This window comes from Phenylobacterium composti DSM 19425, assembly GCF_059568645.1.
The window spans coordinates 55,881-110,162 of record NZ_JCANTT010000003.1; the positions used below are offsets into that span (position 1 = coordinate 55,881).

Sequence of the window (54,282 nt, forward strand, 5' to 3'; positions counted from 1 at the left end):
TGAAGCCCGCCTCGTAGCTCTCCACCGTCTCGGCGGCGAAGCTGGTGTCGGGATTTATGACGCCGGCGTCAAAACGCGCCCGATCCAGGTTGAAGCCGCCGCTCTTGTGGCTGCTGGCGTAGGACACATAGGTCATCAGCTTGGGGCTGACGCGGTAGCTGAGCTTCACCGTCCCGCCGAGGCGGTCCTCGCTCATCTTCTGGCGGGTGTCGATGTTGTTGAACGCCGGATCGCCCGTGGGGGCGCAGATCGCGGAGCGGGCGGCGGCGGGGATCGGCCGGACGATGGCCGCGGCGCAGGCGTTGCCGGGGGCGGTGTTCCGGTACTGGGCGAAGACCTTCTTGGTGTCGTCGCTGTAGCGGAGGCCGAAGGTCAGATCGAGGCCCTCGGCGATGCGCCAGGTGTTGTTGGTGAAGACCGCCCAGCCGCGGTTGGAGTGGTCGAAGGTGTCGAACGAGCCTGTCCCCGGCACGAAGTTCGTGCCCGCCGGCAGGCCGGTCAGGGCCGAGACAGCGGTGGGGTTCGTGCCCGAGGACAGCAGCAGGCTGAAATAGGTCTCATAGGCCGTGCCGAACCGGGTGTGGGCGGCCGAGTCCAGCTGCTCGTCCGAGAAGTAGCCGCCGATCATCCAATCCAGCGGACCGGTCGTGCCGGCGAGGCGCACTTCCTGCGAGAAGGTCTCGAACTTGGCATAGGTGTCCTTGTCGTCGTCGCGGTACCAGATGTCGGCCGACGAGAAGTCGATGTCGTTGGCCTGATAGTTCGTCCAGTCGCGCCAGGCGGTAATCGAGGTCAGGGTGATGTCGTCGGTCAGCTCCCAGTCGACCTGCAGCGACACGCCCATGTCCTCGATGTCCTGGTTGGACTCGCGGTTGGCGTGGGCGATGCGACGGAAGGGATCGGCTGGCTGCAGCAGGCCGGAGTCGGCGGCCAGGGCGTCGACCACGGCGGCCGTGGCGCCCTGGACCGTGGAGACCGCGAGGCAGCAGTGCTCCTCGCGCTTGGTGTAGTCGGCCAGGAACTTCACCGACAGGGTGTCGGTGGGAAGCCACAGAATCTGGCCGCGGACGGTCCAGACGTCCTGGTCGTCATTGTCCTTCTGGCTGCTGGGGCCGGCGCCGTTGCGGACGGTGTAGAAACCGTCGCGGACCCGCCGCGCGGCATAGAGACGGGCGGCCAGGGTGTCGCTGATCGGGCCGGTGACCGAAGCCGCGGCGGCGATGTGGTCGTGGTTGCCGTAGGTCAGCTCGGCGTCGGCGCTGAAATCGAACTCGGGCCCCTTGGTGATGACATTGATCACGCCGGCCGAGGTGTTCTTGCCGAACACGGTGCCTTGCGGGCCCTTCAGCACCTCGATCCGCTCAAGCTCGCCGAGATCGCCGAAGGCCACGCCCGAGCGGGCGCGGTAGACGCCGTCGATGACGGTCCCGACCGAGGATTCCAGGCCCGGATTGTCGCCGATGGTGCCGACGCCGCGGATGCGGATGGAGGTCTGGGCGCCGCCCGTGGAGGAGGTGACGCTGAGGCCGGGGGTCAGGACCTGCAGGTCCTTCACGTCGCGGACGCCGGCGTCCTGAAGCTGCTGCCCCGACACGACGTTCACCACGATCGGCACGTCCTGCAGGTTCTGCTCGCGCTTCTGGGCGGTGACCACGATGCCTTCGATCGTCGCAGCAGCGTCCTGCGCCAGGACCGGGCCCGCGGCCGCACAGGCCAGCACCAGGGCCGACGCGCCCCATTTCCAGTTGCTCATTCTTCCTCCCCTTGCCGCCCTGGGGGCGGCGACATGCCCGACTTATTGGCCGGGTCGATGAAGGGAGCTTGCGGAGCGCCCCAGCAACGAACAAGCTATCGAAAGTGATAGGGTGGAGGCTCGCCGGCATGTTCACCTGGACCGGGACGTCGGTTCATCTGGAGGAAGCCGCCGCGCTCGCGCGCGAGATCGCCGCCGTGGGCGGCGCGATCAACCTCCCCTACATCGCCGTGAGCTGCGACATCGGCGCCCCAACGCCGCCGGTCGGCCCCGACGGACGGCCGTTCGCCGAGACCACGTTCCGCTGGATCGACGACTTCCGCTACTGGGAGGATCGCAGCTTCGCCCTGCGCTCGGCCTTCATTCACGCCTGCCGCGTGTGTTCCGAGCCGTTCTACTACACGGGCGGCCGCATGTGGTCGTGGCGCGCGAACCCCGCCCTCGAGGCCGTCTCGGCCGAGGGCATCATCGCCACCTACGGCGTTGGCGCCGCCGTGGTCGCCCCCGCCTACCTGACCGGCGGGGTCATCGGCGCCGTGGTGTGGGCCACCACCGACGCCAGCCTCGACGTGGCCGCCCTCTTCGAAGCCCGGGCCGCCGAACTGCACGCCCTCGCCCTGCGCTTCGTGGCCACCTACGCCGAGGCCACTGGCGCGACCTCCGGGGATGCGCCGGCCCACCTCACCCGCCGGGAGATCCAGTGCCTCAAGTGGGCGGCGGCCGGGAAGACCGACGCCGAGATCGGGAAGATCGTGTCCATCTCGACGCCCACCGTCCGCTTCCACATCGTCAACGCCTCGCGGAAGCTGGGCGTGGCGGGCCGGTCCCAGGCCATCCACCGGGCCGCCACGCTGGGCTACATCGGCTCGGCCGACCAGACGCCGACGCGCAGCTGAGGATGCTCAGGCCCGGGCGTAGGGCCCGTTTTTGACCAAGTCGCGTTTTCTCTCATGCGGCGAGATTGCACCCCTGGCCCGCAAGTTCGGGGCGAGCCCGTGTCGGAAGGGCCACACCCTTGTAAGACCTGCGTTTTTTGACGCCAGCGCCATTGCGCAAGCTCCCGAGCCCTCCTCAACCATACAGTGAGCGCGCACCCGCACCTCCCCCCGTTCGGGGCGCGTCTCGGGGAGAACCAAAAGCAAAATGCGTAACCGTTATCTGCTTCGCAGCACGGCCCTGGCGGGCGTGCTGACCGCCGCCTTCGTCTGCGGCGCCCAGGCGCAGGAGGACACCGCCTCCAGCCGCGAGATCGACGAGATCGTCGTCACCGCTCAGAAGCGCGAGCAAAGCCTGCAGGACGTGCCGATCGTCGTGACCTCGGTGTCGGGCGAGCTGCTGCGCGACGCCGGCGTGCGCGACATCCGCGAACTGACCGTGCTCACGCCGGGCCTGACCGTCACCTCCACCTCGAACGAGACCATCGTCACCGCCCGCGTCCGCGGGGTCGGCACCGTGGGCGACAACCCCGGCCTGGAATCCTCGGTGGGCGTGGTGATCGACGGCGTCTATCGTCCCCGGAACGGCGTCTCGTTCGGCGACCTGGGCGAGGTCACCCGCATCGAGGTGCTGAAGGGCCCGCAAGGCACCCTGTTCGGCAAGAACACCTCGGCCGGGGTCATCAACATCATCACCGCCGGCCCCACCGAAGACGTGCAGGCCATGTCGGAAGTGACGGTGGGCGACTATGAGCAGTTCGGATTCGCCGGCTCGCTCAGCGGCCCGATCACCGAAGGCGTCACTGGCCGCATCTATGCGGCGGCCCGGCAGCGCAACGGCTACCAGGACATCATCACGGGCGATGGTCCCCGCGGCCGCCACGACGACAACAACCAGGACTTCTACACCGTCCGCGGCCAGCTGATGTTCCGGCCCACCGATGAGGTGAGCTTCCGCGTCATCGCCGACTACACCAAGCGGAACGAGTACTGCTGCGTCGGCACCCAGCTGTTCGTCGGCGACTCTCCCAACAGCCGCGCACGGATGATCGAGGCCGTCCGTCCGGGCTCGCTCGACCTCACCTCCACGCCGTTCGACCGCCTGGGCTACGCCAACCGGCCCACGGACCAGCGCGTGGAAGACCGCGGCGTGTCTGGCGAGCTCACCTGGAACCTGACGCCGGACGTGACCCTGACCTCGGTCACCGCCTGGCGGAAGTGGAACGCCGAAACCGGCCAGGACATCGACTTCACCGCGGCCGACATCGCCTATCGCCCGAACGATGGCACCAACCGCGTGGGGATCGAGCAGTTCTCGCAGGAAGTCCGGCTCGCCGGTCAGGCCATCGACGGTCGCCTGAACTGGCTGGTCGGCGGGTTCTACGCCGAGGAGGACCTCAACAGCCGCGCCCGGGTGGTATTCGGCGAGGACTACTACGCCTATTACGCCGGCCGCGTGCTGGGCGGCGTTCCGGCCCTCATCGGCCTCACTCCCGGCACGATCCTGCAACCGGGGGCCGGCTCCGACGACCTCTACGCCCAGGAGGGCAAGTCCTTCGCGCTGTTCACGAACAACTCGTTCGCGTTCACCGACCAGCTCGAGCTGACCGTCGGCCTGCGCTACACCAAGGACAAGAAGACCCTGGTGACGGACTATCGCACCACCGGCACGGCCTGCGACCAGGCCGAAGCCGCTTTCGGGGCCCTCATCGGCGCCGTCGGCGCGGCCACGGCCCAGCGCATCGTCGGCGGCCTCTGCCTGAACACCCAGAACGACGACTTCGACGACCTGGGCGTGGTCACGCAGAAGCACACGGAAGAGGAAGTGACCGGCACGGCCAAGCTGGCCTACCGCTGGAACAAGGACGTCATGACCTATGCCTCGTACTCGCGGGGCTACAAGGCGGGCGGCTTCAACCTCGACCGCGAGCAGCTGATCGTCATGACGCCGGCCGGCCTGCCGAACTTCACGGCCGATCCGGACACCAGTTTCGGCGGCGAGTTCGTCGACAGCTACGAAGTGGGCGCCAAGACCTCCTGGCTGAACAACTCGCTGCTGCTCAACGCGGCGCTGTTCTACCAAAAGTATAAGGACTTCCAGCTCAACACCTACGTGGGCACCGCCTTCGTGGTGGAGACCCTGCCGGAAGTCACCTCGCGCGGCGTCGACATCGACTTCATCTACCTGCCGCCGATCGACGGCCTGACCTTCCAGGGCGGCGTCACCTATGCCGAGACCGAGGTCGGCGAGTTCACCGCCGCGGATCTGATCAGCCCGGCGCGCTTCACCAGCCTGTCCCGCCTGCCCGGCGCGCAGCTGTCGTTCGCCCCGCGCTGGTCGGCCTCCCTGGCCGGCTCGTACGAGCGTGAGGTGTTCTCGGGCCTGAAGTTCCGGGCGAACCTCACGGGCAAGTTCACGTCCCGCTACAACACCGGCTCCGACCTGCACCCGTCCAAGGTCCAGGACTCCATGGTGCTGGTGAACGGCCGCGTCGGCCTCGGGGCGGAAGACGAGAGCTGGACCGTCGAGCTGTGGGCCAACAACCTGTTCGACAAGAACTACCTGCAGGTCGGCTTCAACGGCCCCTATCAGGTGGACGAAGCCAACGACTCCATCAGCGTCTACAACGCGTTCCTCGGCGCCCCGCGCACCGTCGGCGCGACGCTGCGCTTCAAGTACTAGGTCCAGGCCTCTTCGGAGGATTGGCGGCGGCCCGGAGCAATCCGGGCCGCCTTTCTTTTTGGCCTCAGCCCAGGCGGGCGGCGTGCCAGGCCAGATGCTCGGCCAGGAAGGTCGATACGAAGTAGTAGCTGTGGTCGTAGCCCGGCTGCAGGCGCAGGGTCAGCGGGATCCCCGCCGCCTCGCAGGCCTCGGCGAGCAGCTGGGGCTTGAGCTGTTCGGCCAGGAAGTTGTCCGCCTCGCCCTGGTCGACCAGCAGTTCGGGCAGGCGCGCGCCGTCGGCGATCAGGGCCGTGGCGTCGTAGCGCCGCCAGGCCGCCCGGTCCTCGCCCAGGTAGCCGCCCAGCGCCTTTTCGCCCCACGGGCAGCGCATGGGCGAGGCGATCGGCGCGAAGGCCGAGACGCTCTTCCAGCGGCCGGGGTTCTTCAGGGCGAGGGTCAGGGCGCCGTGGCCGCCCATGGAGTGGCCGGTGATCCCCTGACGGGCCATGTCGACCGGAAACTCGGCCGCGATGAGCTCGGGCAGTTCGTCGCGGATGTAGCTTTCCATCTGGAAGTGGGCGGCCCAGGGCTCCTGGGTGGCGTCCACATAGAAGCCGGCCCCCTGGCCGAAGTCGTAGCCGGGATCGTCCGCGACGCCCTCGCCCCGCGGCGAGGTGTCAGGCGCCACGAAGATGAGGCCAAGTTCGGCGCAGGCCCGCCGGAACTCGCCCTTTTCGGTGACATTGGCGTGGGTGCAGGTCAGGCCCGACAGGTACCAGACGACCGGCCGCGGCCCCTGCTCCGCCTGGGGCGGGACGAAGACGCTGAAGGTCATCGGCGTACCGGTCGCCCGGCTCTGGTGGCGATAGACGCCCTGCACGCCGTCGAAGCTGCGGTTGGTGGAGACGACCTCGAGCGTCATCTCAGTAGACGATCACGCTGCGAATGCTCTCGCCAGCGTGCATCAGGTCGAAGGCCTCGTTGATGCGCTCCAGCGGCAGCTTGTGGGTGATCATCGGGTCGATCTCGATCTTCCCGTCCATGTACCAGTCGACGATCTTCGGGGTGTCGGTGCGCCCGCGCGCGCCGCCGAAGGCCGTGCCCTTCCAGACCCGCCCGGTGACCAGCTGGAACGGGCGGGTGGAGATTTCCTTCCCGGCCTCGGCCACGCCGATGATGATGCTCTGGCCCCAGCCACGGTGGCAGGCCTCAAGCGCCTGGCGCATGACCTCCACATTGCCGGTGGCGTCGAAGGTGTAGTCGGCCCCGCCGCCGGTCAGTTCCACCAGGTGGGCCACCAGGTCGCCCTGCACGGTCTTCGGGTTCACGAAGTGGGTCATACCGAAGCGGCGGCCCCATTCCTCACGGGCAGGATTGATGTCGACGCCGACGATCATGCCAGCGCCCACCATCTTCAGCCCCTGGATCACGTTCAGGCCGATGCCGCCGAGGCCGAAGACGATGCAGTTGGCGCCCGCCTCCACGTCGGCGGTGTTGACCACCGCGCCCACGCCAGTGGTGACGCCGCAGCCCACGTAGCAGGCGGTCTCGAACGGGGCGTCCTTGCGGATCTTGGCCACCGCGATCTCGGGCAGGACCGTGTAGTTCGAGAAGGTCGAGCAGCCCATGTAGTGATAGATCGGCTGGCCCTTGTAGCTGAACCGGGTGGTGCCGTCCGGCATCAGGCCCTTGCCCTGGGTGCCGCGGATCGCCGTGCAGAGGTTGGTCTTGCGGCTGAGGCAGCTTTTGCACTGCCGGCATTCGGGCGTGTAGAGCGGGATCACATGGTCGCCCGGCTGAACGCTGGTGACGCCCGGCCCGACCTCCACCACCACGCCCGCACCCTCATGGCCCAGGATCGAGGGGAAGATGCCCTCGGAGTCGAAGCCGTCCAGGGTGTAGGCGTCGGTATGGCAGACGCCGGTGGCCTTGATCTCCACCAGCACCTCGCCGGCGCGCGGACCTTCCAGGTCCACCTCAACGATTTCCAACGGCTGCTTCGCCGCGAAAGCCACCGCCGCGCGCGTCTTCATGGGCTGCTCCAAGTCATCAGGATTCGAGCGCGTTCTAGCACGCCCGCCCCGGCGACGCAGGCCAGGGCCGCCGCTAGTAGGTCCTGCGCTTGGGCATCGGCGCGTTGGGATCGGGCTCGGGCGGCGGCGTGTAGGGCTTCAGGGCGGGCGCCGCGGGCTCGGGCAGGGTCACCGGTCCCGTGGTCACGGGCGGCGGCGAGGCCGGCAGATCCAGGACCGGCGCGGGAGCTTCCGCGACGGGCACAGCCCGCTCGGGGGCGGCCCGCTCGGAGGTCGAGGCCTCGGGCTGCGCCACAGCCGGGCTGGCCGCGCCGGCCAGGCGGCGGGGCGGCGGATCGCGGCGGGCGGGCGCCGCCGGTTCGGCAGGCGGCGGAGCGGTCTCGGCCTGGACGGCGACCGGCTCGGTCGGACTGGCGGACGGAAGCTCCGTCGGCGTCGAGACGACGGCCGCCGGCATCGCCGCTGGGGCCGCCTCAGGGGCGGGACTGCGAGTCAGGACGTAGGCCAGGCTGCCGACCCCGGCCATGGCGACCACGCCGCCCGCAGCAATGGCGGCCCAGGGCGGCCGCTTGGCCTTGGCCGAGGGGCGGCGCGGCGGGGCGACGAGCGGGCACGCCCCCGGTTCCGGCGCGGAGGCCACGGCGGGCGGCGGCGTAGCCGGCGGCGCGGACTCCCGCGCGGGCTGAGGCTGCGGCGCGGCGGCGGGGCGCAAGGCGGCCTGGGGCGCTGCGGCCTGAGGGCTGGCAGGACGGGGCGCGGGCCCCGGGATCGCTGACTGCGGCGGCGTCCGAGCGGCTGCGGCCGCCGGACCGGACATCGGGCGGGTGGCCGCCGGCGTCGGCCCGGCGGGGCGGGTGAAGACCGGCGTGATGGTCCTGGCCGGCGGCTCGGCGGGCGGCGCCGGAGCCTGGGTTGCAACTTGAGGCGCCCCTGGAGCGGCGGCCGGAGCAGCGCCAGGGCTCGCTTGCCCGGGCGTCGCCGGACTGGCCGTCGAGTTGGCCGGCGGAGCATCCGGCCTGGGCAACGGAGCCACGCGGAACGGGGCCTGGGGCATCTTCGGCCAAGCGCTGTTGCGCATGAAGGGGTTGGCGTCGTCCGGTCCGGCCATGTTTGTCTCAGTTGGGAAGCTGGAAATAGCCTATCGCCGAGTTGGTCAGCACTATGACGCAGGCCCGGGCTCAACGGCCAGGGCCCTGCGGCGCGCCAGCACGATGGCGCAGTCGTAGGGGATGGCTACGGCCTCGCGCAGGCTCATCCGCAGCCAGTACCAAAGGCTCGCGCCGCCAGTCCCCGGCAGAGCCGGCCCCGGCGTCGTCGGAACGCCCAGCAGGGCGAGCATCAGCCGAATGCGCGGCACGTGGTAGGCGTCGCTGCAGACGATCACCCTCGGCGCGCCCAACCGACGGGCCCAGCGGGCGGCGACCGCCACGCTCTGCAGGGTGTCGAGACTGGCCTCGTCGGCGATCAGGCGCTCAGCGGCGACGCCCTCGGCGACGAGCCGTTCCACCATGACCGAGGCCTCCGACGGCCCGAACCGCCCTACCCCGCCAGAGCACAGCACGCGGGCCTGGGGATGGGCCCGGGCGGCCTCACGACCGTAGCCGATCCGCCGCAGCAGGGACGGCGACGGCCCGTCCGGGCGGACGGCGGCGCCAAAGATGGCGATGAGGGGAACGCCGCTCATGCCGCAGAATGACGGGACCCGTGAGGCCCGCCTACTGGTTCATGGGCGGATTGTACTGCTCGATCAGGTCCTGCCGCTCGGCCTCGCGCACGGCCCGAGTGACGTTCAGACGCGTCAGGATCTTGGCCCCGGCATAGGTCTCCCGGGCCTTCTCCAGCGTGCTGCGCCAGTTCTGGCTCGCGAGATTGTCGGTCTCGCCCGCGTACACGACGCGCGGCCCGTCCGGCGTCACCTCGGCGATAATATAGTTGGCGCCCGCCGGGGGCAGGAAGCGATCCTCCTCGATCGAGGTGTAACGGTAGCGGGCGCCGGACTTGCCGGCGAGCTCGATCTGGCGGGGCAAACCTACTCTCTCCACTCTCACGGCCGGGGGCTGAATCGTCACAGCCGGGACATATCCCTCTCGTCCCGCCCGAATTCGACGAAATGTGGGCTCAGCTTGGCCTTAAGGCGGCCCATATAGGGTTCTGGCGGGGCGGAACAACCTTCGCCATATGGACGTTCGCCCCATCCGGTCGCTCTGCTAGGGTAGCGACTTTCGAGGAGACATCACCCGGACGCCCGGCGCGCGGGCAGCGGGACAACGCCCCCATGGAGAGACCCGCCGACTTCACCCTGCATCCCGCGACGGATCGTCCCACGGTGGCGCTGGCGGGGGATTGGACGGCGCGCACCCTGGAAGGCCAGGGGGCGGCGCTGGCCGATGCGCTGGACGGCCTTTCCAACATTCTGATCGACATGACCGAGGTTCGCCGGCTGGACACCGCCGGGGCCTATGCGGTGGTTCGGGCCGTGGGCCCGGACTTCGACATCGCCAAGGTGAAAGCCCGGCCGGAGACCTTGCGTCTGCTGGAGGTGGTGGACGAGGCCGCCCGCGTACAGCCCACGGTCCGGAACGAGCCGAAGGGCTTCCATGACCTGACGATCCGCGTGGGCCGCGGCGTCATGGGCTTCTTTCACGACTTCCTCGACACCATGGCCTTTCTCGGCCACCTGCTCGTGGTGGTGGCGCGGAGCGTGGTCTGGCTGTTTGTCTCGCCGCACCGTATCCGCTGGCCAGCCCTCATCTCCATCGTCGAGCGCGCGGGTCTGGACGCCATCCCGGTGGTGGCCGTGGCCACATTCTTTATCGGCGCGGTCGTGGCCTTCATCGGCGCCGATATGCTCCAGCAGTTCGGCGCGCAGGTGTTCGCGGTGGAGCTGATCGGCATCTCGATGATGCGGGAGTTCAACATCGTCATCACCGCCGTCCTGCTGGCCGGCCGGTCCGCCTCGTCCTTCGCCGCCGAGATCGGGTCGATGAAGATGAACCAGGAGATCGACGCCATGAAGGTGATGGGCGTCGATCCGTTCGAGGCCCTGGTGTTCCCCCGCTTCGCCGCCCTGCTGCTATCGATCCCGCTGCTGACCTTCGTGGCCACCCTCTCCGGCCTGCTGGGGGGCATCGTGGTCACCTGGGCGGCCCTCGGCCTGGGGCCGGCGTTCTTCCTGCAGCGGATCGTCGACAACGTCGGCGCTACACACTTCGGCCTCGCCCTCATCAAGGCCCCGGTCATGGCCGGCGTCATCGCCGGCATCGGCTGCCGCCAAGGGATGGAAGTGGGCGGCGACATCAACTCCCTGGGCCGGCGCGTCACGGCGGCCGTGGTGCACGCCATCTTCGCCATCATCCTCATCGATGCGGCTTTCGCCCTCCTCTACCTGGTGCTCGACGTATGACGGCGCAGGACGAAGCCCGGATGACCGACCAGGAGCTGCTGGAGGGCGACGGCCCCGCCATCGAGGTGCGCGGCCTGCGCACCCAGTTCGGCGACCACATCGTCCACCAGGACCTCGACCTCACGGTCCGGCGCGGCGAAATCATGGGCGTGGTGGGCGGTTCGGGCTCGGGCAAGTCGGTGCTGCTGAACTCCATCATCGGCCTGAAGACGCCCCAGGCCGGCAAGATCCAGGTCCTGGGGGCTGACATCTCGGCCGCCTCGCGCCGCAAGTGGAACGCCCTGGAGCGGAGCTGGGGCGTCCTGTTCCAGCACGGCGCCCTGTTCTCCAACCTGACGGTCAAGGAGAACGTGGCCGCGCCCATGCACGAGCACACCGACCTCTCCCGCAAGGAGATCGACGAGCTCGCCACCCTGAAGATCGCCCTGGTGGGCCTCCGCCCCGACGCCGGAGACCTGAAGCCGTCGGAGCTGTCGGGCGGGATGCGCAAGCGCGTGGGCCTCGCCCGCGCCCTGGCCCTTGATCCCGAGCTGCTGTTCCTGGACGAGCCGACCGCCGGCCTCGACCCGATCAGCGCGGCGGCGTTCGACCGGCTCATCAAGGACCTGTCGGAGAGCCTGGACCTGACGGTGTTCATGATCACCCACGATCTCGACACGCTGTACGAGATCACCGACCGCGTGGCCGTCATCGCTGACAAGCGGGTTGTGGCGACGGCGCCGGTGGCCGAGCTTGAAAAGGCGGACCATCCCTGGATCCGCGAATACTTCCTGGGACCCCGCGGCCGGGCGGCCGCCGGAAAGAGGGCGACGGAGGCCTGATGGAAAGGAACGCCAACTACGCGCTCGTGGGCCTGTCGACCATCATCCTGGTCACGGCGCTCGCGATCTTCGTCGTCTGGCTGGCGCGCTTCCAGTTCGCCCAGCAGAACGACACCTACGACATCCTCTTCCAGGGTCCGGTCCGCGGCCTCTCGGAAGGCGGCGAGGTGCAGTTCAACGGCATCAAGGTGGGCGAGGTCACCAAGATCGCCCTGGACCGCACCAACCCCAGCCGGGTGATCGCCCGTGTGCGGGTGACCTCGGACGTGCCCATCCGTGAGGACAGCTACGCCACCCTCGAACCCCAGGGCATCACCGGGGTGAATTACATCCAGATCACCGCCGGCACCCCGTCCAAGCCGTTGCTGAAGGACGAGGCCCAGCGGGCGTGCGAGCGCCAGGGCATCGGCATCACCCGGGAATGTATTCCGGTCCTGCGCAGCCAGCGCAGCACCCTCTCCGACCTGCTGGAGGGCGGCGGCACGGTGTTGACGCGCACCATCGAGGCCCTGGACCGGATCAACCGGGTGCTTTCGGACCAGAACATCAAGACCTTCTCGGCCGCCCTTTCCGACGCCCAGGCGGTCACCGCCGAGTTGCGCGAGCGGAAGGCGATCATCGCCGACGCCCAGCGCGCTCTTCAGCGCGTGGACGAGGCCACCGCCGAGATCACCCAGCTGGCCCGGTCCAGCCGCGAGATGGTGGACACCGACGGCCGCCGCGCGGCGAAGAACCTCGCGGACGCCGCCGAGGAGGCCCGGGCCGCGTCCGCCGAGGTGCGGGTCATGGTCAGCCGCCTCCAGGGCCCGGCGTCCGATTTCGCCACCAACGGCCTGCCGCAGATCACCAACTCGGTGAACCAGCTCCAGGAGACCGCGGAGTCGCTCGAACGCCTGCTGAACGACCTGCAGCAGAACGGCATCGCCGGGTCCGTGTCCCGCAAGTCCGAAGAAGTGAAGGTGCCCCAATGACGACCACGCGCGTCCTGGCCCCGATCGGCGTCCTGGCCGCCTGCGCGGTGGCCCTGAGCGGTTGCGCCCTGCTGGGCGGCGGCAAGCCTGCCAACCTCTACCGGTTCGGCCAGTCGATGGTCAGCGAACCGGCGGACGCCGCGGCGACGCCCGCCGCGGCCGGGGTGCCGGTGTTCCGCGCCCCCGGCGCCTTCCAGCGCGAGGCGGCAGGCGATCGGATCCTCACCGTCACCGGCGGCAAGGCGGCCTACATCGCCGACACCCGCTGGGTGGCGCCGGCCGCCATCCTGTTCAATCAGGCGCTGATCGCCGCCTTCGACGCCAACCCGGGCCCCGCGCGCCTGGTCTCCCGCGGCCAGCCTGGCGGTCAGGCCGCCTACATGCTCCGTCTTGAGGTCCGCAACTTCGAGACCCGGTACGACCGGGGCGCCAAGGCCGCGCCTGCCGTGGTGGTGCGGGTCCACGCCGTGCTCAGCCCCCGCCAGGGGGAAGCGGTGCGCGATCAGATCTTCGAGGCCCAGGTCCGCGCCCGAGGCAATCGCGTGGGGGCCATCGTCGAGGCCTATGACGAGGCCGTCAGCGAGGTGCTGGGCAAGGTCGTCGCCTGGACCAACGCCGAGGCCAAGCCCATCTAGCCCCCTTCGTCAGCGGGGCGTGCGCGCCACGGCGCACCGATTGAGCCTGTTCTGATGACGTCCGCGACGCCGGGCGGCGCATTTCTGTTGACCCTGCGCGAGCGGCGGGATTGGCAAAACATTGCTCTCCCGAACCGCCCAGGGTTTCCTATCACCTGTCATGCAACCGACCTGCACCGTCCAGGCCAGCCGCGGCTGGGGCGACGTCTCCGCCGTCCGCTTCCACACGCCCGCGGGCCTGCAGGACATCGACGCCCTGCCCGAACATCGCATCGTCTTCTACGAGACCGCCGGGGTGGCGGCGCAGCTGCGCTGCGGGGATCTGCGCCGGGTGCTCACCCCGCCGCCGGGTGTATTCGACATCATTCCGGCCGGGGCCTCCTGGACCCTGGACTATGCCGCGCCGGTCCAGCTGGTCTCCCTGAGGCTCACCTCGGACCTGGTCGCGGCCACGGCGGACGCCCTGAACCTGCGGGGCGTCATCGATGTGGCGCCACGCTTCGGCGCCAATGATCCGTTCGTTCAGCAGATCGCCCGGGCGGTGGCGGCCGAGATCGAAACGCCTGGCCCGGCCCCTCAGCTCTACACCGAGAGCCTGGGGGTGGCCCTGGCCAACCGCCTGCTGAAGAACTTCACCGCCACGGGCGGTCCCCGTCGGCGAACCCTCTCCAAGCCGCAGCTGCGGCGGATCATCGCCTTCATCGAGGACGAGTTAGCCGAGGACCTGTCCCTCGCCCGCATCGCCGAGGTGGCGCGGCTCAGCGTGCCGCACCTGACCGCCATGTTCCGGCGCACCACCGGCCAGTCGGTGCACCGCTATGTGATGGAGCGGCGGGTGGAGCGGGCCCGGCGGCTGCTGATCCAGGGGCGGCTGGGCGCAGCCGAGATCGCCAGCGCCTGCGGCTTCTCGCACCAGAGCCACCTGGCCCGTTGGACGCGCCGCATCCTGGGCGCCACGCCGGGCGAGATCCGGCAGGGCCGCTAGGGGAAGCGCTAGGCCTCGATCCCCGCCAGGCGCTTGGCCGCCGTCACCGTGTTCTGCAGCAGGCAGGCCACGGTCATCAGGCCGACGCCGCCCGGCACCGGCGTCACCGCCCCGGCCACCTCCAGCGCCTCCTTGTAGTGGACGTCGCCCACCAGCTTGGTCTTGCCCTGGGCCGCCTTCTCCGGGTCGTCGAACGGCACCCGGTTGATGCCCACGTCGATCACCGTGGCGCCCGGCTTGATCCAGTCGCCGCGGACCATCCGCGGCCGGCCCACCGCCGCCACCAGGATGTCGGCTTCGCGGCAGATGGCCGGCAGGTCCCGGGTCCGCGAATGGGCGATGGTGACGGTGCAGTCGGCCTGCAGGAGCAGCTGAGCCACCGGTTTGCCCACCAGCAGGGAGCGGCCCACTACCACGGCGCGCTTGCCCGTAAGGTCGCCCAGGGTCTCGCGCAGCATGATCATGCAGCCCAGCGGGGTGCAGGGCACCAGGGCCGGCAGGCCGCTGGCCAGACGGCCCGCGTTGACCACGTGCAGGCCGTCCACGTCCTTGTCCGGGCTGATGGCGGCGATCACCGCCTTCTCGTCCAGGTGCTTCGGCAGCGGCAACTGCACGAGGATGCCGTGGATCAGCGGGTCGGCGTTCAGCTCCTCCACCAGACGGATGAGCTCGGCCTGGGAGGTGTTCTCGGGCAGGCGGTGCGTGACCGAATGCATTCCCGCCGCCAGGCTGTGCTCGCCCTTGGAGCGCACATAGACCTGGCTCGCCGGGTCCTCGCCCACCAGGACCACGGCCAGGCCGGGCTGGAGATTGTGCTCGGCGCGCAGCCGCGCCACTTCCTCGGCCACCTGCGCCCGCAGGCGTTCGGCCGAAACCTTGCCGTCGATGATCTTCGCCGTCATGGCGCGCTGCTAGCCGCTCAGCGCGTCCGGCGCAATCTCAGCCAGGCCGCAACCGCCCAGGCGTGGGCCTCGTGCCGCAGGATTTCCACAGCCTCATGCGGCCGAAGCCAGACCAGGGCGTGGTCGTCCTCCACCTTCAGCCCAGCGTCCTCGCCGAGGATCTCCAGTTCGAAGAACGTCGCGCGGTTGTTGTAGGCCTCGCCGCTGGTGTTGACGAAGAACTGGTCGGCCCGGGCGTAGGCGGCGGCGACGGCCACCTTCAGTCCGGTCTCCTCGCCGAACTCCCGCACCACGGCCTGCTCCGGTCCCTCCCCCGGATCGATGGCTCCGCCCGGCAGGTCGAACCAGGGGGCATGGCCCGGCTTCTCGACCCGCACGGCGGCGATCCGCCCGCCCCGCTCGGCGATGCCGAAGGCGGCGGGCCGGTCAGGATGAACCCGTCCTGGTTCCGGCCGGCCGAACTGCGGGGCCGAGGCCATCAGTCGAGCCCGTAGAGCGCAGGGTAAGGATCGACCTTGCCCGCCAGGACGTCCTGCACCGCGACGGGCCGCCAGCCGACCTTGTGTTTGGCGCTGTCGGCCCAGGCCTCGACCACCAGGTCGCGCAGTTCGGAGGCGCCCACGGCGATGCGCTCGGACGCCAGGGCCGCCCCGCGCGGATCGCCGGGCTTCAGACCGCCGGCCTTCTCCAGTTCATAGAGCGGGACGGTCAGGCGCATGCTGCCCATCAGATAGTCGACGACCCGCTGCTCGATGGCGCAGCCGCAGGAGCGGAACGGGGCGACCTTGGCCGCCACGGCGGCCGGATCGACCCCCGCCTTCACCACGTCCTCCTCGAAGGGCCCGTGGATCCGCGCCTGGGTGAAGCCCTGCGGGTTGGGATAGTCGCCCCAGCCGTTGAAGTGGACCGAGGCGTGCAGCGGCTGGGCGCCGTCGGCCACATAGTGCGACAGCTCGCCGAGGGTGTGCAGGATCAGGCCCTCGCGGCGCAGGCGGTCGGCCTTGAACCAGGCTCGGTTCTTGCGCCAAGCCGGATTGGCCTCAGCGGCCTTGAGCACCCGCCAGTAGGCGAAGTCGGTGACCAGCTGCTGGTAGCGGTCGACGATGGCGAACTGGAGATAGCCGGCCTTGGCCGCGTCGAGGCCGTGCTCCCGCAGGGCCGTCTCATAATCGTTGCGCGTGGCCTGCAGCGGGGCGAACGGGGGGCCGCCCAGCACCCGGCCTTCCTCGTCGATGTCCACGAAGTGGGCGGCGTTGCGATCATGGTCGTGGATGCGGCCCGATCCCTTGGATCGGTCCGGTTCGCGAGACAGCTCGCCGATGTCCCGCACGGCGGCGGGGGTGCGCAGGAAGGCGGGCAGCTCCTTCGGCAGGACCCGGGCGGCGGCCTCGCCCGCCATGCGGTGTCCGGCGTTCCCCCAGGCGAGGGCCGCAGTGGGAGCGGCGGCCGCGGAGGCCGCGAGAGCGCCGGCCACGGCCAGCGAGACGAATGATTTCATCCGTCCGGTTTGCGCACTCGCCCGGCCAAACGCAAGCCAGTCGGGCGAGCTTCACTGTCGCAGGTTCAGGCGATGCCCAGGACCTGCTCGACCCGAGCGATCCAGGCGCGCACCTTCGGATAGTCGGCCAGGGTGAAGCCGCCCTCCTCCGCAAGCCGCGTGTAGGGCGTCAGGGCGATGTCGGCGAGGGTCAGCTTCGCGCCCACCAGGAAGTCGGACGCCGCCAGTCCGTCCTCGAGCCGCTGGAGCGCCGCCTTGCCGCGTTCGACGATGCGCGGCTCGAGCTCGGCCGCGTCCTTGCCCAGGTAGCGCACCTGAAACCGGGCGACCGCCACATAGGGCTCGTGGCTGTACTGCTCCCAGAACATCCACTCGAGCATCTTGGCGCGCTCATAGGCGTCGGCGGGGATGAGGTCCGAACCCTCGGCCAGGTGCAGGATCACCGCGTTGGACTGGGCCAGCGGGCGGCCATCGTCGAACACCACGGTGGGGACCTGCCCGGCCGGATTCAGCGCCAGGAACTCGGGCGTGCGGGTCTCGCCCCTGAGGATGTCGAGCTCGATCCAGCGGTATGGAATCGCCAGGTAATCCGCCGTCCAGCGGATTTTCATGCAATTTCCGGACTTGGAGTCCCCGTAGATTTCCATGGCGCAGCCTCCCCGCATGCCTGCTGCGCTGTGGGCGAAAACCTCTGCGCAATCAAGCGATAGCGGCTCACGGGGATTGTCAGGGAAACTAACAGACATGCGGCCGATGGCCCCGCCGGGGTTGCCCCAGGGGGCTTCAGCCGGTACCAAGCCCGCCAACCAGTTCAACGACGAAGGAGGTCGCCGTCATGCGACGCCGCCTCGCCGCCACCCTGGCAGCTTTTGCTTTCCTGGCCGCCGCGACCAACGCACAGGCCGCCTCGAACGATCCCGTCGGCGATCTGATTACCTCGGTGATGACCGGCAACCTGCCCGGCGCGCCGGTGCTCAACCTCAAGGCGACGCTGTATCACGCGGGTGCCAAGGGCGTGGGCGCCCTCGACAGCCTGGGCTGCAAGGTCGTGGCCATGCGCACGGTGGCCGTCGACAAGAACGTGATCCCGCGCCGGACCATCCTGTTCATCAAGGAGACTGTCGGCCTGAAGATGCCGAACGGCGAGACCCACGACGGCTACTGGTACGCCTCGGACGTCGGCGGCGCGATCAAGGGCGAGCGCATCGACCTCTTCACCGGCCACGGCAAGGCCTCGATGAAGCCGGTCCAAAGCCTGAACCTCTCCAAGCTCACCGCCGTGAAGGTCGGCGAGTTCAAGGGCTGCCCGCCGGCGTAGCCCCAGCGCTCAAAGCGTCAGCTGAGCCAGAATGAAGAAGGGCCGCACATCGTGCGGCCCTTTTCCGTTGAACCGGCCTGTGAGCGGCGTCAGGTCTCGACGAAGGCCTTCTCGAGCACGAAGTCGCCCGGCGAGGCGATCGAGCCTTCCTCGAAGCCGCGGTCCAGCAGCTGCTGCTTCAGGTCGGCCAGCACCGAGGGGCCCCCGCACAGCATCACCCGGTCCACCGCCGGATCGAACGGCGGCGCGCCCAGGTCGCGGAACATCTGGCCGCTCTCGATGAGGTCGGTGATCCGGCCGCGAGTCTTGAAGTCCTCGCGGGTCACGGTGGGGTAGTACTTCAGCTTGCCGCCGATCAGCTCGCCCAGGATCTCGTCGTTCGGAAGGTCGCGCTCGAACAGTTCGCGGTAGTTCAGGTCGGCCACTTCCCGGACGGTGTGGGTGACGATCACCTCGTCGAAGCGCTCGTACACCTCTGGGTCCCGGGCCAGGGACAGCCAGGGGGCGAGGCCCGTGCCGGTGCCCAGCATGTAGAGCCGCTTGCCGGGCTTCAGGCCGTCGAGCACCAGGGTCCCGGTCGGCTTGCGGCCGATCAGCACCTCGTCGCCCACCTTGATCTTCTGCAGGCGCGAGGTCAGCGGGCCGTCCGGCACCTTGATCGAGTAGAATTCCAGTTCCTCGTGCCAGGCGGGCGAAGCGATGGAATAGGCGCGCACCAGGGGCTTGCCGTCCTCCTTCACGAGGCCGACCATCACGAACTGGCCGCTGGAGAACCGCAGGCCGGGATCCCGCGTCGTGCGGAACGAGAACAGGCTGTCGGTCCAGTGCTGGACCCAGGTCACCTTCTCCACGTAGAAGGCGCCGCTCGCCTTCGGGCTCGCCGTCTGGGGGGCGGCGGGCTGGCCCACGGAAACGTCGTTCATCAGCTCTCTCTTCGGGCGGCTAGATGTCGCCGCCCACGTTGTTCGCGGCTGCCGGCGAGCGAACGAGGTGTATGCCGCATTCGGTCTTGTCCAAACCTTTCCAGCGGCCGGCGCGCACGTCCTCGCCCTCTTCCACCGGTTGGGTGCAGGGCCAGCACCCGATCGACGGGAAGCCCTGGGCCACCAACGGGTGCGGCGGCAAATCGCGCTCCCGGGCGTAGGCGTCAAGCTCGGCCTTGCCCCAGTTCGCGAGCGGATTGAATTTCACCTTCCCGTCCGCCTGTTCGACAACCGGCAGATTGACGCGGTCGCCGCCATGGAAGCGCTTGCGGCCGGTGAGCCAGGCGTCGAAGCCCTCCAGGGCGCGGTCCAGGGGCAGCACCTTTCGGATGTGGCAGCAGGCGTCGGTGTCGGTCTGCCACAGCTTGTTCTGCGGGTCGGTGGTGGCGAGGTCCTGGTAGGCCGGCCGCAGGTCGCGCACGTCGGTCAGGCCCAGCCGCGCAGCCAGCTGCTTGCGGTAGTCCAGCGTCTGGCCGAACAGCATGCCGGTGTCGAGGAACAGCACCGGCACCGCCGGATTCACCTGGGCCACGATGTCCAGCAGCACCGCCGACTCGGCGCCGAACGACGAGACCAGGGCCAGCTTCTCGCCGAAAGCCTCCAAGGCGGCTTCCACAACGGTGCGCGGATGCGCCCGCCGCAGCTCCGCATCGAGCTTCTGGGCCAGGGTCTGGTCAGGAGTCTCGTAGGCCACGCTCATCAGCCCCGCTCCTCGAAGGCAGGGCGGCGCGCGTCCGCGGCGCGCTGATAGACGTGGCGGTAGCGACGGGCGGCGGCGTCCCATTCCTGGGTGTTGGTCCCGTCGGCCGGCTCGAAGGCGTCGAAGCCGCAGCGCACCATGAAGCCGGCCTGCTCGCGCAGAACGTCGCCCACGGCCCGAACCTCGCCCTTGAAGCCCAGCCGCTCGCGCAGCAGCCGCGCGCTTGTATAGGCGCGGCCGTCCCGGAACTTGGGGAACTCCAGCGCCACCACCGAGATCCGCGGCAGGTCATAGGCCAGGGCCTCGACGTCCTCGTCGGGGGCGACCCGCACGCCTATCTTGCGGCCTTCATGGATCAGCCGGTCGCCCTCGGCCTGGAAGCGCGCGAGCGAGATGATGATATCGCCGGGCGCCAGCTCCTGGTCGTCAGCCACGTGGGTGAAGGCGTCCTCGGCCGGTTCGGCCCGACCGTTCCGCCATTTAATGAGCGTCGGCATAGACAGCCTCCTTGAAGGGCGCGACGCCGGTGCGCCGGAAGGTGTCGAGGAAGCGTTCGCCGTCCACCCGCTCGCGCAGATAGACATCGACGAGGGTGTCCACCGCGTCGGCCACGCGGTCGTAGGGCAGAGCCGGTCCCAGGATGGTCCCGAGGCTGGCGTCCTCCGCCCCCGAGCCGCCGAGGGTGAGCTGGTAGAACTCCTCGCCCTTCTTATCGACGCCCAGGATGCCGATGTGACCGATGTGGTGGTGGCCGCAGGCGTTGATGCAGCCGCTGATCTTGACCTTCAGCTCGCCCACCAGTTCGGCCCGGGACTCGTCACGGAACTTCTCGGCGATGTGCTGTGCCACCGGGATCGCCCGGGCGTTGGCCAGGGCGCAGTAGTCCAGCCCCGGGCAGGCGATGATGTCGCTGACCAGGTTGATGTTGGGCGTGGCGAGGCCTGCCTCCCGCAGGGCCGCCCACACTGCCGGCACATCGTCCAGCTTCACATGCGGCAGGACCAGGTTCTGCTCGTGGGTGACCCGGATGTCGTCCTGGCCGTAGCGCTCGGCTAGGTCCGCCACCACGTCCATCTGGTCGGCGGTGGCGTCGCCGGGGGTCTCGCCGATGGCCTTCAGGCTGATCTCGACGATGCCGTAGCCGGGCTTCTTGTGCGGCTTGAGGTTGTTGCGCACGAAGCGGGCGAAGGCCGGATCCGCCGCCTTCGCGGCCTCCAGGGCCTCGGACTGGGCCGGCAAGCTCTTGAAGCCGGTGCGGGCGAAGGCCCCGCGGATGCGCGCCAGTTCGGTGTCGGGCAGGTCGGCGCCGTCGCCGATCTTGGCCCATTCGGCCTCGACCTGACGGGTGAACTCCTCGACGCCCAGGGCCGCCACCAGGATCTTGATCCGGGCCTTGTAGATGTTGTCCCGGCGACCGTGGCGATTGTAGACGCGCAGGATCGCCTCCAGGTAGCTCATCAACCGGTTCACCGGCAGGAACTCCCGGATGGTCGGGCCGATGTGCGGGGTGCGGCCCATGCCGCCGCCCACGATCACCTCGAAGCCCAGCGAGCCGTCGCGTGCGCGCTTCAGCACCAGGCCGATGTCATGCACCCGTGCCGCCGTGCGGTCCTTGGGCGCAGCGGTGATGGCGATCTTGAACTTCCGCGGCAGGAAGCTGAACTCGGGGTGGAAGGTCGACCACTGGCGGATCGCCTCGGCCCACACCCGCGGATCGTCCACCTCCTCGGCCGTGGCCCCCGCATAGGGGTCGGCGGTGACATTGCGGATGCAGTTCCCGGAGGTCTGGATGGCGTGCATGTCCACGCTGGCCAGATGGTCCAGGATGTCGGGCGCGTCCTTGAGCTTGATCCAGTGGAACTGGAGGTTCGTGCGCGTGGTGAAGTGGCCGTAGCCGCGGTCATAGGTCCGCGCGATCCAGGCCAGCTTGCGCATCTGGGTCGGGTTCAGCGAGCCGTAAGGGATCGCCACCCGCAACATGTACGCGTGCAGTTGCAGGTACAGGCCATTCATCAGCCGCAGGGGCTTGAACTGGTCCTCGGTCAGCTCGCCCGAGAGACGGCGGGCCACCTGCTCGCGGAACTCCGCTGCCCGGTCGGCCAGCATCTCCTTGTCGATGGTGTCGTAGCGGTACATCGGCCTACTTCCGCTTGATCAGGTTCACGCGCCCGGTGGAGCGGGCTGCGCCGGAGGCGCTCTGGAGGGCCTCGATCACCGGGCCGCCCTCGGCCTGCTTGCCGTGGTGCAGATGGTTGGTGGGCCCCAGCGCCCGGATGCGCTCGCGGTAAGACAGCGGCGCCCAGATGCCCTCGGCCTCCACAAGGTCGATGGGATAGACGTCCACCACCACCGTGGTCTGGCTCTTGCCCTGGGCCTCAGCCTCCATCAGGGCCGCGTCGTCGGAGAACAGCTCGGCGTCGGCGAAGCGCTCGACCCAGCGGCCAGCGTTCCAGAACACCACCTCTCCATCGCTCAGCCGGTTGGCGGTCAGGGCCTTCATGCGCGCGCCTCGCGGATCAGGGTTTCGACGGCGCCCTCGCTGGAGGACGCCAGGGCCATGGCCTCGCCGACGATCAGCAGGGCCGGTCCGTTCAGGGCCGAGGCGGCCTCGGCGAGGCCGCCCAGGGTGGTCGCCACACGCCGTTCGTCAGCCCGGCTGGCGTTCTCGACGATCAGGGCGGGCGTGGATGCGCCGCGGCCCGACGCCATCAGCCGGCCGGCGATCGCCGCGGCCTGGGACAGGCCCATGTAGATCACCACCGTCTGGTTCGGCCGGGCGAGGCTCGCCCAGTCGAGGTCGGGCTCCGCGCCTTGCGAGGCATGGCCGGTCACGAAGGTCACGGCCTGGGCCGCCCCCCGGTGGGTCAGCGGCGCACCCGCGCTCGCCCCCGCCGCCAGGGCCGCGGTCACGCCGGGCACCACGCGGCACTCGATCCCCGCCGCGCGGCAGGCCTCCAGCTCCTCGCCGCCACGGCCGAAGATCAAGGGATCGCCGCCCTTCAGCCGAACGACCGTCAGGCCCTCCAGGGCGAAGGCCGTCAGCATGCGGTTGATCTCGTCCTGGCTGTACGAGTGGCGCGACTTGCGCTTGGCCACGCTGATCCGGCGCGCGCCGGCGGGCGCCAGCGCCAGGATTTCTTCAGACACCAGGCCGTCATGCACCACCACCTCGGCGGTCTGCAGGACCTTCAGCGCCTTGAGCGTCAGCAGTTCGGGATCGCCAGGACCGGCGCCCACGAGCCACACTTGGCCGACAGCCGCGCTGCGGACCTTGCCGTCCAGGACGACCAGTCTCTCTGCACGCCGTCGCTTGTCGTCGGCTCTGGCCATATTTTCAGGTTCTCTAAAAGCGCTGTACTCTTGAATCAGGACGGGACGAGCTTGCGCCCGTCCCGCCGACCGTCCGCAGGTGAAAAGGGCCGATACACCAGCGGACGCTTGCAATAAGGGTCGGGACGGCCCAATTCGCAACCCGAGGACTTCTGCCGGGGCTGTCAGAGATTCTTTCATGGAACGACCCACACAGCGTCGCCGGCTGCCGCCTCTCAACGCCCTGCGCGCCTTCGAGGCGGCCGCCCGGCATCTGAACTTCAGCCGCGCCGCCGACGAGCTGGCGGTGACGCCGGGCGCGGTGTCCCAGCAGATCCAGAACCTGGAGGACTATGTCGGCGCGGCGCTGTTCAAGCGCACGCCCAAGGGCCTCCTGCTCACCGACGCCGCTCAGACCGCCCTGCCCGCCTTGCGCGAGGCCTTCGACCGGCTGGCCGAGGCCGCCTCCCTGCTCACCGCCGCGGTGGACGGGCGCCGGCTGACGATCACCGCCGCGCCCTCCTTCGCCGCCAAGTGGCTGGTGCCGCGGCTGGGCGCCTTCGAACGGGCCCATCCGCAGGTGGACGTCTGGCTCTCGGCCGGGATCGAGCTGGTGGACCTGGCCGCCGGCGAGGTGGACATCGCGATCCGCTACGGCGCCGGACGCTATCCGGGCCTGGAGGTCCGGCGGCTGATGAGCGAGACGGTGATTCCGGTGATCAGCCCCGCCCTGCTGGCGGAGCAGCCGCTGGAGACGCCCGAGGACCTCGCCAACCACGTGCTGCTGCATGACGGCTCGCCGGACGTGGACGATTCCTGCCCTGACTGGTCCATGTGGCTGGCGGCCCGGGGCCTGCGCGGCATCGACGGCCAGCGGGGTCCGCGCTTCAACCAGTCCAGCCTGGTGATCGAGGCCGCCGCCAACGGCCGCGGCGTGGCCCTGGCCAAGCGGGCCCTGGCCATGGCCGACCTTGAGGCCGGACGGCTGGTGGCGCCTTTGCAGATCGCCACGGCGGTCGACTTCGCCTATTACCTCGTCCATCCCAAGGCCAAAGGCCGGCTGCCTCAGGTGAAGGCCTTCATCGGCTGGATCGAAGCGGAGGCCCGCGCGCACGAAGAGGCGCTCGTGGCCATCGACAACGGCGCCGGCATCTGACGACTAGACGAGTGGAATGACCGTTCTGAGCGATGACCGTCCGCGTCCCGCGGACTGCACCACCATGGCCGAAGTGCGTCAGGGCGTTGACGCCCTGGATCGCCAGCTCGTGGCCCTCCTCCTGGAGCGCCAGGGCTACATGGACGCCGCCGCCCGCATCAAGCAGGACCGCGAGAGCGTCCGCGACAACGCCCGGGTCGAGGACGTGGTCGCCAAGGTGAAGGCCGAGGCCCGCCGCGTCGGCCTGTCCGAGGAGATCGCCGAACCCGTGTGGCGCACCCTGATCGAGCAGTGCATCCGCTACGAGTTCGGCGTCTGGGACAAGCTCAGGTCCTAGGTCCGCGCCGTCAGGCGGCGGCCAGGTCCGGGAACGCCCCGGCCAGATAGTCCAGCTTGCCGAGCGGCACGCCCCGCTGACGCAGCAGGGCGTAGGCCGTGGTCACGTGGAAGAAGAAGTTCGGCAGCGAGAACTTCAGCAGGAAGTCGCGGCCGGTGAAACGGATCGTGCGGTCCGGCAGGGGCAGCTCGACGATGGCGTCCGCGCGTCCGTTCACCTGCTCGGGCGTCACGCTCTCCACGAAGGCGATAGCCCGTTCAATCCGCTCCCGCAGCTCGGGGAAGGTCGTCTCCACGTCCGGGAAGCTGGGCGCGGCCACCCCCGCCAGCCGCGCGGCGCCGTTCTTGGCCGCGTCGGTGGCGATATGGATCTGCCGGTTGAACGGCAGCATGTCCTCGATCAGCCGGACGTCGGCGTAGGCGTTCGGGTCCTTCCCCTCGGACCTCGCGTGCGCCTCGGCCTTGTCGAGAATGGCCAGCAGGTTGCGCAGCATCTGAAGATAGACGGGGATCGACGCTTCGTAGAGCGACAGGGACATGGACGCCTCCTCACGGCCAAGGTGAAGCCCGCGAGATAGGAACGCCCTGCCCGGCCGGCTAGCCGGCCCGGCATCGGGTCAGGTAGCGGTTGATCTCTTCAAGCGCCTCGACCAGGGCCTCCCGGACGGCGCGCAGGTCCTCCGGCCCGCCGAATTCAGCCCGACCGGCCGCCTCGCCCAGTCTGCCGGCGCCGATGCCCAGGGCCGAGCCCTTGATCAGATGGGCGAACTGACGCTGCTCCGGTCCGGGATTTTCAAGCCGATCGCGCCAGGACGCAGCCTGGGCGCAGAAGGTCTCGAGCACCTCCAGGATCACGGCCCGGTCGCCTGCGCACACCAGTTCCAGATAGCCGAAGTCGACAGCGCGAGTTTTCTCGCTCCCCATCCAGACCTTCTCCCCTAGGCTCGGCCCGGATTATCCGTAGCGGGCTCGCGCGTCGCCCCCAAGCCGCGATTGGGTTTCCCGCCCCGGGGCTTACGAGACCGCCAGCAGGGGAAGAACGATCTGGACCTGCGCACCCCACCCGCCTGGCGCCGTCACCCCCCCCTGCCGGTCGCTGCTTAATCGCATCGAGAAGCGCGGGCCGCTGATCCTCACCACGGAGCGCGGGCACCGCCCCTGGACGACGGATGGCCTGCGCTCGTCCTTCAACAAGGCTTGCGAGCGCGCCGGGGTCGAACGGACCTTCCACGACCTGCGCCGGACCGCCGCGACCTACCTCCTGATGGCCGGGATCGAGGCCTCCCAGGTGGCCCTTGTGATGGGCTGGTCGGAGAAGGCCGTGGAGGACCTAAAACGCAAATACGTCAGCCGAACGGCGGTTGTTCAAGCCGTGCTTGCAAAACTCGAAAAGGCCGTCTAACAGAACGCCTCCCGAACGGGGGCCTGTACGAAACGGTGTACGAAAGTTCACCGGGTCCAAGTCGGGAAGCCAAAAACCCTAATGGGTTCAGGCAGTTGGGTGTATAGCTCAGTTGGTAGAGCAGCTGACTCTTAATCAGCGGGTCCAAGGTTCGAATCCTTGTACACCCACCACTTCCTTCCTCCAGATCAACGGATCGCAACGGCGCTGAAGCGCTGCCGATGACCGTCGGCCTGAGACGTCCCGCGCAGTTGCGGCGGCGGGGCTTCGGGCGCCAGAGTCCAGCCATGCCAGCGCGCCTCCGCCTCATCTCCGGACCCCGCCCGTGACGGCCCATCCGGCCCGCGAGGCCGCCGCCGTGGGCGGAATCCTGAAGCGCGTGGTGGCCAACGCCGGGGTCCTCCTGGGCGGGCGGACGGTGAACGCCGTGCTGGGCCTGGCCTATCTCGCCGTCGCCGGGCGGAGCCTGGGAGCGGCCAACATGGGCGTCCTGGTGCTCATCACCGCCTTCGCCCAGTTCCTCGGCGACGTAGTCAAATTCCAGTCCTGGCAGACCGTGATCCAGTACGGGGCCCGGCCGCTGGCCGAGCATGATCGCCCGGCCTTCCAGCGGATGCTCCGCTTCACCCTGTTCCTGGACGCGGCCAGCACCCTCCTGGGCATCACCATCGGCGTCATCGGCTCGTTCGTCTTCGCCGACCGGCTCGGGTGGAGCCAGGCCATGGCGCCCATGGCCGCCCTCTACATGCTGAGCATCGTGTTCGTCATCTCGGGGATGCCCACGGGCCTCCTGCGGCTGTTCGATCGATTCGACGTCCTGGCGCAGCAGACCGCGCTGGTGGGCTTCGTGCGCCTGCTGGGCAGCTTCGTGGCCGTGCTCGTGGGCGGCGGGGTGCCCGCCTTCCTGTTCGCCTGGGCGGCGGGCAGCATCGCCGGCTGGCTCTATCTGGTGACCATGGGCGTCCTGGAGCTTCGCCGCCACGACATGCTCGCCGGCTTTTCCTGGAAGGGCCCGCTCACCGAGGGCATGCCCGGCGCCTGGCGGTTCGCCTGGAACACCAATCTGTCGGCGACCCTGGAGGTCGCCTTCACCCACATGGTCACCCTGATCGTCGGGGGCCTCGTGGGTCCGAGCCAAGCCGCCTTCTGGCGCATCGGCCGGCAGGTGGCCGACGCCCTGGCCAAGCCCGCCAAGCTGCTGACGCCCGCCCTCTATCCTGAGCTCGCCCGCCTGCGGGCCGGCGACCATCACGACGCCATGTGGCGGCTGGCCCGCAACGTCGGCCTGCTGGCGGGGGGCGTCGGCCTGCTGCTCCTCGCCGTGGCCGCCTTCGCCGGCGGCCCTCTGCTGGCCCTGGTGATGGGCAAGGCCTTCGCTCCCGCCGCGGGGGTGATGACCTGGCAGGTGGCGGCCGCCGTTATCGGCATCTTCGCGTTGCCGCTCGAGCCGATGCTGGTTTCCCTGGGCAAGCCGGGCCGCGCCGTCTGGGTGCGACTGGCCGTCAGCGCCGCGTTCCTTATCGCACTCCCCTTCCTTGTGCGCGCATTCGGGCTTACAGGGGCCGGCGCAGGCCTTGTGGGCGCGGCCGCCGCCCTTGCCCTGGGCCTGCTCTGGTTCATCCTGCGAGAAAATGGGAATCGCCGAGCCCGGCCGTCCGACGCGCCCGCCGCCGACCCCGACAGTCCGAAAGACCAAGCGTGACTCCGACCCCGACAGCTCCGGACCGGCCTTTCCGCACCGGCGGCTTCGCCACCCTCATCGAAGCGCTCGACTTCGCCGCCGCCGGCCCCACCGGCGTGAATCTCTACGGCCTGCGGGGCGAACTGGTCCTGGCCCTGACCTACGCCGAGTTGCGCGACCGCGCCCGCGCCCTCGCCGCCCGCATCCTGGCCTCGGGCGTCCGCCCCCTGGACCGCGTGGGCCTGGTGGCTGAGACCGACGCCGACTTCGTGGTGGCCTTCTTCGCTTGCCAGTACGCCCGGGTGACGCCCGCCCCGCTGCCGCTGCCCGCCCCGCTCGGCGGCCGCGAGGCCTATGTGGAGCAGATCGCCCGGATGCTGGCCTCGGCCAAGGCCGCGGCGGTGTTTGGCCCCGAGGCCCTGATCCCCTGGCTGGAGGACGCCGCCCGGACCGCCGGGACGCCCATCGCCGGCCGTATCCAGGACCTGCCCGAGGCCCCGCTGGCCGACCTGCCCGCGCCCGCGCCTGACGATCCCTGCTACGTGCAGTTCTCCTCGGGGAGCACCCGCAACCCGACCGGCGTGCTCTGCACCCACCGGGCGCTGATGGCCAACTGCACGGCGATCACCCGCGACGGCCTGAAGGTGACGGCGCAGGATCGCGCCTTCTCCTGGCTGCCGCTCTACCACGACATGGGGCTGGTGGGCTTCCTGATGGCCCCGCTGACGGCGCAGATGACCGTGGACCTGATGCCCACAGGCGCGTTTGTCCGCCGGCCGCTGCTGTGGCTCGACCTGATGTCGAAGAACCGGGCCACGGTCTCCTACAGCCCCACCTTCGGCTACGAGCTCTGCGCCCGCCGGGGCGACGGTACGCGCGAGGGCCTGGACCTTTCGGCCTGGCGCTCGGCCGGCTGCGGCGGCGACATGGTGCGCCCCGGTCCGCTGCTGGCCTTCGCAGAGCGCTATGCGTCCGCCGGTTTCTCGGAGAAGGCGTTTGTGGCCAGCTACGGCATGGCCGAGGCCACCCTGGCGCTCAGCATGGCGCCCCTGGGCGGCGGCCTGCGCTACGAAACCGTCGACACCGACCGGATGGAGCGCGACGGCGTCGTGGTCCCGGCCGAGGCGGGCGCCGGCAAGACCGAGCGCAGCCGGGCCTTCGTCCGCTGCGGCCCGATCCTGCCGCTGCACGAAGTTGAGATCCGGGACGAGGCCGGCCACCCCCTGCCCGAGCGTCGCGTCGGCCGCATCTTCGTGCGCGGCCCCAGCCTGATGCGCGAATATTTCGGCGACCCCGAGGCCACCGCCCGGGTCCTGTCCGCCGACGGCTGGCTCGACACCGGCGACCTCGGCTTCCTGGTGGACGGCGAGATCGTCCCCACCGGACGCGCCAAGGACCTGATCCTGCTGAACGGCCGCAACGTCTGGCCGCAAGACCTCGAATGGTCGGCGGAATCCGAGATCGAGAAGCTGCGCAGCGGCGACGTGGCCGCCTTCTCGGTGGACCGCGACCAGGGCGAACAGCTGGTGGTGCTGGTTCAGGCCCGCACCAGCGACCCCGAGGCGCGCCGCGCCCTGACCGAGGACGTGGCGGCCCTGCTCCGCGCCCGTCACGGCGTCGAAGCCCGGGTGGAACTGGTCGGCGCCCATGCCCTGCCCCAGACCTCCTCCGGGAAGCTCTCCCGCTCCAAGGCCCGGGCGCTCTATCTGGCCGGGGCCTTCCAGGCCGAGACCGCGGCCTGACCCGCATGGCCGGGCGCGTCGTCGGCGTCACGGGCGCCACCGGCTTCCTGGGCCGCCGGATCGTCCGCGCCCTTGCAGCAGACGGCTGGCGGGTGCGCATCCTCGCCCGGCGTGATCCCATCGACCCGCTTTGGGCCGATCTAGAACCCGAAGTGGTGCTCGGCGACCTGGCCGACGAGCGGGCTCTGGCGTCCCTGGTCCGGAACGCGGAGGCCGTGATCCACGGGGCCGCCCTGGTGAAGGCCCGCAGCGCCGGCGAATTCGCCGCGGTGAACCGTGAAGGCGCCCGGAGGCTCGCCCTCGCCGCCGCAGACGTTCCCAACGTGGTGCTGGTCTCCAGTCTCGCGGCCCGCGAGCCCGGCCTGTCGCCCTATGCGGCCAGCAAACGCGCCGCAGAGGAGGCCATGGCCGAGATCCTCGGCCCGCGCCTCACCATCGCCCGGCCGCCAGCGATCTATGGACCCGGCGACCGCGAACTGCTGCCGGTGTTTCAGGCCGCGGCCACGCTGCCCGTCCTGCCGGTGCTGAGTCGGACGGCCAGGGTCGGCATGATCCATGTCGAGGATGCGGCGCGGCAGATCGCAGCATTGGCCGCCCGCCCGGCCGGCCGCGCGGTGGCGCTCAGCGACGAGCGCCCCGAGGGCTATTCATGGGCCGAGCTGATGGCCACGGCGGCCCGGGCCTGCGGACGTCATTCCCGTCTCGCGCCGGTCCCCTCCGCCCTCGTGCGGCTGGTCGGAATCACAAATGATTTCAGAGCAATGTTCGGCGCCAATCCAATGCTGACCTCGGGCAAGGCGCGGGAATTGCTGCATCCAGACTGGTCGATCCGGCCCGATGAGAGACTGCCGGGCCTGCCCGCCCCGCTCTACACGCTGGCGACCGGCTTTTCCCACACCGTAGGGTGGTACCGGCATGCGGCGTGGATGAAACATTAGCTGCGGATTTGTGACGAGCGGTGCAGCGGAAGGTGGAAATCCTGGGCCAACATGCTTAGGTACCCTCTCGCTGCGGGAGCGGTCTGTTAGGTACTTGGGGGCCACTGAGATGGTTGAACTCGCGACGGATCTCACCGTGCGCGAAGTCGCGAAGGCGGCCGAAACCGTGCTTCAGCGCCCGGTCAATGTGACTCCGGACACCGACATCGCCCGCGACCTCGCCGTCGACTCGCTCGCGCTCATGAACATCGTCATGGAGCTGGAAGACCGTTTCGACCTGTCGATCCCCCTCGACCGGCTCGCCACTGTCCAGACCGTCGGCGATCTTTCCGAACTGATCAATACCCTGCGGACGAAGGCTTAAGCATGGGGCTGCTCGACAAGCATCTGGGCTATCGCGCCCCGCTGGACGCCATCCGCGCGGTCGGCGCCGACCCCTCCAACGTCCGATTCGAAGCCGTGACCTCGCCCACCGAGGGCGTGCTGAACGGCCGGCCGGTCATTCTGCTCGGCACGAACAACTATCTGGGCCTGACCTTCGATCCGGAGTGCATCGAGGCCTCCGCCGAGGCTGTGCGCCAGTGGGGCACCGGCACCACCGGCTCGCGGTTCGCCAACGGCACCTTCCTCGGCCACACCGCCCTGGAACACGCCCTGGCCGGCTTCTATGGCCGCAAGCACGCCATGGTGTTCACCACCGGCTATCAGGCGAACCTGGGCTCGATCTCGGGCCTGGTCGGCCGCGGCGACCACCTGATCCTCGACGCCGACAGCCACGCCTCGATCTATGACGCGGCCAAGCTCTCGGGCGCCGAGGTCATCCGCTTCCGGCACAACGATCCCGAAGACCTCTACAAGCGCCTGCGGCGCCTGGGCGACGCCCCCGGCGGCCGCCTGATCGTGGTGGAAGGCATCTACTCCATGATCGGCGACGTGGCGCCGCTCAAGGAGTTCGTCGACGTCAAGCGCCAGATGGGCGGCTACCTGCTGGTGGACGAGGCCCACTCCATGGGCGTGCTGGGCGAGAACGGCCGCGGTCTGGCGGAAGAGGCGGGCGTCGAGGACGGCGTGGACTTCATCGTCGGCACCTTCTCCAAGAGCCTGGGTTCGGTGGGCGGCTTCCTCGTCTCGGACGAGGAGAACTTCGACCTGCTGCGCATCGTCAGCCGGCCCTACATGTTCACCGCCTCGCTGCCGCCGGCGGTCATCGCCTCCACCCTGGCGGCGCTGAAGCGGCTGGAAGAGGACGCCTCCCTGCGCACCCGCCTGTCCACCAACGCCGACCGGCTCTACGAGGGCCTGCGCAACATGGGCTATTCGGTGGGGCCGCACGCCAGCCCCATCACCGCCGTGGAGATGCCCGACCAGGCCACCGCCGTCAGCATGTGGAACGCCCTGCTGCAGAACGGGGTGTACCTGAACCTGGCCATCCCGCCGGCGACGCCCGACAACAAGTCGCTGCTGCGCTCGAGCGTCAGCGCGGCCCACACGCCTGAGCAGATCGACGCGGTGCTGTCGGTGTTCGAGCAACTGGGCCAGGAATTCGGCCTGCTGCCGAACCGCCGCCGCGCCACCGCCTAGCGCTTCCGGGCCTTCCGCAAAGTCCACAGGACGCCGGGCGCCGCCAGGATCGGGTGGCGCTCGCGGAAAGGCGTGACCTCCAGCGCCACGCCCGTGTGCTTCTCGATCTTGTAGGCGGCGTAGCGGGCCGCCCCTTCGAAGGTGAAGGCCGCCTTGGCCAGCCTCGCGAGATTGAGCGGCTTGCCCATGGCCGAACGCAGGCTCCAGCCGGGCAGCCCGGTCTTGCGCGGCTGATAACCCCCGTCCTTCTCGGTGAACGCCACGCCCGCCGCCGCCCATGCAAGCGGCAGGATTTCGGCGAAGCGGTCCGCATTCGAACCCAGGACCGTGTCCGCCCGATCCGGGCTCTCGACCCGAAACTCGGCGGCGTAGGTGCGGCGGAACAGGGCCGTCCAGTAGGCCGTCGCCGGGCCTTCGTCGGGTCCCAGGGCCGCGGCGTAGCGCGAGGCGGTCCGCACCGCCGCCGCCACAGCGGCCGTCACCTGGGCCGCATCCCCCGCCTGCCAGGCGATGGCCGCCGGCTGCACGAAGCGGGTCCAGATGGTGGTGTCGAGCGTCCGGCCTTCGGCCGCCCGGCGGAAGACATCCAGCGGCAGGGTGGCGACCTTGGCCTTCAGCCCCTCGAACTCGTGGTAGCTGACCTCGGGCCACAGCACCCGTTCCACGAGGCCGTGGAGCCCCGTCCGGTGCGGCCGGCGGGTGAGGACATAGAAGTCCAGCAGCCCCGACAGGTCACCCGTCCGCAGAGTCGAGCCGTAGTAGAGCACCGCCACGTCCCGGGCCGGATCGGCCAGGCGGGCCGCGAAGGCCGTCACCGCCTCCGGCAGGGGCCGCCTGAGCTCGCGGGCCAGCAGGGCCTCAAGCGCCGCGCTCACGTGACCACGAACTCCAGGTCAGGGCCCTGCCGGACGACAAGGTCGCCGCCGGGGTAGATCTCCCCATCGAGAGTGAAGCTGCCGTCGAAGGACAGGCGCATCTCGGCGACGTCGCGGCGGCGGTAGCCCGCCGCCTCCAGCCAGGGCGCCTGCGAGCCCGCCAGTACGGCGGGGACGGCCCGGGGGAGGCGCCGCGGCGGCGCGGCGGCCGTCAGGATCTTAAGTCCCTCGTGAGGCGGGCCGAACGGCTTCAGTCCGAGGGGGAACCGCTTGAGGGTGGAGGCCAGGATCAGGAACCAGTCCCTCGCCTCGGACGCGCCATCGCCCAGGGCCAGGGTCGCAGCTTCCCCGCGCCGCCACGGATCGGCCGCCCCGCCCGCGAAGGTGCGCGCCGCCGCGCCCAGGATGGTCATGACGATGGCGGCGTTGTCGAAGAAGCCGAGGCCGTGGGTCTTCTGCGCAAGCTCGGTCCCGCGGACGAAGGCCCCCATGCCGAAGAGGAAGCCGCGGTGCTCGGCCACGGTCTGGCCGGGGCGCACCACTTCGAGGCAGGCCCGAGTCTTGCGCTTGGCCGGATCCCTGGCCGCGGCCAGGAAGGCGCGCACCGGCGTCCCCAACGGCACGCCGAGATCAAGGGCCAGGGCGTTGGTCTTGCCGTTGGGGATCACGCCAAAGGTGGGCAGCCGGTCGCCATAGGCCTTGCCGGCGCGGGTCAGCACATCGCGGACGGTCCCGTCGCCGCCGTCGATCACCACCAGGTCCACCCCGGAGGCGGCGAACCAGGCCAGGGCCTCGTACAGGTCGTCAGGTTTCTCGGGGACGGCCTCCAGCACCCCGGGCGGCGCGTCGGCCCGCGCCCCCGCCTGGTTGCGGTGGCTCTTCAGGTTGCGGATGACGCCGGCGCGGATCACCGCGACAGCCAGGAGACGACCTGGCCCTTGGGAGTGGCCATGGCCTGGACCACCTGAACGAGGTGGACGATCAGGCAGATCGCCGTCCAGATGCCCACCAGATACAGGCCCCAGCCGGGCTGGCCCGCCAGCCAGGCGAGGGTCAGGACGATGAGGTTCGGGTTCCGCCGGGCCGTGATCAGGCGGAAGAAGCTGTCGAACGGGCGCCAGCTGTGCACGTGGAAGCCGAACAGGCGCAGGAAGACCCCCTCCTCCCCCCGCTGCAGCACATAGCCGGCGAGGATCACGGCCAGGGTCAGTTCGGGATGCGGCGGCGGCAGGCCCACCTTGAAGCAGCCCACGTACCAAGCCCACCACCAGAAGGGCGGGTGGATAAGGTCGATGCCGTGGTCGAAGACATTGCCCCACTTGGATGAGGTCATGGTGGTGCGGGCGAGCTTGCCGTCTACCGTGTCCAGGAAGGTCATGATCCAGCCGGCCAGCAGGCCCCAGCCGAACTCGCCGATCCAGAACAGCCAGAAGGCCAGCAAGACCAACAGGAAGCCCGCGAAGGTCACCATGTTCGGGGTGATCTTCGCCTCGGCGCACCAGCGGGTGACGATCCGCGCCGGCAGGGGCCAGGCGTATTTGGTGACGATGTCGGTGACGCCCTTGTACGAGCCCGCGAAGGTGCGCGCCTCGATGGCCCGCACGTTCTCCCGCGTCAGGCGCTCCAGCACCGGCGCCTCGCGCTTGCGGAGAGCCTCGTTGTAGGCGAGCTCGGCGGGGGACAGCACGGCGAGGCCCACCGGGGCCTTGCCGGCCAGCAGGGCCTGCGAGGCGGCGCCGGCGTCTTCCCCAGCCACATGGGCGGCTACGGCCCGGCCATCGTCGGTCACCAGCACCGATCCCGGGCGCCTGGCCAGGGTCGCCACCAGGGCCTCGTCATAGACCCAGTCACCGAGGGTGATGATCGCGCCCCGGCCGGCCTCCGCCACCTCAGCGGGGGTCACGCCCGCGCGCAAATACTGGCGGGTCAGGCGCTCGCGCGCCGTCATGCCCCACAAGCGCACATCGCCCGCGCCCAGGATCAGTCCCGCCGGCGCCGTCTTGCCCTCGGTCGTCAAAGTTCGCTCGCGCCCCTCACGCAAATCACCGGAAACTGATACCCAGCGGGTGCGCCCCCTGGATAGAACGCAGCCCTGAATTGTCCACCTTCCGCCTCGCCCACCTGTCGGACCCGCACCTGACGCCGCCGGCTTCGGCCCTGCGCGGCGGCGGGCTCAGCAAGCGCGTGCTCAGCCGCTTTGCCTGGAGACGCAAGCGTCATCGCCACAACCCGGCGATCCTGCAAGCCATCGCCGCCGATATGCTCGCCGCGCGGCCGGACCACATCGCCGTGACGGGCGATCTGACCAACTTCTCGACGCCGGAGGAGTTCGACGCCGCGGCGCGCTGGCTGGAGGGCTTGGGCGAGCCCCGCGACATCACCGTCAGCCCCGGCAACCACGACGCCCTGGTGGCCCGCGGCGCGCCGACCAACTTTGGCCCCTGGCGCCGCTGGCTGGGGGATGATCCGGACGGCGACTTCCCGCATCTGCGGGTCCGCGGCCCCGTGGCGATCATCAACGCCTGTTCGGCCATGCCCACCGGCCCGCACCTCGCCACCGGCGCCCTAGGCGCCGCACAGCTGGAGCACCTGGCCAGGCTTCTTGTGGAGACCGGCGAGCAACGCCTGTTCCGCGTGCTCCTGGTCCACCATCCGGTCGCCGCCGGAGCCGTCTCCAAGCGCAAGTCGCTCACTGACGCCGCAGCCCTGCGCGAACTGCTGGCCGCCCGCGGGGCCGAGCTGGTCCTGCACGGGCACGCCCACGAGGCGCTGATGAACCGCATCGCCGGGCCGGCCGGCCCCATCCCGACCCTCGGCGTTCCGTCCGCCTCCACGCCGCCAGGCTTCCACGATCCGCCCGCCCGCTGGAATCTCATCGAGATCGCGCCCGGCGCGGACGGATTCGCCGGCGGCTTCAGGGTTCGGATCGAGGCGCGCGGCGTGCAGGACGGCGCGGCGGTGACGGCGCTGGGCGCATTCTCCCTCGCCGCCTGAGACACCGGCCGCACACCCGCCGTTCGGCCTTTCATGGCGGGGGCGCCGTCCCTATGATCCCCGCCCGCGGCCGCGGCCGCGCCGCCCACCCCGTCAAAGTCATGGGAAGCTCGTGACCAACCCCACGGCCCGCAAGTTCGGCTATCCGCGCACCCTGGTCGCCGAGACCGATCGCTGGATGGTCCTCGTCCGCCCGCAGCAGCCGACGTTCGGCTCACTGGTCCTGGTCTGCAAGGAAGAGGCCCAGGCCTTCTCCGACATTTCACCGGCCGCCTTCGCCGACCTGAAGACGGCGGTGGACGGCATCGAGCGCCTGCTCCGGGGCGCGGTGGACTACGCCAAGATCAACTACCTGATGCTGATGATGGTCGATAAGGACGTGCACTTCCACGTCCTGCCGCGCTACGAGGGGACCCGTGACTACAACGGGAAGAGCTTCCCCGACGCCGGCTGGCCGGGCCAGCCGCAGCTCAGGTCGCACGTCGCCCTGGACGACGACGAGGCGGCGGCGCTGGCCGCCGACTTCGCCGCACGCTGGCCCGCCTAGGCCCCCGGCAGGCGTCCCGTGAAGCTCATCGATCGCTACCTCCTGCGGACGGCCTTCTGGCCGATGATCGGGGCCACGGGCGTGACCCTGGTGGCGCTGCTGCTCGAGCGCATCCTGCGTCTGCTCGACATGCTGTCGGCGTCGAGCGAGCGCTTCACCTTCGTCGCCCAGCTCGCGGTCAACCTTGTCCCGCACTACATGGGCCTGACCCTGCCGGCGGCTTTCTTCATCGCCCTGGTGGTGGTGGTGAACCGGATGAACCAGGCCTCCGAGGTGGACGCCCTGCTCGCGGCCGGGGTGTCGCTGACGCGTCTGGCGGCGCCCTATCTCGCTCTCGCCGGGGTGCTCAGCTTCCTGACGCTCATCGTCTTCGGGGTTCTGCAACCCTACAGCCGCTACGCCTACCGGGCGGTCCTGCACGCGGCCCAGAACGCCGGCTGGAGCGGAGTCGTACCCCAAGGCACCATCATCGAACCTAACGACCAGCTGACCATGACCACCGACGAGGCAGACGCCGCCGGCCAGCGCCTCAGCCGGGTGTTCATCCGCCGCATCGACGACCGGGGCCGCGAGGAGATCACCACCGCCGGCATGGCCGAGCTGCGACGGACGGCCGACGGCCAGAACGTCACTTTGGTGCTCAAGAACGGCCAGCAGCTGCGCTTCAACAGCCGGGGCGAGCCCGAGCTGCTGAGCTTCGAGGACTTCACCATGCAGCTGCCGCTCAGCGGCCCGGCGCGCCTCCTGCGGGCCCGCGGCGGCGACGAGCGCGAGCTCAACCTCTTCGAACTGGCGGCCAAGGCCAAGGACCCGCACTCGGTGATCCCGCGCGAGACCCTGCTGGCCGAGCTGTACGGGCGCCTGGCCCGGGCCTTCGCCCTGCCGCTACTGCCCCTGCTCGCCGTGCCCCTGGGCCTCTCGGCCAAGCGCAGCGGCCGGGCGCCCGGCGTCATCGTCGGCGGGCTTCTGCTACTGGCCTTCCACCACCTGATCCAGCTGGGACAGGGCTTCGCCGAGACCGGGCGGGCGTCCCCCGAGGTCGCCGTCGGCCTGCCCTTCGTGGTCTTTGCGGCGATCTGTTTCAGCGTCTTCTTCACCAGCCGCAAGCGGCCGGGCGAGACGCCCATCGGCCGGCTGATGGAACACATCTCCAGCATCGTCGTGCGCATCCGCGCTCGCCTGAAACCTGAGCGGGCGAGCGCATGAGGCTGGCCCGCTACCTGTTCCTGCTGACCGCCGGGCGGATTCTCGCGGCCCTCGCGGTGCTGGTGGGCATCCTGCAGATCCTGGACCTGCTGGACATCACCACCGAGATCCTTGATCGCGGCCTCGGAGCGGGTGGGGTCTTCTACTACAGCCTGCTGCGCCTGCCGCGTCTCATCGAGCAGGCCGCGCCTCTGGCTGTACTGGCCGGCTCCCTCTTCGCCTTCGCCAAGCTGGCCGGCGAGAGCGCCGTGACCGCCATGCGCTCCACCGGCATCTCGGCCTATCGCATCACCGCCCTGACCCTGCCCGCCGCCGCCCTGCTGGCGGTCGCCCAGCTCCTGATCGGCATGGTCATCGCCCCCAGCGCCGACGCGACCCTCACCGACTGGTGGCAGGCCACAGCCCCGAAGGAGGAGGTCGCCAAGCCGGCCGACGCCCTGACCTTCCGGGTGGGCCAGGAGATCGTGGTCGGACGCCCGTCCGAAGACGCCCGCCGCCTCGACGATCTGACCATCTACCGCCGCGATCCCGCCGGCCGCCTCGTCCAGCGCACCACCGCCGAGGCCGCCGTCTATGACGCCGGGGTCTGGCGGCTCGTCTCCCCGCGCTTCGAGGCCGTGGGCGAGGACGACGTCACCTCCGGCGCCGCCCAGACCATGACCTGGACCCAGAACATCCGCCCGGCGGACATCCAGACCCTGCGCACGGGGGCGACCACCATCTCGGCCGCCGAGGCCCGGCGGGCGCTGCAGGGCGGAGTCTCCATCCGCTCCACCAGCTTCTACGACACCCAGGTCCAGCGGGCCTGGGCTGCGCCCTTCGCCTGCGTGGTGATGCTGCTGCTGGCCGCCCCGGCGGCGCTGGCCAACTTCCGAGGCGGCGCCTCGACCCTGATGGTCCAGTGCATGGCCGCCGGGCTCCTGTTCCTTGTCTTCGACGGCGCCTTCACGGCGCTGGGCGAAAGCGGTGCTGCGCCGGCGTTCCTGGCCGCCTGGGCCGCGCCGGCCATATTCTCGGCCCTCGGCATAACCGCCCTGCTCTATCTGGAGGGCTGATGGCCTACGACAGCCCCGCGGCGGACGCCGCCGCCTCGGCCTTGCGGCTCGTGCCGGTGACCACCCCGGCGGAGCTTGAACGCTTCATCCGCCTGCCCATGCGCCTGCAGGCGAACGATCCCAACTATATCCCCCCGCTGCTGCTCGAGCGGCGAGAGGCGCTGCAGGCCAAGACCAACCCCTTCTTCGCCCATGCCGAGGTGCAGTTCTGGCTGGCGGTGAGGAACGGCCGCGACGTCGGCCGCATCTCCGCCCAGATCGACCGGCTGAACCCTCAGACCGCCGAGGGCTACGGCAACTTCGGCCTAGTCGCCGCCGAGGACGACCCCGAGGTCTTCGCCGCCCTGTTCGCCGCAGCCGAAGCCTGGCTGCGCGAGCGCGGCTGCCGCAGGGCCCTGGGCCCCATCAACCTCTCCACCAATGAAGAGGTCGGCCTGCTCGTGGAGGGGCACGACACCCCGCCCATGGTGCTGATGGGACACGACCCGATCTATGTGGGGGGCCGGATCGAGGGCCAAGGCTACGTCAAGGCCAAGGACCTCTACGCCTACGAATGTAGTGTCGACGATGACCTGCCCGCCCCCATCCTGCGCCGGGTCCGCAAGGCGCCGCCCGACGGGGTGGTGCTGCGCACGGTGGACATGAGGCGGTTCAACGAGGAGGTCCGGACGCTGACCGGCATCCTCAACGACGCCTGGTCCGGCAACTGGGGCTTCACGCCCACGACCGAGGCGGAGACGCAGCAGCTGGCCACCGCACTGAGGATGGTGATCGACCCGCGGCTTACCTGGTTCGCCGAGATCGACGGCGAGCCCGCCGGCTTTATGGTGCTGCTGCCGAACGTCAACGAGGCCATCGCCGACCTCAAGGGCCGCCTGCTGCCGTTCGGCTGGGCCAAGCTGCTGTGGCGGCTGAAGGTCGCCCGGGTGAAATCCGGCCGCGTGCCGCTCATGGGCGTCAAGCGCAAGTTCGCCTCGACCCACCGGGGACAGTTGCTGCCCTTCCAGCTGATCGACGCAGTCGTCCAGGCCGCCCGCAAGCTGGGCTACCGGCGCTACGAGCTGTCATGGATCCTGGAAGACAACCTCCCCATGCGGCGGATCTGCGAGGCCGGCGGGGCGCGCATCTACAAGACCTATCGGCTCTACGAGAAGGCGCTGTGAACTTTTCCGCCCTCGTTCTGGCCGGCTCGCGCGGCGGCCCCGATGCGGTGGCCGACTACGCCGGTGTCGCCCACAAGGCCCTGATCGAACTGGAGGGCCGCCCCCTCCTCGCCCGGGTCGCCGGGGCCCTGCGCGCCGCCGGCGCCCGGCGCATCGCCGTGTCCTGCAACCATCCCGCCGTGGAAGCTCTCGCCCGCGAGCTCGGGCTGGAAGTGCTGCCCTCGGCCTCGGGCCCGAGCCAGAGCGTCCTGGACGGCGCTGCGGCCCTCGGCCTTCCGCTGCTGGTGACCACCGCCGATCACGCCCTGCTGCAGCCGGAATGGGTCGAGCGCTTCCTCGCAGACGTCCCCGCAGGGACCGAGGTCGCCGCCATGGTCGCGCCGCGCGCAGCGGTGGAGGCCGCCGCGCCGGGCGCCCAGCGCACCTACCTTCGCCTGGCCGACGGCCACTGGTCGGGCTGCAACCTGTTCTGGCTGGCGAACGAGGACGCCCTGCGCGCGGTGGCCTTCTGGCGACGCTTGGAAGCCGAGCGCAAGCGCCCCTGGCGGATGGCGCGCATCCTCGGGCTGGGCATGTTGCTGAAATATCTGACGGGCCGCCTGAGCCTCGCCGGCGCCGCCGAACGCCTGGGCCGGCTGGCCGGGGTCGAGGCCCGGATCGTGGCCACGCCCTACGGCCTGGCCGCCGTCGATGTGGACAAGCCTGCCGACCTCGACCTGGTTCGGCGGCTCACCGGCGCCTGAGCCCGCGCCTCAGGCGTTCGCCAGGTCCTTGGCCCACCCGGCCGAAAGGCGCGTGAGGTTCTCCACGTCGGCGGGGAAGTCCATCTCGCCCCACTCCAGCCCCTCGATGGACTGGACCCGAACATCCGCGCCCGAGCGCGCCAGTTCGTCGATGGCGCTGAGGTACCAGCGCTTCAGCCCCTCGGGCCGCTGCAGGGCTTGTTCCACCGCCGCCCGGAACCGGGCCGCGCCAGCGGGCGAGAAGCGCAGGAAGCCGATGGACTCGGCGTCATAGGCCTCGATGGTCTTGCCGATGGCCAGCAGGCGGCCGTGGTCCGTCAGCACCTTCATGTCGTCGGCGTCGTAGCCGGCCTTCCGGTCGACCGTTACCGTGATCTCGGCCGGTTCGGCCGCCATCAGGCGCTCGACGATGCCCGGCCCCGGCAGGGTGTCGCCGTTCAGCAGCAGGATGTCGCGGTCGAACTCCTCGCGCACGATCCACACAGAGGCCAGATTGTCGGCCACCGAATAGAAGGGGTTGAACGCCAGCCGCACCCGCATCCTGGGCCGCAGCCGTTCGATCTCGGTCTGCACCGCGTCGGCCCGGAAGCCGGTGACGATCACGGCCTCGTCGACGCCGGCGGCCTCCAGGCGCATCAGCTGCCAGGCCAGCAGCGTCCGGCCCGACAGTTCAACCAGGCACTTGGGGCGCGACTCGGTAAGCGGCAGCAGGCGCTTGCCCTGGCCCGCGCTCAGGATGATGGCTCTGTTCGGCGACTTCACGAGGGCTTCCCTGTGCGACGGACTGGGAGACGGGACAGGCTATACACTTTCGAGCTTCCGGCGCGGCCGTGATGCATTGCCGCGGCGGCCCCCCGGAGTGTTTGACGCTATCTAGTCCGCCTTCCCGAAAAGTGAAGGCGGCGCGAGCGGCCCCTGAGACGAAGAAACCCCGCTAGGCGAGCCGCCCGCGGGGTTTCCGAACTCAAGTCTGGCAGGCCGCAGCGCCCGCGCCGCAGCCTTGCGGAAGTCCTACTTCAGGTGCTTCGCCAGATGCTTGTTCATCTCGAACATCGAGACCTTGTCCTTGCCGTCGAAGATCGGCTTCAGCTTGGCGTCAGCAAGGATTTCGCGCTTGTTTTCGGGATTCTGAAGATTGTTCTTCTTGATGTAATCCCAGATCTTCGAAACGGTTTCGCCGCGGGACAGTTGCCCCGAGCCGACCACAGCCGCCAGTTCCGACGAAGGCGTCAGCGGTTTCTGCAGCGCGTTGGTGTTCTTTCCAGTGGCCATGGGCTCCCCCAGCTAGAGTGACCACGACTAGCCGGCGCGAAATGCGCGTCCGGGGTGAGTCGCTTGAAGCTATCCTAGCGCGACGACGGCCGCGCGCCACAGGGAAGCGCACGCGGCCTTCTCATGCGGCCCCTAGGGGCGCATGGCGCCGGTGGATGGATCGAACCGGTCGCCGCGCACAGCCCGGGCCGCATCGCGATCCATGGGATCTCGCGCGTCAGGCGAGCGGTCGATAGCCTCATCGCCGCCCGCGGCCTCGATCATGTCGTACTCGGCGCGGGTGGCCGCCTCGGTAAGGGCGTCCTTGCTCCTGTCACGGGTCAGGTAGCGGTACGCGCCGTAGGCGATGGCCATGCCCAGGATCACCGGGGCGACGATGTTCATCACCGCCCAGCCGCCGCCGCTGACGCCCACGTCGCCGCTGGCAGATGCGCCGCCCATCGCCCGAAGGATGCCAACCCCGGTGGTTAGGCTGAACGCCCAGAAGGCGGCCGCCAGGGCCCAGGCAGTCCAAAGGAAAATCTTCGCGCCGACGCCGCCGGATGTGGTCGGCGCGGCCTCCTCACGGCCATAGGCCGTATTGTCCATGTCGCTGTAAGGCCGAACGGCCATGTCGCGCTCCCAGAGTTGTTCCGGTGTTGTCACGCCACACCAACACTTGGAGGCCCCGGCTGTTCCCCCTGCGCCCTGCGTCAGTGCAGGCAGGCGGCAGGGGCCGGGCCGGGGACGCTCCGGGCCGGCGCCAGGACGCGGTCGAACAGTTCCAGCAGACGGACGCGCTCCCGGTCGTCTTCGCCGGCGGCATAGGCCTCCATCTCGAAGTCCACCCCCGCGGCGCAGAACGCCGCCTCAAGCGTCGCCATGCCCCGGCCGGGCGAGCGGCCCGCGCGATAGCCGAGGTGAACCAGGGCGTTGATCCGCTGGGCCAGTTCCACCGCCGCCTCGGAGCCGAAGCCACGGCCGTGGAAGGCCGCCGCCGCCGCGATCCGCTCAGACCGCCAGGCCGCAGCCTTCAGCGCCAGATCGGCGCCCGCGCCCCAACCGGCGATTCCCACCCGGGCGTCCTCCACCCGCCGCTCGTCGGCGAGCCAGTCCAGCCAGGATTCCACGTCGGCCCGGCGTTCGTCCGCCGGGCGCGCAGCCCAGTCCGGGACCAGGGTGAAATACCCCCGCGCCGACAGGCGGCGGGCGATCCGCTCGGCCTGGGCCAGACCCGTGCGGGCGGCGAGTACGATCACCGGGGGCCGGCGTGCCTCGCCGTCCGGCCAGGCCGCCAGGGCGTCGATGCAGCCGTCCTCGGCCTCGATCTCGATCCGGGCTTCCGGCATGGCGCGCTCCTCGCTTCCGGCGAGCACACCATATTCCCATCAACTCGCTAGGATTATCTCGAAAGTCTGCGCTGCCCCGCAGAATTCCTGCATCTTGCCCCGCACTTCGCCCGGGAGGTCGCCCTAGCGATCAAACACCAGCAAGGTCGAGGTCGCGGTCGCATAAAGCCGCCCCTGGGCGTCGGTCAGCCGCCCCTCCGCGAAGGCGGCGCGGCGGCCGAGCTGAATCACCTTCCCCTCGGCGCGCACAGGCCTGCGCATTGACTTGACCCAGGGGGATGCCCCCAACTTCCTCCAAAAGACAAAGACAGTACGGGAGGGAAGCGGATGTCCGAGTGGACCCTGGCGCCGATCTGGGAAGCCATCGCGCAGGCCCAACCCGACCGTCCGGCGCTGATACAGGCCGACCGGACCGTCTCCTGGCGCGACTTCGACGCCCGGGCGGACGCGCTGGCCGCCCACCTGCTGCGCCGCGGCCTCGGCCACCAGGCCAAGGTCGCCGCCTATGTCTTCAACTGCCCGGAATACCTCGAGACCTATTTCGCCGCCTTCAAGGGCGGCATGGCCCCGGTGAACACCAACTACCGGTATGGGCCGGAAGAACTCTTCTATCTCTTTGACAATGCCGACGCCGAAGCTGTTGTCTTCCATGCCCATTTCGCCGAGACCCTGGAGCCGATCCGCGGCCGGCTGAGCAAGGTGAAGGCCTGGATCGCCGTGGCCGAGCCCGGCCATGCAGCCCCGGACTGGGCCGAAGACTACGAGACCATCGTTGCGCGGCCGCCCGCGAGCCGGCCCGTTCGCGGTCCCTGGGGTCTGTCGCCCGACGACCTGCTGCTGCTCTACACCGGCGGGACCACCGGCATGCCCAAGGGTGTCATGTGGCGGCAGGACGACCTCTTCAATGTGCTGGGCGCCGGCGGCAACGCCCTCCTCGGCATCCCGCCGGCCACGTCGGTCGCCGAGCTGATCGAACGCATCCAGGGGCCGGAGCATCTGCGGCCGACCACCATCGCCGCCGCGCCGCTGATGCATGGCACCGGCCAGTTCTCGGCCTTCATCTCCCTCAACATCGGCGGGACAGTCTGCGCCCTGCCCTCGCGCAAGTTCGACGCCATCGAGCTCTGGAACGAGGTCGAGCGCCTGCGGGCCACCAATGTCGTGATCGTCGGTCTGGCCTTCTCGACGCCCATGCTGGAGGCGCTGGACGCCGATCCCGGCCGCTGGGACCTCTCGTCGGTGCGCTCCATCAGTTCCTCCGGCTCCATGTGGAGCCAGGAGAACAAGCGCGGCCTCCTGCGCCACATGCCGCAAGCGATGATCGCCGACAGCTTCGGCTCGTCCGAGGCCGTGGGTTTGGGCGCTTCGGCCTCCATGTCGGGCGTGGAGGCGCCCACCGCCGCCTTCACCGTGGGCCCCAACGCCGCCGTCTTCACCGAGGACGGCCGGCGCGTGCAGCCGGGATCGGGCGAACGCGGCCTGGTGGCCGTGTCGGGCTTCCTGCCGCAGGGCTACTACAAGGACCCGGAAAAGACCGCGAAGACCTTCCGGGTGATGGAGGGCGTGCGCTGGTCCGTGCCCGGCGACTGGGCGGAGGTGGCCGCCGACGGTTCGCTGAAGCTGCTGGGCCGGGGCTCGGTGTGCATCAACACCGGCGGCGAGAAGGTGTTTCCGGAGGAGGTGGAGGAAGCTCTCAAGACCCATCCGGCCGTGCGCGACGCGGTGGTCGTCGGGGTGCCCGACGCCCGCTTCGGCGAACGGATCTGCGCCGTGGTGGAGCCGGAAGGCGGCGCCGACGTGGGGCTGACGGAGCTGTCCGATCACGTCCGCGCCCAGCTCGCCGCCTACAAGGCGCCGCGCGAACTGGTGCTGGTGGACAGCATCGGCCGCGCCCCCAACGGCAAGGTCGATTACAAGGCGATCAAGGCTCGCGCCCTGGCGGCGCTGGGCGTCGAGGCCTGAGCGGCTACTTCCCCCGCGGCTCGCGGCTGAGGCGGGTCATCAGCAGGGCCGCGCGCTTGGCCTGAAGCGGGATGCTGGCGAGATCGACGCTCTCGCCAGCAGCGTGCGAGCCCTGGCCCGCCGGACCGAGGCCAGCCAGGCTGTCGATGAAGGCGGTGAAGGAGCTGTCCGCCGCGCCGCGGCTGGCCGGATCGCCCGCGGGCATGGCCGGCAGGCCCAGGGTGGCGTTCACGGTGTTCAGCTTGTCCAGGAGCGCCTGGTTGCCGGGCGTCGGCGCCATAGGCGGATAGGCGCCGTCCAGGAACGTCAGCTCGGCCTGGGCCTTGTCGAGATGCTGGGCGACGATGGCCTGCATCTTGGCCCTCACCCGCGCGTCCTGCTCCGGCGTGAGGGTGCGGATGTCGCCAAGGGCCATGGCCTCGCCGGCGATGATGTTCGACTTGCCCGCCGCCTGGCCGTTGGTCAGCCCCTCGTTCAGGCCAGCCTGGGCCCCGCCCACCACGATGCCCACATTGTAGGTCAGGTTCTTCTCCGGCAGCTCGCGACGGAAGGCGTCGAGGATGCGGGTCAGCTCATAGATCGCCCCGCAGCCCACGGCGGGCATGCACACCCCTGACGAATGGCCCGAAGGCGCCCGGGTCTTCAGGGTCCAGGAGGCGGCCGAGCGGCGGGCGATGGTCCCGATGTCCTTGCCGTCGATCCGCGAGAGGCCTTCGAACTCCAGGGCCACGTCGCTGGCCCGGCCCGCGGCGATCAGATCGGCGCGGGCCGCCTCGATCGGCGCGCCGGGCTTCTCCTCATCGCCGGTCAGGACCACGGTGATGTCGGCGCCCTTCAGGGTCCCGGCGGCCTGCATGGCCCGCAGCGCCGCCACGATCACCACCATGCCGCCCTTGTCGTCGCCGACGCCGGGGCCTTCGGCGATGTCGCCCTTGCGGGTCCAGGCCTGGAACGGATTATCGGGCTCGAAGACGGTGTCCAGATGGCCGATGAGCAGCAGACGCTTGCCCCGGCCGTCGCCCTTGTGGGTCGCCACGATGTGCCCCGCCCGGCCCACATGGCCCATGGGAACCCACTTCACCTGAAAGCCCAGGGCCTCCAGCTCGGCCGCCATCATCCGGCCGACCTGCTCCACGCCCTTGAGGTTCATGGTGCCGGAGTTCACCCGAACCAGGTCTTCCAGCAGCTTCACATGGCGCTCCTGCTCGGCGTCGACCGTGGCGATGATCACCTTCTCCGCCGCGGTCGGCGGGGCCGAAGCGGCCGGCGTGGCGAAGGTGAGGGCCAGCGCGCCCCCGGCGGCGAGCAGGGCGGAACGGATGACCGACATGGTTGGAGCTCCGGAGCGGGCTCAGCCCGGTTGATTGCTGCGAAGGCTGCGGACGAATTCCACCAGCGCCGAGCGGGACACCCCCCGCGGCAGATCAGCATAGGCCTTGAGCAGGTCGAGGGCGCCCGGCTCGGACAGCAGGGCGGCCACCTCGTCCACGGCGCTGGAGGTCGGCGAGGCCTCGCCGAACATCTCCGACACCGGCACGTTCAGCGTCTTGGCGATGCGGGCGAGCATGGAGGCGCTGACGCGGTTGGCGCCGCGTTCGTACTTCTGGATTTGCTGGAAGGTCACGCCCGCCGCCTCGGCAAGCGACTGCTGGGAAAGGCCCTTCAGCTTCCGAAGCAGCCGGATACGCGCGCCCACGGCAATGTCGACGGGATCGGCAACCGCATCGGGTTTGCTGGCCATAACCTTCCGGAACCTCCTTGAGTCTGACGGTGCGCTAGCGCGCCCGGCTCGCTTCGTCATCTGCCGGAGGGGCCCAGTCTTCCTGTGGCGTGACCTGGTCCGAGATGCAGTAACACGCCTCGGCGATCACGATGCCGACCGCGCGTCGCAGCGCCCCCACGGACGGGCTGACGCGCTCAAGCGCCATCAGCTCCTCCTCGTATGGCGCAAGCAGCTCGACGAGATTCTGCGCGAGCCGCCTAGCGTGCTCGGGATCGTGACTCATTGCGCCCCCTGTTGAGCGAGATTTGTCGATAGCGGCAGCATTGGCAAGCAACCAAGGGTCAAAGCTCACCCGCCCTCACTCGCTGAGCGCGCCAGCGGCGCCGTTCAGCCCTGGACGCCCAGTGAACGCCCGCTTGACCGGCGCCCTGCGCCATAGGCGGGCCGGGCCTCCCAGCGCAGGGCGTCGGCCACGATGCGGTCGAGGTCGGAGCAGGCGGGCTCCCATCCGAGCAGGGTCCGGGCGCGGCGGGCGTCGGCCACGAGACTGGGCGGGTCGCCGGGGCGGCGCGCGCCGATGCTGTGCGGCGTCGGACGCCCCACCGCCCGGCCGACGGCGTCCACCACCTCTCGCACCGAATGGCCTTTTCCGGTCCCGATGTTCACCGCCTCGAAGGCGCCCGCCGGCAGATCGACTTGCAGGGCCGCCACGTGGGCCGCCGCCAGGTCGTTTACGTGGATGTAGTCGCGCAGGCAGGTGCCGTCGGGGGTGTCGAAATCATCGCCGAACACCGTCAGAGCCGGCCCCTCGCCCAGGGCCGCGGCGATGGCCAGTGGGATCAGGTGGGTTTCGGGCTCATGCGCCTCGCCGATCTGGCCTGACGGGTCGGCGCCGGCGGCGTTGAAATAGCGAAGCGCGACGCCGGTGAGGCCGTAGGCCTTGCACTGGGCCGCGATCATCCACTCGCAGGCGAGCTTGGTGTCGCCATAGGGGCTGGCCGGCGCCTTGGCGGCATCCTCCGGGATCGTCTCCAGGGCCCCTCGGCCGCCCTGGCCATAGACCGCCGCGCTCGACGAGAAGACGATCCGCTCCACGCCCTGGTCACGCATGGCGGTCAGCAGGCTGACGGTCCCGCCGACGTTGATCTCCCAGAACAGGTCCGGCCGGGCCACCGAGCGGCTCACCTCGATGAGGCCGGCGAAGTGGATCACGGCCTTGGCGCCATAGTCCCTAAGCGCCGCACTGACCGCCCGTCCGTCCCGGATGTCGCCCTCGACGAGCGCACCCCAGCGCGCGGCCTCCCGGAAACCGGAACTCAGGTTGTCGAACACCACCGGAAAGAGGCCGCGCTCGCTCAGCGCCTTGGCCGTGTGCGCGCCGATGTAGCCGGCCCCGCCCGTCACCAGCACGGCGGGCTTCGATCCGCGATCCATGCGCTTGTCCCCCAATGCCGCAGGTTCTACCGGCCCGCCCGCTTGCGCAAGGGCGAGCCGGGAGCAGGACTCTACTGCCGTCAGTTGGGCGTGACCGGAGGCTCCTCGTCCTCCTCGTCATCAAACGCGTCATCTTCCGAGAGCAGTTCGTCCAGGGCGTCGATCACCGCGTCGAGCTGGTCGGGGGTGGCCGAGAACTCGACGGTCTCGCCCGCGGCGTCCTGAAGATGCAGCACGAAATCCTCCTCGCGGACCGTGATGGCGAAATTGGCGAGCTGTCTCATGGCGGCTTCCCTCTCGCGGGCTCCTTGGGACGCACCCCCTGCCCGCCGCAGGGGATAACCGCCGAGCCGCCGTTCGGTTCGTTGGCCCCACCGTCCACCGCGATCGTCCATAGCCGGCCACGGCAGGGAACCGTCCCCACGCCCCGGGGCTTTCCCCGGCCATGACCGCTCCCCGAAGCCGCGCTGATCGTCGGAAGCCCTGTGAAGTCATAGACTTCGACGACGCGCTCCTCGACGCCTGCTCCGCCGAGGAGAAGGCCGAACTGCTCGGCGAGGCGCGCATCCTGGCTCGGGCCTTCGCCGCCGAGGGCGGCGCGGACGACCTGGCGGACATGGCGGAGATCCTCTCATCCGGCTTCCGGGAATCGGAGGTTGAACGAGCCTACGCCCGCAAGCTCTCCGCCGCCCTCAAGCGCCTTGCCCGCGGCGAGGACTAGCAATCCTGCCGCCGCGCCCCGCGGCGCCGGAACTTGACCCTCTGGGCGCCGTTTCGCCCTGGGGCGTCCGTCAGCCCTCCGCAGGAACCGAGCCCCCTTCAAGCGCATGTCGCAACCGTATGACGCCGCCGCCTTTGACCCGCCGCCGGACGCCGAGGCGTTCTACGCTGAGAGCCTCAGGCTACTGAACGAATCCCAGATTCCGTTCCTGCTGTCGGGCACCTACGCGGTGACCGCCTACACCGGCATATCGCGGCCGACGAAGGACCTGGACGTCTTCTGCAAGGCCGGCGACTACCCGAAGATCCTCGCCTACTTTCAGGAACGCGGCTACCGCACCGACGTGGAGGACGAGCGCTGGATCGCCAAGGTCTGGCAGGACAACCGCTTCTTTGACGTCATCTTCGCCATGTCGAACGGCACCGCCCCGGTGACCGACGCTTGGTTTGACGACTGCGACACCATCAACGCCTACGGGGCCGAGGCGCGGATCACGCCGCCCACCGAGCTCCTCATCTCCAAGATGTTCATCCAGGACCGCTACCGGTACGACGGGGCGGACGTGGCCCACGTCATCCTGCGCGCCCACGACCGCATCGCCTGGCCGCGGCTGATGACCTACATGGAGCCCTACTGGGAGGTGCTGCTCACTCACCTCCTGAACTTCCGCTTCATCTATCCCACCGAGCGCGACCTGATCCCGCGCTGGGTCATGGACGAGCTGTCCGCCCGCCTGAAGGCCCAGGTCGGCCTGCCTGCGGCGCGGGTGAAGGTGTGCCGCGGCCGGCTGTTCAGCCCGCGGGACTATGTGATGGACATCACCGAGTGGGGTTTCGCCGACGTGGTGGGCAAGGGCCTGGAGGAACGGCATGAGCCTATCGCCTGAGGGGCCCCGGCCTGCGCCGTCGGCCGGGGGCCTGCGAGTCGCCGCCATCGGCGACCTGCATGTGGGCGAGACCCACCGGAGGCCCTATCGCGAGCTTTTCGCCCGCATCAGCCAGGAAGCCGACGTGCTGGCGCTGTGCGGCGACCTGACCAACTTCGGCAAGACGCCCGAGGCCGAGATCCTGGCCGAAGACCTGCAGGCCTGCGCGATCCCCGTGGTCGGCGTCCTCGGCAACCACGACTATGAATGCGGCCAGCCCCAGGAAGTGGCCCGCATCCTCCACGAGGCCGGCTTGAAGCTGCTCGATGGCGAGGCCTTCGAGATCGAGGGCGTGGGCTTTGCAGGGTGCAAGGGGTTCATCGGCGGTTTCGGCCGCCACATGCTCTCCGCCTTCGGCGAGCCCGAGATCAAGCAGTTCGTCCAGGCGGCGGTCGAAGAGAACCTGAAGCTGGAGACCGGCCTGCGCATGCTGCGCAACGAGAGGATCGTGGTGGTCACCCACTATTCGCCCGTCCCTGACACGCTGCAGGGCGAGCCGCCGGAGATCTACCCGTTCCTCGGCTCGGCGCGGATGGGTGAGACGATCGACCGGTTCGAGGGTGTGAAGATCGCCTTCCACGGCCATGCCCACCGGGGCGCCTACGAGGGCCGCACCTCCCGCGGGGTGCCGGTCTACAACGTGGCGAGGCCCGTTCTGAACCGCGATGTCGGGATCGAATTCGCCCTGTTCGACGTCTGATCGACAGGGTCAAAAAAAGGCCGCGTCCGAGGACGCGGCCGAGTCATAGGGAGGAAACGCCCAAAAGGGCGAGGCCTTCATGCAACTTTGCTGCACTGCACGCAAGTCACAAATTCATGTCGCTGAGAAATATCCTGTTACTCCACCCAGTCCGCGACGAGGCGGCGGGCGGCCAGGGCGAACAGGCCGGCGGCGACCACATAGAAGCCGAGGCCGCAATAAATCGCATAACGTAGCGATTCCGCACCGAAATGAGGTGACAGTGCGTCTGACACCGCCCCGAAGAACCAGGTGCCCAGCCCCAGGCCGATGAGGTTGTTCACGAACAGGAAACAGGCCGAGGCGGTGGATCGGTGTGACGGCGTCACCAGATGCTGCACCGCAGTAATCACCGGCCCCAACCACACCAGGTTGAGTCCGGTGGGGACCAGGAACAGCAGGAAGGCGACCCACAGCGACTGGGACTGGGTGGCCAGCAGGAAGCACGGCAGGGCCACCAGATACGCCACTGCCGGCGTCAGCAGGTAGAACGCCGGACGGGCGCGCCCCAGCTTGTCCCCCAGCCAGCCGCCCAGCCACACCCCAGCGACGCCCCCCACGAGATTCATCGCACCCAGGAACAAGGAGCGGTCCACCAGGCCCATGCCCAGGCTGCGCTCGAAGAAGGACGGCAGCCAGAAGGTCACGCCATAGCCACAGACCGACGAGGCCGCCGCGCCCAGGGAGATCAGCCAGAAGGTCGGCTTGGCGAGCAGCGCCGCCACGCCGCCCGCTCCGGGCCCCGCCTCCGCGGCCGCGGGCGATGCGACCTCGCGCGGCGGCTCGCGGACGATCAGCCGGAACAGGGGCGCGAGCGCCACCCCCGCCAGGCCGACAGTGATGAACGCCGCCCGCCAGTCGATGGCATGGGCGATCAGGCCGCCGAACAGGATGCCCAGGGCCGAACCGATGGGGATGCCGAAGGAATAGGCCGCCAGCGCCCTCGCCCGCTGCGCCTTGGGGAAATAGTCGCTGATCAGCGAATAGGCCGGCGCCACGCCCCCTGCCTCGCCGACCCCGACGCCCATGCGGCAGAGGAACAGCTGCCAGAAGCCGCCGGCCAGGCCGCAGAGGGCGGTGAAGCCGCTCCAGACCGCAAGCGCTCCGGTCATGATCCAGGTGCGGCTCCAGCGGTCGGCCAGCCAGGCGATGGGAATGCCCAGGCCCGTGTAGAACAGGGCGAAGGCCAGGCCGCCCATGAGACCGAGCTGGCTGTCGGTGAGGCCCAGCTCCGCCTTGATGGGGCCGGCGAGGATCCCGAGGATCTGCCGGTCGAGGAAGTTGAAGGTGTAGGCGAGGATCAGGACCGACAGCACGACGGTCCGGTAACCGCCACTGATCGCGCGGGCGTCTTGGGCCATTGGAGCTCCGGCAAGGAGAAACGCCCGGCTCCTGGGAGCCGGGCGTCCGCTGATACTAGAACTTCGCCTCGAGGGAGAGGGTCACGGTTCGCGGCGGCCCGTAGTAGGCCGTCACCGAATTGCCGAAGAGGCCGCCGGGGAAGTTATAGCCGCCGATGCGGTACTCCTCGTCGGTGAGGTTCTTGCCATGCAGGCCGACCCGGTACCTGTCGTCCGCCGAGGTCCAGACCAGGCTCGCGTCCACCAGCCAGTAGCCGTCCTGGTCGAGCAGCGACGGCGTCTCGAACATGCTGAACGAGGAGCGGTACGAGGCGGCCGGAATGAAGGCGATCTTGCCGCGCTCGCCCAGGTCGTGGGTGTAGGTGAGGTTCACCGACCCGTTCCACTTCGGGGTGTTCTGGAACACGCGGCTGTCGGCGAAGTCCTCGATCAGGCCGGTCACCGGGTTCAGGGCGCGGTATTCGTCGAACTTGGCCTTGATGTAGCCGACCGAGAAGTTGGCGCTCAGGCCCCGCGCCAGCATGGCAGAGCCTTCCAGTTCGGCGCCGTACATGTGCGACTCGCCCACGTTGAGCACCTGGCTGGCGATGGACGCGCCCACAGGCGTCTGGATGGTGACCTGCTGGTCCTTGTACTCGGCGTAGAAGACCGCCGAATTCAGGGTCAGCCGGCGGTCGAAGAAGTACCCCTTCAGGCCGCCCTCATAGGACTGCACCTTCTCCGGCTGGTAGCCGTCGGCGGAGTCGGGGGTCAGGATCTCGTCGGCGCGCATGTCAAAGCCGCCCGACTTGAAACCCTGGCTGTACGAGACATAGCCCGTCAGGTCGGGGCTGAACTCGTAGCTGGCGCTGACCCGCGGGGTGAACTTCTCGTAGGTGTCCGAGCTCGTGAAGTCCGAACGCAGCAGGCCAGGCTCGGCCAGGGTATTGCCGAACAGCGGGCTCTTCAGGCCGGTGAAATTCTGCCGATAGACCTGCCCGGTCTTCTCGTCGCGAGTGTAGCGGCCGCCCAGCGACAGCGACAGCCGGTCGGTGACGTCGTAGCTCACGTCGGCGAAGACCGACCAGCTCTCGGTGTCCACATAGCCCGCCGTGGCGGTGGTCAGGTTGGCGTTGCCCAGCACAGTGTCGAAGGCGCCGGCGGCGGTGGCGTTCAGGTAGAAGGCGCCGAACACCCCCTGCAGCCGCTCGCCCGAGAACAGCAGCTGCACCTCCTGGGTGAACTGGTGGTCGTTGTAGCGGGCCGGAATGTCCAGGTACGGCGCCAGCTCGGCGTCGAAGTCGATGGTCCCCTCGGTCTCACCGGCGCGATAGGCGCTGATCGACTTCAGGGTCAGGGTGTCGCTGATGTTCCATTCGCCCAGGAACGAGACGCCCCGGGCCTCCACCACGTTGTGGTCGCCCGAGCCGGCGCGGGTGTCATAGACGTCGCCCAGCACCTCGCCGCCCGCCACCGGCAGGCCCAGTACGTCCAGGACAGGCAGCTCCCGGTGGCCGTGCCGCGGGTTCGAGCGGTCGGTGACGATATCGCCGGCCAGGCGGAAGAACAGGCTGTCGGTGGGGGTGAACTCGAGCGTGGCGCGGGCCGCGGTCACGTCCTTGTCGTAGTGCTCGGCGCCCGTGACGAGGTTCTTGCCGTAGCCGTCGCGATTGAAGCTGGCCCAGGTGAGGCCCAGGCCGAGGGTGTCGGTGAGGCGGGCCTTGGCCGAAGCGACGATGTCGCGCTGCTGATACGATCCCACCTGCCCCTTGAGCTTGAGCTCGGGCTCGCCCTCGATCTTGGCGGTCACATATTTGATGGCGCCGCCGATGGTGTTGCGGCCATAGAGCGTGCCTTGCGGCCCGCGCAGCACCTCCACCCGCTCGATGTCGAAGATGTCGAGCACGGCGGCCTGGGGCCGGGCGATATAGACGTCGTCCACATAGAGGCCGACCCCGGGCTCGAAGCCCCACAGCGGGTCCTGCTGGCCCACGCCCCGGATGAACGAAATCAAGGTCGAGTTGGAGCCCCGGGCGACCTGCACGGTGGTGTTCGGCGTGGACTGCTGGAGGGTGGTGAGGTCCGCGGCGCCGGTGGCGGCCAGGCGCTCGCCCGAGATGGCGCTCACGGCCACAGGCACGTCCTTCAGCGATTCCTCGCGCCGGCGGGCGGTGACGACCAGTTCCTCGACGACCCCGGTTCCATCGGCGGCGGCGGTCTGGGCTTGAGCAACGGCTGGAATGGCGGACCAAGCGGCGCCCGCGAAAAGGGCCGCCTTCACGAAGGCTTTCATAGCATCCTCCCGACAGCGCCGTTTCCGCCCCCCGCTGGGACGGCCGACGCCTGAAATTTCACCGACAGGCGAATTGATCGGGAGTGTTGGGCGATCCGGCGCGAAATCTCCAGCATCCGCCCGGCTCGTCGCCCCGGTTTTTAATCGGCTGGTGAATTTGTGCCACAGTGGCGCTGGCGCCGGGGCTCAGCGCCCGCGGGCGACGACGCCAGTCAGGC

Annotated in this window: 60 protein-coding genes and 1 tRNA gene (2 of these 61 running past the window's edge); 27 read left to right on the top strand and 34 right to left on the bottom strand. The window is 69.7% G+C overall.

Annotated features, from left to right (window positions below; genetic code table 11):
* On the bottom strand, positions 1–1,753 hold the 5' portion of the coding sequence (locus BO64_RS01455; protein ID WP_496401494.1) for a TonB-dependent receptor. It extends 614 nt beyond the left edge of the window; only the first 1,753 of its 2,367 coding nucleotides appear in the window; it begins with the start codon at positions 1,751–1,753; its stop codon lies beyond the left edge, outside the window.
* A gap of 128 nt (positions 1,754–1,881) precedes the next feature.
* Between BO64_RS01455 and BO64_RS01460 the strand changes: the two genes are divergently transcribed.
* A complete protein-coding gene (locus BO64_RS01460) occupies positions 1,882–2,649 on the top strand; it encodes a helix-turn-helix transcriptional regulator (RefSeq protein WP_496401495.1) in 768 nt (255 codons plus the stop codon).
* Positions 2,650–2,896: 247 nt separating this feature from the next.
* Positions 2,897–5,371, top strand: coding sequence for a TonB-dependent receptor (locus BO64_RS01465; protein WP_496401496.1), 2,475 nt, complete (start codon positions 2,897–2,899; stop codon positions 5,369–5,371).
* Between the two features lie 64 nt (positions 5,372–5,435).
* Here BO64_RS01465 and fghA read toward each other — a convergent pair whose 3' ends face one another.
* The 5 genes from fghA to BO64_RS01490 form a co-directional block, all read right to left on the bottom strand.
* Positions 5,436–6,272: an S-formylglutathione hydrolase gene (gene fghA / locus BO64_RS01470; protein ID WP_496401497.1), complete on the bottom strand. Its 837-nt coding sequence runs from the start codon at positions 6,270–6,272 to the stop codon at positions 5,436–5,438.
* Position 6,273: 1 nt separating this feature from the next.
* Entirely contained in the window at positions 6,274–7,383 is a 1,110-nt protein-coding gene (locus BO64_RS01475; RefSeq protein WP_496401498.1) for an S-(hydroxymethyl)glutathione dehydrogenase/class III alcohol dehydrogenase, read from the bottom strand.
* A 73-nt stretch (positions 7,384–7,456) separates the two neighbouring features.
* Complete coding sequence (locus BO64_RS01480) at positions 7,457–8,023, bottom strand: hypothetical protein (protein WP_496401499.1); 567 nt, start codon at positions 8,021–8,023, stop codon at positions 7,457–7,459.
* A 519-nt stretch (positions 8,024–8,542) separates the two neighbouring features.
* A complete protein-coding gene (locus BO64_RS01485; protein WP_496401500.1) occupies positions 8,543–9,067 on the bottom strand; it encodes a YdcF family protein in 525 nt (174 codons plus the stop codon).
* Positions 9,068–9,098: 31 nt separating this feature from the next.
* The gene (locus BO64_RS01490; RefSeq protein ID WP_496401501.1) at positions 9,099–9,410 is read right to left on the bottom strand and encodes a hypothetical protein; all 312 of its coding nucleotides are present in this window, start codon (positions 9,408–9,410) and stop codon (positions 9,099–9,101) included.
* 248 nt (positions 9,411–9,658) lie between these two features.
* Here BO64_RS01490 and BO64_RS01495 point away from each other — a divergent pair, with 248 nt between their 5' ends.
* The 5 genes from BO64_RS01495 to BO64_RS01515 all read left to right on the top strand — a co-directional run bounded on the left by BO64_RS01495 (position 9,659) and on the right by BO64_RS01515 (position 14,198).
* Positions 9,659–10,786 carry an ABC transporter permease gene (locus BO64_RS01495; RefSeq protein WP_496401502.1) on the top strand — a complete coding sequence of 376 codons (1,128 nt, stop codon included), beginning with the start codon at positions 9,659–9,661 and terminating at the stop codon, positions 10,784–10,786.
* Positions 10,787–10,806: 20 nt separating this feature from the next.
* Complete coding sequence (locus tag BO64_RS01500; protein WP_496401503.1) at positions 10,807–11,607, top strand: ABC transporter ATP-binding protein; 801 nt, start codon at positions 10,807–10,809, stop codon at positions 11,605–11,607.
* On the top strand, positions 11,607–12,578 hold the full coding sequence (locus BO64_RS01505; protein WP_496401504.1) for an MlaD family protein: 972 nt from the start codon (positions 11,607–11,609) through the stop codon (positions 12,576–12,578). The genes BO64_RS01500 and BO64_RS01505 overlap by 1 nt, the downstream gene beginning before the upstream one ends.
* The gene (locus tag BO64_RS01510; protein ID WP_496401505.1) at positions 12,575–13,213 is read left to right on the top strand and encodes an ABC-type transport auxiliary lipoprotein family protein; all 639 of its coding nucleotides are present in this window, start codon (positions 12,575–12,577) and stop codon (positions 13,211–13,213) included. The genes BO64_RS01505 and BO64_RS01510 overlap by 4 nt, the downstream gene beginning before the upstream one ends.
* 160 nt (positions 13,214–13,373) lie before the next feature.
* Positions 13,374–14,198 carry a helix-turn-helix domain-containing protein gene (locus tag BO64_RS01515; RefSeq protein WP_496401506.1) on the top strand — a complete coding sequence of 275 codons (825 nt, stop codon included), beginning with the start codon at positions 13,374–13,376 and terminating at the stop codon, positions 14,196–14,198.
* 8 nt (positions 14,199–14,206) lie between these two features.
* On the opposite strand, the gene folD is transcribed toward BO64_RS01515, so the two are convergent.
* The 4 genes from folD to BO64_RS01535 form a co-directional block, all read right to left on the bottom strand.
* A complete protein-coding gene (folD, locus tag BO64_RS01520) occupies positions 14,207–15,100 on the bottom strand; it encodes a bifunctional methylenetetrahydrofolate dehydrogenase/methenyltetrahydrofolate cyclohydrolase FolD (protein WP_496401507.1) in 894 nt (297 codons plus the stop codon).
* Positions 15,101–15,117: 17 nt separating this feature from the next.
* Entirely contained in the window at positions 15,118–15,579 is a 462-nt protein-coding gene (locus BO64_RS01525) for an NUDIX domain-containing protein (protein WP_496401508.1), read from the bottom strand.
* Entirely contained in the window at positions 15,579–16,598 is a 1,020-nt protein-coding gene (locus BO64_RS01530) for a phospholipase C/P1 nuclease family protein (RefSeq protein ID WP_496401509.1), read from the bottom strand. Before BO64_RS01530 ends, BO64_RS01525 begins: the two co-directional genes overlap by 1 nt.
* 65 nt (positions 16,599–16,663) lie before the next feature.
* Positions 16,664–17,245: a glutathione S-transferase family protein gene (locus BO64_RS01535; protein ID WP_496401510.1), complete on the bottom strand. Its 582-nt coding sequence runs from the start codon at positions 17,243–17,245 to the stop codon at positions 16,664–16,666.
* A gap of 188 nt (positions 17,246–17,433) precedes the next feature.
* Here BO64_RS01535 and BO64_RS01540 point away from each other — a divergent pair, with 188 nt between their 5' ends.
* Positions 17,434–17,916: a 3D domain-containing protein gene (locus tag BO64_RS01540; protein ID WP_496401511.1), complete on the top strand. Its 483-nt coding sequence runs from the start codon at positions 17,434–17,436 to the stop codon at positions 17,914–17,916.
* 89 nt (positions 17,917–18,005) lie between these two features.
* Here the strand turns inward: BO64_RS01540 and BO64_RS01545 are convergent, their stop codons facing one another.
* Genes BO64_RS01545 through cobA form a run of 6 tightly spaced genes read right to left on the bottom strand, consistent with a single transcriptional unit; the run spans position 18,006 to position 22,929 of the window.
* Positions 18,006–18,839: a ferredoxin--NADP reductase gene (locus BO64_RS01545; protein WP_496401512.1), complete on the bottom strand. Its 834-nt coding sequence runs from the start codon at positions 18,837–18,839 to the stop codon at positions 18,006–18,008.
* A 19-nt stretch (positions 18,840–18,858) separates the two neighbouring features.
* Positions 18,859–19,593: a phosphoadenylyl-sulfate reductase gene (locus BO64_RS01550; protein ID WP_496401556.1), complete on the bottom strand. Its 735-nt coding sequence runs from the start codon at positions 19,591–19,593 to the stop codon at positions 18,859–18,861.
* 5 nt (positions 19,594–19,598) lie between these two features.
* Positions 19,599–20,096, bottom strand: coding sequence for a DUF934 domain-containing protein (locus tag BO64_RS01555; RefSeq protein ID WP_496401513.1), 498 nt, complete (start codon positions 20,094–20,096; stop codon positions 19,599–19,601).
* On the bottom strand, positions 20,080–21,735 hold the full coding sequence (locus BO64_RS01560) for a nitrite/sulfite reductase (protein ID WP_496401514.1): 1,656 nt from the start codon (positions 21,733–21,735) through the stop codon (positions 20,080–20,082). Before BO64_RS01560 ends, BO64_RS01555 begins: the two co-directional genes overlap by 17 nt.
* A gap of 4 nt (positions 21,736–21,739) precedes the next feature.
* A complete protein-coding gene (locus tag BO64_RS01565) occupies positions 21,740–22,099 on the bottom strand; it encodes a DUF2849 domain-containing protein (protein ID WP_496401515.1) in 360 nt (119 codons plus the stop codon).
* Positions 22,096–22,929, bottom strand: coding sequence for a uroporphyrinogen-III C-methyltransferase (cobA, locus tag BO64_RS01570; RefSeq protein WP_496401516.1), 834 nt, complete (start codon positions 22,927–22,929; stop codon positions 22,096–22,098). Before cobA ends, BO64_RS01565 begins: the two co-directional genes overlap by 4 nt.
* A gap of 178 nt (positions 22,930–23,107) precedes the next feature.
* Between cobA and gcvA the strand changes: the two genes are divergently transcribed.
* The gene (gcvA, locus tag BO64_RS01575) at positions 23,108–24,064 is read left to right on the top strand and encodes a transcriptional regulator GcvA (RefSeq protein WP_496401517.1); all 957 of its coding nucleotides are present in this window, start codon (positions 23,108–23,110) and stop codon (positions 24,062–24,064) included.
* Between the two features lie 16 nt (positions 24,065–24,080).
* Entirely contained in the window at positions 24,081–24,401 is a 321-nt protein-coding gene (locus BO64_RS01580) for a chorismate mutase (protein ID WP_496401518.1), read from the top strand.
* A 10-nt stretch (positions 24,402–24,411) separates the two neighbouring features.
* On the opposite strand, the gene BO64_RS01585 is transcribed toward BO64_RS01580, so the two are convergent.
* The gene (locus BO64_RS01585) at positions 24,412–24,939 is read right to left on the bottom strand and encodes a DUF1993 domain-containing protein (protein WP_496401519.1); all 528 of its coding nucleotides are present in this window, start codon (positions 24,937–24,939) and stop codon (positions 24,412–24,414) included.
* A 58-nt stretch (positions 24,940–24,997) separates the two neighbouring features.
* Positions 24,998–25,324: an Hpt domain-containing protein gene (locus tag BO64_RS01590; protein WP_496401520.1), complete on the bottom strand. Its 327-nt coding sequence runs from the start codon at positions 25,322–25,324 to the stop codon at positions 24,998–25,000.
* Between the two features lie 205 nt (positions 25,325–25,529).
* On the opposite strand from BO64_RS01590, the gene BO64_RS01595 reads away from it, so the two are divergent.
* The 7 genes from BO64_RS01595 (at position 25,530) to spt (ending at position 31,744) form a co-directional block, all read left to right on the top strand.
* Positions 25,530–25,802: a tyrosine-type recombinase/integrase gene (locus BO64_RS01595; RefSeq protein ID WP_496401557.1), complete on the top strand. Its 273-nt coding sequence runs from the start codon at positions 25,530–25,532 to the stop codon at positions 25,800–25,802.
* A 97-nt stretch (positions 25,803–25,899) separates the two neighbouring features.
* Positions 25,900–25,975: transfer RNA gene (locus BO64_RS01600), tRNA-Lys, on the top strand.
* Positions 25,976–26,127: 152 nt separating this feature from the next.
* Entirely contained in the window at positions 26,128–27,504 is a 1,377-nt protein-coding gene (locus tag BO64_RS01605; protein WP_496401521.1) for a lipopolysaccharide biosynthesis protein, read from the top strand.
* Positions 27,501–29,225, top strand: a complete 1,725-nt coding sequence (locus BO64_RS01610; RefSeq protein WP_496401522.1) for a fatty acyl-AMP ligase — start codon at positions 27,501–27,503, stop codon at positions 29,223–29,225. Before BO64_RS01605 ends, BO64_RS01610 begins: the two co-directional genes overlap by 4 nt.
* A gap of 5 nt (positions 29,226–29,230) precedes the next feature.
* Positions 29,231–30,163, top strand: coding sequence for an NAD-dependent epimerase/dehydratase family protein (locus BO64_RS01615; RefSeq protein ID WP_496401523.1), 933 nt, complete (start codon positions 29,231–29,233; stop codon positions 30,161–30,163).
* A gap of 109 nt (positions 30,164–30,272) precedes the next feature.
* Positions 30,273–30,527 carry an acyl carrier protein gene (locus tag BO64_RS01620; protein WP_496401524.1) on the top strand — a complete coding sequence of 85 codons (255 nt, stop codon included), beginning with the start codon at positions 30,273–30,275 and terminating at the stop codon, positions 30,525–30,527.
* Positions 30,528–30,529: 2 nt separating this feature from the next.
* Complete coding sequence (gene spt, locus BO64_RS01625; RefSeq protein ID WP_496401525.1) at positions 30,530–31,744, top strand: serine palmitoyltransferase; 1,215 nt, start codon at positions 30,530–30,532, stop codon at positions 31,742–31,744.
* Here the strand turns inward: spt and BO64_RS01630 are convergent.
* From BO64_RS01630 to BO64_RS01640, 3 genes are read right to left on the bottom strand one after another with little or no spacing between them, the layout of a single operon-like run.
* Positions 31,741–32,619, bottom strand: coding sequence for a hypothetical protein (locus tag BO64_RS01630; protein ID WP_496401526.1), 879 nt, complete (start codon positions 32,617–32,619; stop codon positions 31,741–31,743). The two genes, spt and BO64_RS01630, sit on opposite strands and share 4 nt — an antisense overlap.
* A complete protein-coding gene (locus tag BO64_RS01635) occupies positions 32,616–33,530 on the bottom strand; it encodes a diacylglycerol/lipid kinase family protein (RefSeq protein ID WP_496401527.1) in 915 nt (304 codons plus the stop codon). The genes BO64_RS01630 and BO64_RS01635 overlap by 4 nt, the downstream gene beginning before the upstream one ends.
* The gene (locus BO64_RS01640) at positions 33,527–34,636 is read right to left on the bottom strand and encodes a CDP-alcohol phosphatidyltransferase family protein (RefSeq protein ID WP_496401528.1); all 1,110 of its coding nucleotides are present in this window, start codon (positions 34,634–34,636) and stop codon (positions 33,527–33,529) included. The genes BO64_RS01635 and BO64_RS01640 overlap by 4 nt, the downstream gene beginning before the upstream one ends.
* A gap of 80 nt (positions 34,637–34,716) precedes the next feature.
* Between BO64_RS01640 and BO64_RS01645 the strand changes: the two genes are divergently transcribed.
* From BO64_RS01645 to BO64_RS01670, 6 genes are all read left to right on the top strand, one after another.
* Entirely contained in the window at positions 34,717–35,613 is an 897-nt protein-coding gene (locus tag BO64_RS01645) for a metallophosphoesterase family protein (protein WP_496401529.1), read from the top strand.
* Between the two features lie 112 nt (positions 35,614–35,725).
* Entirely contained in the window at positions 35,726–36,160 is a 435-nt protein-coding gene (locus BO64_RS01650) for an HIT family protein (RefSeq protein WP_496401530.1), read from the top strand.
* Between the two features lie 18 nt (positions 36,161–36,178).
* Entirely contained in the window at positions 36,179–37,366 is a 1,188-nt protein-coding gene (locus BO64_RS01655) for an LptF/LptG family permease (protein WP_496401531.1), read from the top strand.
* The gene (locus BO64_RS01660) at positions 37,363–38,421 is read left to right on the top strand and encodes an LptF/LptG family permease (RefSeq protein WP_496401532.1); all 1,059 of its coding nucleotides are present in this window, start codon (positions 37,363–37,365) and stop codon (positions 38,419–38,421) included. The genes BO64_RS01655 and BO64_RS01660 overlap by 4 nt, the downstream gene beginning before the upstream one ends.
* A complete protein-coding gene (locus BO64_RS01665) occupies positions 38,421–39,584 on the top strand; it encodes a GNAT family N-acetyltransferase (RefSeq protein WP_496401533.1) in 1,164 nt (387 codons plus the stop codon). The genes BO64_RS01660 and BO64_RS01665 overlap by 1 nt, the downstream gene beginning before the upstream one ends.
* Entirely contained in the window at positions 39,581–40,327 is a 747-nt protein-coding gene (locus BO64_RS01670) for a nucleotidyltransferase family protein (RefSeq protein WP_496401534.1), read from the top strand. Before BO64_RS01665 ends, BO64_RS01670 begins: the two co-directional genes overlap by 4 nt.
* A 9-nt stretch (positions 40,328–40,336) precedes the next feature.
* On the opposite strand, the gene BO64_RS01675 is transcribed toward BO64_RS01670, so the two are convergent.
* From BO64_RS01675 to BO64_RS01695, 5 genes are all read right to left on the bottom strand, one after another.
* A complete protein-coding gene (locus BO64_RS01675) occupies positions 40,337–41,089 on the bottom strand; it encodes a phosphocholine cytidylyltransferase family protein (protein ID WP_496401535.1) in 753 nt (250 codons plus the stop codon).
* Positions 41,090–41,338: 249 nt separating this feature from the next.
* Complete coding sequence (locus tag BO64_RS01680) at positions 41,339–41,599, bottom strand: SWIB/MDM2 domain-containing protein (RefSeq protein WP_496401536.1); 261 nt, start codon at positions 41,597–41,599, stop codon at positions 41,339–41,341.
* 132 nt (positions 41,600–41,731) lie between these two features.
* Positions 41,732–42,211 (bottom strand): hypothetical protein, encoded by a 480-nt coding sequence (locus BO64_RS01685; protein WP_496401537.1) that lies wholly within the window; start codon positions 42,209–42,211, stop codon positions 41,732–41,734.
* Between the two features lie 80 nt (positions 42,212–42,291).
* Complete coding sequence (locus BO64_RS01690; RefSeq protein WP_496401538.1) at positions 42,292–42,927, bottom strand: dienelactone hydrolase family protein; 636 nt, start codon at positions 42,925–42,927, stop codon at positions 42,292–42,294.
* Positions 42,928–43,050: 123 nt separating this feature from the next.
* A complete protein-coding gene (locus BO64_RS01695; protein WP_496401539.1) occupies positions 43,051–43,188 on the bottom strand; it encodes a PaaI family thioesterase in 138 nt (45 codons plus the stop codon).
* A gap of 66 nt (positions 43,189–43,254) precedes the next feature.
* Here BO64_RS01695 and BO64_RS01700 point away from each other — a divergent pair, with 66 nt between their 5' ends.
* Entirely contained in the window at positions 43,255–44,889 is a 1,635-nt protein-coding gene (locus tag BO64_RS01700) for an AMP-binding protein (protein WP_496401540.1), read from the top strand.
* Between the two features lie 4 nt (positions 44,890–44,893).
* On the opposite strand, the gene BO64_RS01705 is transcribed toward BO64_RS01700, so the two are convergent.
* The 5 genes from BO64_RS01705 to BO64_RS01725 all read right to left on the bottom strand — a co-directional run bounded on the left by BO64_RS01705 (position 44,894) and on the right by BO64_RS01725 (position 48,330).
* Positions 44,894–46,219, bottom strand: coding sequence for a M20/M25/M40 family metallo-hydrolase (locus BO64_RS01705; RefSeq protein ID WP_496401541.1), 1,326 nt, complete (start codon positions 46,217–46,219; stop codon positions 44,894–44,896).
* A gap of 21 nt (positions 46,220–46,240) precedes the next feature.
* Positions 46,241–46,630, bottom strand: coding sequence for a helix-turn-helix domain-containing protein (locus tag BO64_RS01710; RefSeq protein WP_496401542.1), 390 nt, complete (start codon positions 46,628–46,630; stop codon positions 46,241–46,243).
* A 34-nt stretch (positions 46,631–46,664) separates the two neighbouring features.
* On the bottom strand, positions 46,665–46,895 hold the full coding sequence (locus BO64_RS01715; protein ID WP_496401543.1) for a hypothetical protein: 231 nt from the start codon (positions 46,893–46,895) through the stop codon (positions 46,665–46,667).
* 104 nt (positions 46,896–46,999) lie between these two features.
* The gene (gene galE, locus BO64_RS01720) at positions 47,000–48,046 is read right to left on the bottom strand and encodes a UDP-glucose 4-epimerase GalE (RefSeq protein WP_496401544.1); all 1,047 of its coding nucleotides are present in this window, start codon (positions 48,044–48,046) and stop codon (positions 47,000–47,002) included.
* A gap of 80 nt (positions 48,047–48,126) precedes the next feature.
* Entirely contained in the window at positions 48,127–48,330 is a 204-nt protein-coding gene (locus BO64_RS01725) for a hypothetical protein (RefSeq protein WP_496401545.1), read from the bottom strand.
* Positions 48,331–48,491: 161 nt separating this feature from the next.
* Between BO64_RS01725 and BO64_RS01730 the strand changes: the two genes are divergently transcribed.
* From BO64_RS01730 to BO64_RS01740, 3 genes are all read left to right on the top strand, one after another.
* Positions 48,492–48,767, top strand: a complete 276-nt coding sequence (locus tag BO64_RS01730) for a hypothetical protein (RefSeq protein WP_496401546.1) — start codon at positions 48,492–48,494, stop codon at positions 48,765–48,767.
* A gap of 106 nt (positions 48,768–48,873) precedes the next feature.
* On the top strand, positions 48,874–49,653 hold the full coding sequence (locus BO64_RS01735; RefSeq protein ID WP_496401547.1) for a nucleotidyltransferase family protein: 780 nt from the start codon (positions 48,874–48,876) through the stop codon (positions 49,651–49,653).
* Positions 49,637–50,392 carry a metallophosphoesterase family protein gene (locus BO64_RS01740; RefSeq protein ID WP_496401548.1) on the top strand — a complete coding sequence of 252 codons (756 nt, stop codon included), beginning with the start codon at positions 49,637–49,639 and terminating at the stop codon, positions 50,390–50,392. The genes BO64_RS01735 and BO64_RS01740 overlap by 17 nt, the downstream gene beginning before the upstream one ends.
* A gap of 137 nt (positions 50,393–50,529) precedes the next feature.
* Here BO64_RS01740 and BO64_RS01745 read toward each other — a convergent pair whose 3' ends face one another.
* From BO64_RS01745 to BO64_RS01755, 3 genes are all read right to left on the bottom strand, one after another.
* On the bottom strand, positions 50,530–51,792 hold the full coding sequence (locus BO64_RS01745) for a spinster family MFS transporter (RefSeq protein WP_496401549.1): 1,263 nt from the start codon (positions 51,790–51,792) through the stop codon (positions 50,530–50,532).
* Positions 51,793–51,847: 55 nt separating this feature from the next.
* Positions 51,848–54,064, bottom strand: coding sequence for a TonB-dependent receptor (locus BO64_RS01750; protein ID WP_496401550.1), 2,217 nt, complete (start codon positions 54,062–54,064; stop codon positions 51,848–51,850).
* A gap of 186 nt (positions 54,065–54,250) precedes the next feature.
* A protein-coding gene (locus BO64_RS01755; protein WP_496401551.1) for a TetR family transcriptional regulator crosses the window boundary here: on the bottom strand, positions 54,251–54,282 show its 3' portion. 658 nt of this gene lie beyond the right edge of the window; the window shows 32 of its 690 coding nt (coding positions 659–690); its start codon lies off the right edge, out of view; the stop codon is at positions 54,251–54,253.

Excerpts from the sequence above, each read along its gene's own strand:
- BO64_RS01460 (WP_496401495.1), top strand. The coding sequence starts at position 1,882 with ATGTTCACCTGGACCGGGACGTCGGTTCATCTGGAGGAAGCCGCCGCG.
- BO64_RS01465 (WP_496401496.1), top strand. The coding sequence starts at position 2,897 with ATGCGTAACCGTTATCTGCTTCGCAGCACGGCCCTGGCGGGCGTGCTG.
- fghA (WP_496401497.1), bottom strand. The coding sequence starts at position 6,272 with ATGACGCTCGAGGTCGTCTCCACCAACCGCAGCTTCGACGGCGTGCAG.
- BO64_RS01475 (WP_496401498.1), bottom strand. The coding sequence starts at position 7,383 with ATGAAGACGCGCGCGGCGGTGGCTTTCGCGGCGAAGCAGCCGTTGGAA.
- BO64_RS01485 (WP_496401500.1), bottom strand. The coding sequence starts at position 9,067 with ATGAGCGGCGTTCCCCTCATCGCCATCTTTGGCGCCGCCGTCCGCCCG.
- BO64_RS01495 (WP_496401502.1), top strand. The coding sequence starts at position 9,659 with ATGGAGAGACCCGCCGACTTCACCCTGCATCCCGCGACGGATCGTCCC.
- BO64_RS01500 (WP_496401503.1), top strand. The coding sequence starts at position 10,807 with ATGACCGACCAGGAGCTGCTGGAGGGCGACGGCCCCGCCATCGAGGTG.
- BO64_RS01505 (WP_496401504.1), top strand. The coding sequence starts at position 11,607 with ATGGAAAGGAACGCCAACTACGCGCTCGTGGGCCTGTCGACCATCATC.
- BO64_RS01510 (WP_496401505.1), top strand. The coding sequence starts at position 12,575 with ATGACGACCACGCGCGTCCTGGCCCCGATCGGCGTCCTGGCCGCCTGC.
- BO64_RS01515 (WP_496401506.1), top strand. The coding sequence starts at position 13,374 with ATGCAACCGACCTGCACCGTCCAGGCCAGCCGCGGCTGGGGCGACGTC.
- folD (WP_496401507.1), bottom strand. The coding sequence starts at position 15,100 with ATGACGGCGAAGATCATCGACGGCAAGGTTTCGGCCGAACGCCTGCGG.
- BO64_RS01525 (WP_496401508.1), bottom strand. The coding sequence starts at position 15,579 with ATGGCCTCGGCCCCGCAGTTCGGCCGGCCGGAACCAGGACGGGTTCAT.
- BO64_RS01530 (WP_496401509.1), bottom strand. The coding sequence starts at position 16,598 with ATGAAATCATTCGTCTCGCTGGCCGTGGCCGGCGCTCTCGCGGCCTCC.
- BO64_RS01535 (WP_496401510.1), bottom strand. The coding sequence starts at position 17,245 with ATGGAAATCTACGGGGACTCCAAGTCCGGAAATTGCATGAAAATCCGC.
- BO64_RS01540 (WP_496401511.1), top strand. The coding sequence starts at position 17,434 with ATGCGACGCCGCCTCGCCGCCACCCTGGCAGCTTTTGCTTTCCTGGCC.
- BO64_RS01545 (WP_496401512.1), bottom strand. The coding sequence starts at position 18,839 with ATGAACGACGTTTCCGTGGGCCAGCCCGCCGCCCCCCAGACGGCGAGC.
- BO64_RS01555 (WP_496401513.1), bottom strand. The coding sequence starts at position 20,096 with ATGCCGACGCTCATTAAATGGCGGAACGGTCGGGCCGAACCGGCCGAG.
- BO64_RS01560 (WP_496401514.1), bottom strand. The coding sequence starts at position 21,735 with ATGTACCGCTACGACACCATCGACAAGGAGATGCTGGCCGACCGGGCA.
- BO64_RS01565 (WP_496401515.1), bottom strand. The coding sequence starts at position 22,099 with ATGAAGGCCCTGACCGCCAACCGGCTGAGCGATGGAGAGGTGGTGTTC.
- cobA (WP_496401516.1), bottom strand. The coding sequence starts at position 22,929 with ATGGCCAGAGCCGACGACAAGCGACGGCGTGCAGAGAGACTGGTCGTC.
- gcvA (WP_496401517.1), top strand. The coding sequence starts at position 23,108 with ATGGAACGACCCACACAGCGTCGCCGGCTGCCGCCTCTCAACGCCCTG.
- BO64_RS01580 (WP_496401518.1), top strand. The coding sequence starts at position 24,081 with ATGACCGTTCTGAGCGATGACCGTCCGCGTCCCGCGGACTGCACCACC.
- BO64_RS01585 (WP_496401519.1), bottom strand. The coding sequence starts at position 24,939 with ATGTCCCTGTCGCTCTACGAAGCGTCGATCCCCGTCTATCTTCAGATG.
- BO64_RS01590 (WP_496401520.1), bottom strand. The coding sequence starts at position 25,324 with ATGGGGAGCGAGAAAACTCGCGCTGTCGACTTCGGCTATCTGGAACTG.
- BO64_RS01615 (WP_496401523.1), top strand. The coding sequence starts at position 29,231 with ATGGCCGGGCGCGTCGTCGGCGTCACGGGCGCCACCGGCTTCCTGGGC.
- BO64_RS01620 (WP_496401524.1), top strand. The coding sequence starts at position 30,273 with ATGGTTGAACTCGCGACGGATCTCACCGTGCGCGAAGTCGCGAAGGCG.
- spt (WP_496401525.1), top strand. The coding sequence starts at position 30,530 with ATGGGGCTGCTCGACAAGCATCTGGGCTATCGCGCCCCGCTGGACGCC.
- BO64_RS01660 (WP_496401532.1), top strand. The coding sequence starts at position 37,363 with ATGAGGCTGGCCCGCTACCTGTTCCTGCTGACCGCCGGGCGGATTCTC.
- BO64_RS01665 (WP_496401533.1), top strand. The coding sequence starts at position 38,421 with ATGGCCTACGACAGCCCCGCGGCGGACGCCGCCGCCTCGGCCTTGCGG.
- BO64_RS01680 (WP_496401536.1), bottom strand. The coding sequence starts at position 41,599 with ATGGCCACTGGAAAGAACACCAACGCGCTGCAGAAACCGCTGACGCCT.
- BO64_RS01685 (WP_496401537.1), bottom strand. The coding sequence starts at position 42,211 with ATGGCCGTTCGGCCTTACAGCGACATGGACAATACGGCCTATGGCCGT.
- BO64_RS01690 (WP_496401538.1), bottom strand. The coding sequence starts at position 42,927 with ATGCCGGAAGCCCGGATCGAGATCGAGGCCGAGGACGGCTGCATCGAC.
- BO64_RS01695 (WP_496401539.1), bottom strand. The coding sequence starts at position 43,188 with ATGCGCAGGCCTGTGCGCGCCGAGGGGAAGGTGATTCAGCTCGGCCGC.
- BO64_RS01700 (WP_496401540.1), top strand. The coding sequence starts at position 43,255 with ATGTCCGAGTGGACCCTGGCGCCGATCTGGGAAGCCATCGCGCAGGCC.
- BO64_RS01705 (WP_496401541.1), bottom strand. The coding sequence starts at position 46,219 with ATGTCGGTCATCCGTTCCGCCCTGCTCGCCGCCGGGGGCGCGCTGGCC.
- BO64_RS01710 (WP_496401542.1), bottom strand. The coding sequence starts at position 46,630 with ATGGCCAGCAAACCCGATGCGGTTGCCGATCCCGTCGACATTGCCGTG.
- BO64_RS01715 (WP_496401543.1), bottom strand. The coding sequence starts at position 46,895 with ATGAGTCACGATCCCGAGCACGCTAGGCGGCTCGCGCAGAATCTCGTC.
- galE (WP_496401544.1), bottom strand. The coding sequence starts at position 48,046 with ATGGATCGCGGATCGAAGCCCGCCGTGCTGGTGACGGGCGGGGCCGGC.
- BO64_RS01725 (WP_496401545.1), bottom strand. The coding sequence starts at position 48,330 with ATGAGACAGCTCGCCAATTTCGCCATCACGGTCCGCGAGGAGGATTTC.
- BO64_RS01730 (WP_496401546.1), top strand. The coding sequence starts at position 48,492 with ATGACCGCTCCCCGAAGCCGCGCTGATCGTCGGAAGCCCTGTGAAGTC.
- BO64_RS01735 (WP_496401547.1), top strand. The coding sequence starts at position 48,874 with ATGTCGCAACCGTATGACGCCGCCGCCTTTGACCCGCCGCCGGACGCC.
- BO64_RS01740 (WP_496401548.1), top strand. The coding sequence starts at position 49,637 with ATGAGCCTATCGCCTGAGGGGCCCCGGCCTGCGCCGTCGGCCGGGGGC.
- BO64_RS01745 (WP_496401549.1), bottom strand. The coding sequence starts at position 51,792 with ATGGCCCAAGACGCCCGCGCGATCAGTGGCGGTTACCGGACCGTCGTG.
- BO64_RS01750 (WP_496401550.1), bottom strand. The coding sequence starts at position 54,064 with ATGAAAGCCTTCGTGAAGGCGGCCCTTTTCGCGGGCGCCGCTTGGTCC.